Consider the following 55,207-nt stretch of genomic DNA (forward strand, 5'->3'; position numbering starts at 1 on the left):
CGATCTGCTGGTCGTCGCGGCGCTCGACCGACATCGTCGCCGACACCGCGGCGAGGACGCGGTCGAGCGTGCCGTACGTGATCGGAACTGCGAAGGTCTTGAAACCCGGGACGCACTGCTGCTGTTCGTCGGCCCAGCGGCGCTCGCGAATCAGTTCCAGGTGCGCGCGGAGCTGGGAGACGTCCTTGATTCCGTGCGGCGCCAGCGGCGCCAGTTCGGCCTCGCCAAGCGCCGCGAGCAGCTCGTCGCGGTCCTCGCGGTGCGCAAGGAAGAGCCGTCCGGAGGCGGTGAACCAGCTCGGCACCGTCATACCCACGGCCGACAGGACCCGCGCTTCCCGGCGGCCTCCAAGGCGTTCGAGGTAGACGCAGTCCTCGCCGTGCGGCACCGCGAGGTGGATGACCGCCTTCGTCGCGGTGCGCAGGTCGATCAGCGCCGGTTGCGCGACTCCGCGAAGGCTCGCTGGTCCCGGCACGAGCTGACCCAGCTCGTATATGCGCCAGCCGAGCTGGTAGCCGTCGGCCGTGCGCGCCAGGTACCCGAGCCGGACCAGCTCCGTCGCCAGCCGGTGCACCGTCGCCTTACGGACTCCCGAGCGGCGGCTGAGCTCGGTCAGGCCCAGCGATGGGGCATCGGATGCGAAGGCTCCCAGCAGGAGGTGTGCCTTGCCGAGCACTGATGAAGGGTGCGGCTCATGCCTCGGCGCCTCGAAGCCCGCCGACCCCGCCTCAGCTCCGCCAAGAATTTGTCGCGTAGTCGCGGACATCACGGCCCCTTGGGTCGACCATATGGACGGGAAATATTGTGAGCGTCCCCCGTGTCGGGGGTGTCACGGCCAGGAAAACTCCTGATCAGGCCCGGGTTCGGGGGCTGATTCGGGGGCTGGGCGGGTGCTCGTCGGCCGGGGCGCGCCGGCTACCTCGCAGTCGCGTCTCGGGGCGGTATCGGTGGCTGAACGGGATCAGTAGAGCTCGATGACGAGCTTGTCGGACAGTGCCCGGGAGACGCACAGGGCCATCTGCGTGCCTGACACCTTGTCGGCGGCGGACAGGCAGTTGTCGCGGTGATCCGGGACGCCGTCGAGAACCCCGGATACACATGAGCCGCAGATGCCCTCCTCGCAGGACGTGAAGACCTCGACGCCGTCGTCGGTCAGCACCTGCAGGATCGACTTGTCGGCGGGGATCTCGAAGACCTCGCCGGTGTCGAGCTCGACCGTGAACGGCCGGTCCCCGCTCTTGTCGATCTCCTTGGCGACGAAGTGCTCGACGTGGACGTGGCCGGCGCCGACCACCGGCGCGAAGACCGAGACCACCTGGTCCATGAAGCCCTGCGGGCCGCATGTGTAGACGTGGTCGGCCGCCGTCAGCCGGGGGGCGACCTCGGCGAGGACCGTCGGCTGGTCGCCCCGCGGCACCCCGAAGTGCGGACACACCCGGTCACCGAACTCCGCCCGATTCTCCAGCAGGTCAGCGAACGGGGCCTCCTGCCGTGAGCGCGCGAAGTAGTGCAGCTCGAACTCCGCTCCCCTGCTGTGGAGCTCGAAGGCCATGCTCAGCAGCGGGGTGACCCCGATCCCGCCCGCGACCAGGATGTGCCGGTCGGCGTCCGCAGCCAGTGCAATCAGGTTACGCGGCTTGCTGATCTTGAGGTGGTCACCCGTGGTGACCTCGTGCAGGGCGGCCGAGCCGCCCCGCGACCGCGCCTCCCGCTTGACCGCGATCAGTAGCGACGACGGGTCGTCCGGAGGACTGCACAGGGAGTACTGCCGCAGCACGCCGGTCGGGCCCGTCACGTCGATGTGCGCACCCGCCGGGTAGGGCGTGAACGGCGCACCGTCCTCGCGGACCAGCCGCAGGGTGCGGATCTCGGGGGTTTCCTGCGTGACCTCGGCGACGCGGACGACGATGCTCACAGCAGGAATCCCGCCGCGGGCACGACGTCCTCGCTGTCGACAAGACGGACGACTTTCAGCGCGATCCGGTCGTCAGGCTCGGAGAGCCGGATCCGGTGGGTGACCTCGGCCGCCCACAGGTCGTGCGTGCCCCGCTTGTACGCGACGACGACCTGCGCCGACCGGAGCATGACCTCCTGGTCGGAAACCTCGACCGGCACGAACCGCGAGACCGTCCGGACGGTGCGTGCGGCGTCCACCGCGGAGATGGCATGGCCCTCGGTCATCCGGGTGACGCGCATCCGCCGCATCCGCGCGTCGTCGTAGACCATGTTGAGGGTGTTCGCGAAGTCCTCGGTCTCCGGATCGATCGGGATCACGTAGTGGCCGTCCTCGGTATAGAGGGCCCGCCACGCGTCGTACTCCTTGCGGTCGAGCAGATCGGCCTCACGCCAGACCAGTTCGATCGCGCGCGCCACGCGCGGGTCGGCCAGCAACGGGGTGAGGGAGTTTTTCTCGGCCAGCGTGTCAGTCATCGCTCATCATTCGCTTCCACATGCCGTAGGCCGCGCGCATCCCGGTCTCGTCGGTGACGTGGGAGGTCGGCCGGCCTTCCGGGCTCTTCGTCTCGCGGGCCAGGCCCCGGTTGACCATGATCGGCATCTCCGGGGCACCCTGGGCGCCCCGCTGGACCCGGTCCCAGCCCTCGGCGTCGTCGGGGGTGCCGAAGCCGAACGGGCCCTGGAAGTGCTCGTGCGCCCGCAGCCGCTCCCGGTTGACCGGATCCACGATCTCCGTGGGGCCGTCGGGGCCGAGTGCGACGTGCTCGATCCAGGTCTCGTCCACCGAGATCGGGCGCAGCACCCGGAAGAACGAGATCGACATCGACACGTTCGGGAAGAGATTGAGATTGAAGCCGCTGCCGTGAATGGCGCGCACCAGCCTGCGGATCGCCGCCTCGGCCAGGCCGATGGCCATCAGCTCGGCGACCAGGCCGTCGAAGCGGGCCTGCAGAGGCTCGGTCCCGTCGTCGGCGTCAAGGTCGGAGCGCTCAGGCGCCATCCGCATGACGCTGTGACCGTTGCCGAGGTCGTGGGTGACCGCCGTGGGGTCGGTCATGAACGACATCATGCCGGCGGTCTCGGCGTCGACCGAGGCCATCCACGAGCGGTGCACGATCGGGAAGTGGTAGCCGTCGGTGGTGTTCTCGAGCTGGATCTTCCAGTTGCCCCCGAACCTGAACCGATGGGCGCCCAGCACCTTGATCGGGTAGCCGCCGCCCTGCCGCATGAAGCGGTCGATCCAGAGCCTGGCGTCGCCGAGGAACTCCTCGAGCGGCTCGGCCTCGTCGTCGAACGTCGCGAAGATCATCCCTCCGTAGGACTCGGTGCGGAGCCTCTTCAGCCCCATGCCCTCCTTCTCCATGACGCCCTCGTAGCCGTCCGGGTAGGGGATGCCGCGCAGCTTGCCGTCCAAGCCGTATGACCAGGCGTGATAGGGACAGGTGAAGCCGTTGACATTGCCCTGCCTCTGCTCGCACACACTTGCGCCGCGATGGCGGCACCGGTTGAGCAGCGTGTTGATGTTCCCCTTGCGATCCCTGGTGACGATGACGGGCTGCCTGCCGACGTGGGTCGACTTGAAACTGCCCGCCTTGGGCAGCTCGCTGTCGTGGGCCACCCAGACCCAGGTGCACTCGAAGATCTTCGTCATCTCCTGCTCGAAGATCTCCGGGTCGGTGTACATCCGCCCGGCGACGCGGTCACCGAGCACCGGATCGGCCGGCGCGCGGTCATGGACGTTGTCCGCAGTGAACTCGATGGTCACCGGATTGCCTCCAGGGTGGCGTGGACGGGACGACTCACAGGAAGCCCGGGATGGTGGGCGGCCGGTCCATCAGGACGGCCCCGGCGCCGTCATAGACGCCGTGGCCGAGGGTGGCGTGCAGCTGTGGGACAGGAGCGTCCTGGCGCAGCCGCTGCAGCGGGTGACCATTGTTGATGACCCCCGCACCGGAGATAGCGCACAGATCGTGGACGACCTGTGCGGAGACATCGGCGATGTTGGCCGACGACAGCCGGATCCGGGCGAGCTGGTGCGGGCTCACCACATCGCCGGAGAGGACCGTCTGCCAGACCTCGTCGGTGACGTCGTAGTAGAAGGCGCGGGCCGAGTGGAGAGCGGCGTAGGCCTTGGCGAAGTCGGTGCGGTAGTAAGCCCGGTCGGCCAGCGGCGGGGCTCCGGTGATCCCGGTCCGGGCGCCGGCCCGCTGGACGAACTCGAGCGCGGCCTGGGCGACGCCGAGGCCGACGGCCGCGTGGACCTGCGCCTGGAAACCGATGAGCGGGTAGCGGTAGAGGGGCTCGTCGATGTTGGACGGGCCCCCGCGGACGAAGGTCCACTCGCGTGGCACCTCGACATCGCGCGCGACGACGTCGAACGACCCGGACGCGCGCATGCCCGTGACTTCCCAGTCCTGAACGATCTCGACCTGGTCCTTGGGGACCACCCCCACACGGGGTTTGCCGTCGGAGGCCTCGTCGAGGAGGCCGACACCGATCAGATCGGCGCCCATGCACCCACTGGCGAACTTCCACCGGCCGCTGGCCCGCAAACCCTTCGCCGTCTCGGCGGCCGGCTGCAACGGAAAGAGACCACCGGCGTACACCACGTCGGGGCCGTCCTGGTAGATCTGGGCCTGAGTCTCGACCGGCAGAGCTCCCAGGTACGTCAGCGCCGAGGCGAAGGCCACCACCCAGCCCGTCGAGCCGTCGACCTTGGCGACCCGCTCGACGATCTCGATGAACTCCGCCGGCGGGAGCGGCTCGCCACCGAACATCTCCGGCGCCGCGGCCCGGTACACGCCCAGCGGCTTGAGCTTGTCGATGAAGTCGCGCGGCACATACCCCTGGGCATGGAACTCCTGGCGGCGCTCGGCCAGCTCGGCCAGCACCACGTCCCAGGTCACGGAGGCAGCCGCCTCCAGGGTCTGTGACATGACTGGTTCACTCCTCATCTCATGCGGTGCCATCGACGCTAAGGAGCGAGGAGTTCGGTGCCAATTGGGAATGCCCCGCCGGACGTAGGGGATTCCTTTAGTCCGGAGCAGGATGCCCCGCATGGTGACGGCGGGTTCCCGGCGCCTACGCTGGCCGAATGTTGGGGAACTCCGATTTCATCGCGTTGATGAACGCCTCGGAGGTCTGCACGCTGCTCCACGACGCGCAGACCAAGCAGATCCTGTGGGCCAACCCGGCGGCGTGCGCGATGCTCGAGTTCAGCCTTGACGAGATCCTCCCGCTGCGCGCCAACCACATCAGCAGCGCGGCGCAGCAGTACGACCGGATCGTCGCGCGCGCCTGGCTCCAAGAGGCGGTCGACAAGGGAGCCAGCCGGGTCGAGTGGCACCTTCGGTCCAAGTCCGGCCGTCTCATTCCGACGGAAGCGGTCGCCGTCCGCGTCGAGCTCACCGGGGGACTCGCCGTCATGGTGCAGTATCGCGACATCGAGCGGGAGCGGCAGTCCGAAGCGGACCAGCGCCTGGCCGAGTCGTACGTCGAGACGCTGACGCGCCACACCTCGACCGTCGCCTTCATGCTGAACTCGGCCGGCGAGATCCTGTCAGCGACCGACACCGCACTCGGCTACCTCGGGCTCACCGGCAGCGCGGGCCTTCCCGGCCGGCCGCTCACCTCGTGCGCCGAACTGCGCGTGCGCGGAAAGCCCGCGTTCTGGTCCGACGTCGCGGCCGATACGGACGCGATCGTCCCGGTCGGGCTCCAGATCAGGCAGCCGGACAGCCACCCGGTGTGGTTGGAAGGCAGCCTCGAACGGTTGCCGGCGCGGCAGGCCGACGCCTCCTACATGATGATCATGCACGACGTCTCCGACCGGGTGCGCGGGGACGCCCTGCGGGAACTGGAGCAGCGCCGCGAGAACTACCTGGCGCGCTACAACGCGATGGGCGACATGGCGATGGCCATCGCCCATGAGCTGGGCCAGCCGCTCGCCGCGGCCGGCAACTTCCTCGCCGGGATCCGGGCGCACGCCGGAGCCCTGGCGGCGAACGGCCGGCTGGCCGGAGAGGTGGGCAGGCAACTGGAGTACGGCCTGGAGAGCGCCGGCCGGCAGATCGAGCGGGCCGCGACGATCGTCAACACGATGCGGGCCTTCGTCGGCCATCTCGAGCACGTCGAGCAGGTCGTCGATCTCAACGACATCATCGGCGAATGCCTCCCCTTCATCCGGTTGCGGGCCGAACCAGCCGGAGTCGAGGTCGAACTCGGCCTCGCCGACCATCCGGTCCCGGTCCGCTGCGAGCGCGTCCTCACCGGCCAGGTCGTTCTCAACCTCTGTTTCAACGCCATCGACGAGATGGCCGAGTGCGCGGTCTCGACCCGGCGGATCCGGCTCTCGACCTGTGACCGCGGCGACGAGGGTGTCTGCACGGTCGCCGACCGCGGCAGGGGGTTCCGCCGGGACCCCTTTACCGAGTCGTTCACCGAGAAGGCCCATGGCAGCGGGATCGGCCTGGCGCTGAGCCATCGGATCATCACGCGCCAGCACGGAAAGATCTGGAGCGAGCCCCGCGACGGCGGTGGCTCGACGCTCGGCTTCGCACTTCCGCTCAGTTCCACCCAGGCGACGGGCCGCCGGCCTCCCGAGGGCGGGAGAGCGCATGGCTGAGGAGAATCGCCGGATGACGCTGACCTGTTACAACGACACCTTCGGCTACGGCTGGCGCCATGTGGATCTGTTCACCCATGACGCCGACGGCCGCGAGCTCAACTGGGTCCACTGGGCGGTGCCCGCGGACGGCCCCGAAGCCGCCGACGAGGTCACCGCCAAGGTCGAACCCCGGCTCCGGCGAACCTCTCAGTGGCGGCACGGCGTCAGCGCCGACGGAATGGACTACTGGGAAGCCGACGCGGCCTGGCACGAGACATGACCGGGGCGAAGTGATGAGATTCCTGCATGACACCCTGCCGCAACGGGTGCGGTTCGCATCGGGGCAGGCGGCCCGGCAACTGGCCGAGGAGGTCGGGGAGCTCGGGGCGTCCCGGGTGATGGTGATCGCGGCCGAGGCGGAGAAGGATGTGGCCGAGCGGGTCGCCGCGGGGCTGCCGGTGGCGGTGTGGCACCACGAGGTCGCGATGCATGTGCCGGTGGAGGTCGCCTTCCGCGCGCGAGAGGCGGCCGCGTCGCATGACGTGGACGCGCTGGTGCCGGTGGGCGGCGGCTCCACCACCGGGCTGGCGAAGGCGGTCGCGCTGACCACGGGGCTGCCGATCATCGCGGTGCCCACGACGTACGCCGGCTCGGAGGCCACCAATGTGTGGGGCATGACCGAGGCCGATCGCAAGACCACCGGCACCGACGACCGCGTGCTCCCGCGGACGGTGGTGTACGACGCCTCGCTCACGCTCACGCTGCCGGCGGAGGTGTCCATGGCGTCGGGTCTCAACGCCGTCGCGCACTGTGTCGACTCGATGTGGGCGCCGCGGGCAGACCCGATCAACGCCGTGCTCGCCGGGGAGGGCATCCGGGCGCTCCGCGCGGGCCTGCTTGCGGTGAAGGCCGAACCGACCGGACTGGAGGGCCGGGAGCAGGCCCTGTACGGCGCCTATCTGTCGGCGGTGGCGTTCGCCTCGGCCGGCTCCGGCCTGCACCACAAGATCTGCCACGTCCTGGGCGGGATGTTCGACCTGCCGCACGCGCAGACCCACGCCGTCGTACTACCGCACGTGCTGGCCTTCAACGGCCCGGCCGCGCCGGAGGCGGAACGGCGGATCGCGCTCGCCTTCGACGCGCCCTCGGCCGGCGAGGGACTCGCCGCGCTGCGCGCCGAACTGGACGCGCCGGTCGCGCTGCGCGACCACGGCATGCCCGAGGACGGCATCGCCCCCGCGGCGAAGGCGGTCCTGGCCGCCGTCCCCCTCGGCAACCCCGCCCCCGTCACCGAAGACACCCTCACCGCACTGCTTCGTGCGGCATGGGAAGGAGACCTGCCCCGATGACCGTCAGTGCCGAGCAGCAGGCCCGTGAGGAACAACTCCTCGAGCGTGTTGTGCGCTCCTTCGACGCCTGCCCCGACCCGCGGCTGGCCGAGCTCATGGTCGGCCTGGTCCACCACGTGCACGACTACATCCGGGAGGTCCGGCTGACCGAGCAGGAATGGGGCAAGGCGATCGGCTTCCTCACCGGGTGCGGCCACATCACCGACGACAGGCGGCAGGAGTTCATCCTGCTCTCCGACGTACTGGGCGTCTCGATGCAGACCATCGCGGTCAACAACGAGGCCGACGGCGACGCGACCGAGGCGACCGTCTTCGGGCCGTTCTTCGTCGAAGGCTCCCCGGAGGTACCGATCGGCGGGGACATCTCGGGCGGTGCGGCCGGTGAGCCGTGCTGGGTGGAGGGCACCGTGAGCGACATCGACGGCAAGCCGCTCGCGGGAGCGCTCATCGAGGTCTGGGAGGCCGACGATGAGGGCCGCTACGACGTCCAGTACGACGACGGCCGAACCGCCGCCCGGGGCCACCTCCATACCGACGACCAGGGACGCTACGCCTTCTGGGGCGTCACCCCCACTCCCTACCCGATCCCGCACGACGGCCCCGTCGGCCGGTTGCTCGCGGCCGTCGGCCGCTCCCCGATGCGGGCCTCCCACTTGCACTTCATGGTCAGCTACCCAGGCTGCCGTACCCTCGTCACCCATATCTTCGTCCGCGGCGACGAGCTGCTCGACTCCGACACCGTCTTCGGGGTGAAGGAGTCGCTGGTCAAGGACTTCGAGCAGCAGCCGGCCGGGACGCCCACGCCTGACGGGCGGCGGATCGACGGCACCTGGTCGAAGGTGCGCTTCGACATGGTGCTCGCCCCTGCGCGCACCTGAACGGCGGCGCAGGTCCCTGGCCGCGGCCGGCCCGCGCCGAGATGCGGCGAGCTGCTGAGCCCCGGCTCGCCGGGGCTCAGCAGACTTACTGCAGCATCAGCACCGACGCCGACGGGTAGCTCTCGGCGAAGTTGTCCGGCAGCGGGGTGACGAAGACATTCTCGGTACGGGTCCGGGTGATCTTCCAGGTGCCGCCGGTCTTGCGGAAGGCGTTGTTGAGCCGGCTCGAGCGCAGCAGCGACCTGCCGTCGGAGAACAGCCACGGCTGCATGTGGATCCATTGGCCGGCGGCCTCGTCGCCGTCCACATGAATCTGCTCGGACGTCAGATAGTGCGCGTTGAGAAGCAGCGCCGGGTCCTGCTTCTCACCCCAGAAGCTCTCGAAGTGCGCACGGATCGCGGCGCTCCCCTCGGCCCGGCCGAACTGGCCTTCGTAGGACTCCCCCACACCCTCCCAGACGGCGTCCTCGGTGTAGAGTTCCATGATCAAATCAATGCGGTGGGCGTCGTCTCGGACGCCGAACTCCGGGCACGGCGTGTCGCACAGGAACATGTAGCGCGCCTGGACCCGGCGAATGTCCGCCTCGGCTTCCAGTACCTCGATCCGCCTGGTCAACGCGGCGATGGTGGCGTCTCCCCCCATCATTCTCCCTTCCCCGATGATGATCGCCATTCACAACCCTTTGGCCGCTCCGAGGCTAGGCGTCCGCGGGCGTCCGTGGATGATCGTGGTTCGCTGAGCGGTCCGGCCCGTTGCCCGGGCCGGTGCCGGAGCCGGACACTGACGCCGCTTTCATTCCGTTCAAGGAGGCTCGTGTCCGACATCACCGTCCGCTATGGATACGCCGACACGTCGCTCGGGCAGTTGCACTACGCCGAGGCCGGAGCCGGCGAGCCGATCATCCTGCTGCACCAGACCCCGCGCTCGCTCGACGAGTTCGCGGAAGTGCAACCGCTGCTGGCCGCCGAGCGCAGGGCGGTCGCGATGGACATGTACGGCTTCGGGCTGTCCGCGAAGCCGCCCGCGCCGCAGACCATCGAGCATTACGCGTCCGGCGTGCTCGCTCTCGCCGACGCACTGGGCCTGACCAGGTTCGCCGTCCTCGGACATCACACGGGCATGTTCGTCGCGTCCGAAGTCGCCGCGGCCGCCCCTGACCGGGTCACCGCCGCGATCCTGTCCTCCGGTGAGTACGCCGACGCGGACTTCCGCGAGCATGCGGCCTCCACGGAGGTCGACACCGCCGAGAAGCGGGACGATGGCGGTCATCTCTCCGCGCTATGGGCCAAGCGCGCTCCGCTCTACCCGTCCGGCCGTCCCGGTCTCCTCGACCGTTTCGTTCGGGACGCCCTCGCTCCGGGGGTGGATCCGCGAGAAGGCCACCTGGCCTGTGCCCGCTACGTCATGGAGAACCGTGTCGGTCTGGTCACCGCTCCCGTGCTGGTCATCGCGGCCACGGCGGACCCGGTCTCCTACCCCTACGCCGAGAGGGTGTCCAAGGTCTACGTCAACGCCGACACCGTGGCGGTCCGCGAGATCGAGGGCGGCACGATTCCGCTGATGGAGCACAAGCCCACCGAAGTGGCAGAAGCGGTCCTGTCATTCCTGGCCGCCGTCGGCGGATGAGGCGCCGCAGGCGATGGACGGGATAGCCACGCGCCCGGACGACGGTAAGGCAGGGTTCATGGCATCGCCGGAAGGGTCTGCTCCCGCCCCGATCGTCCACATCGTCGACGACGACAGCGATCTTCGCAGGTCGCTCGCCTTTCTCTTCGAGAGCGTGGGCATCCAGGCGCTCACCTACCCTGATGCGGCCTCGTTCCTCGCGGAGTTCGACCTGGATGAGCCGGCGGTCGTCATCGTCGACGTCCGGATGCCCGGGATGAGCGGCTTCCAGTTGCAGGAGCGGCTGCTCGAACTCGACTACCCGGCACCTGTCGTCTTCTGCTCGGCCCACGGCGATATCCCGATGTCGGTTCGAGCGCTGCGGCATGGAGCCGTCGACTTCCTGGAGAAGCCCTACCAGCCACAGCGGATGCTCGAACTCGTGCAGGAGCAACTTCTGGAGGCGGGCCGTCGGTTCGCCGAGCACACCCGCCGCCGAGACGTCCTCCGGCGCCTCGAAACGCTGACCCGGCGGGAGCGCGAGGTGCTCCGGCATGTCATCAACGGACTGCCCAGCCAGCTCATCGCACGCAGCCTCGGCACCAGCGTCAAAACCGTCGACGTCCACCGTGCGAGGATCAAAGCAAAAACAGGATCGGAAAGCCTCGGCACGCTCGTCCATGACGTCCTGCTTCACCATATCGACGTCTGACGCCGCGTCAGCCTGAGAGGTCGGCCTCGGCGGAGCGGCCGCGAGCGAGCGGTCTCGATCGGCCACGAATCGGCCGAGGACGGCACGCAGGAGCCCTTCGTCGTGCAGGGCAGTGGCCGGTTCAGGCCCCCCAGCGGCGGTAAGGGTGGCCATGCTTGGCGGCGCGGGTGACGATCGGGTGATGACCGGGCTTGGAGAATTCCCCCACCAGCGCGCCCTGCTGATCTACGCACGGCTCTGGTCGATGGGCCTTCGCGTCGACACAGCAGCGGTCGCCCGTGCACGTGCGGCGGCGCTGGCGGTCAATCATCGCAGGTACCTGCGGCATGTTCCGGTCTATGCCGCCTTCGCCGGCGACTCCGGGCCCGAGGCCACCATGGCCGAGATCAGACGCCTGATCATGTCCGATGACGTGTTCAAGAGTTACGATCCGGCGCTACCTGTGAACGATCTGCCTGGGCTGACCCGGTGGCTGGGGTCCGTTTTCGCCGGCTCCCTCGACGAGGACCAGGTCACCGGGCGCGATCTCGGGGAATGGCGGGCCTCGCTGCGGCGGCGGCAGGGGTCTACGTCACCTTCTCCAGCGGGACGGGCGGGGCCCCGTCCATCGTCCCGCGCGACGAGTTCACGCTTCTTGGGCTGCGCGCGTCCGCCGGGGTGAGAATGGCCTGGCGCCGGAGCCCGGCCGGTATGACTGTCTCCTGCTGGTGGCGCCGGGCATGGGTCTGGGGATCCAATCCGGCGCCGCCGGTCTGGCGGCTGGCGCCGCGCGCGTCCACCGTCTCCAGGCGGGCGCGGCCGACGGCCTCGACTCCGCCGTCGCCTTCTTGAGGCGTTCGGCTGAAGTGGGCATGCCGGTCGTCGTCTACGGGACTCCCGCGGGCGCGGTGCCCCGGCCGCGTCTGGCGGAGGCGTTCGGGGTGCCGCCCGGCTGTATATCGACCCGTGCCCCTGTGGCCTGCCCGGGCAGGCACTGGCCGGCCCGATCGTACGGGCGGCTGACGCGCCCGTGCGTGGATGCGGGGCGGCGGCCGGTGCGGGACGCCAGGACGGTCGCCGGCGCCCAGGTCGTGCGGCTGCCCATCATCCTGCGGGGCCGGTCCGAGATGCCACCTTGGCCGGGCCCTGCCGACATCCACCGCGCGATCACTGGCGGGGGACGCTGGACTGACGGCAGCGGCGCCGAGGTGCACGGTCCCACCGACGACGGTTGCTACGTGATCACAAGGCCGGTCATCGACCGTGACAGCCTCACGGTCACCGGCCAGGCACAGGTCCTGGTGCTGGCAGCGCCCGACCCGCGGTCGCTGCTGGAGCCCGATCCCGCCGCCGTCCGCGAGCTGATGGGACTGTCCACGGCGGAGGTGATGGCGTTCGTGTCGGCGGTGGGCGAGGCGCTGCGCGGGCGGGCTGAGGAGGCTGCGGCGACGGGGGCGCTCCTGGCCTCCACCTCGCAGGTCGCCGATCGCGCGCATCAGGCGTTCCAGGCACAGCTCGCCGGCCTGTTCGACGGGGAGGCGGTGGGGCGAATGATCGATAGTGAGCTCGGCCTGCCGGGCACGGTCGGGCGGCGGTATCTCGACGACTGGCCGGAACAGCCCGTACGGGCGGTGCGCGGCCTGACGGAGCGCCTCGCCTCCCGTGACGGCGAACTCCCTGGGCCGCCCGCGCCGCCGCCCGCCGTCCGCGCCGTGCCGACCCGGCAGTTGCACCTGACCGCCGGCAATGCGCCGGTGGTCCCCGTCGTGTCGCTGCTGTGGGCGTGGGCGTCGAGGGGGCCTGTGTGGTGAAGCCGGCCGCGGAGGCGGCCGCGCTGGTCGCGGCGCTCGGTGGCGCGCTGCGCGCCGTCGGAGCCGAGCACCCGCTGGCCCGGCACACGACGCTGGCGTACTGGCGCGGAGGTGACCGGCGGGTGGAGGACGTGTTGCTGGCGGACGGCGCGTTCGACCGGCGCGTGGTCTGGGGGTCGGGCGAGACGGTGCGGAACGTCGTCGGACGGGGTGGCGTCACCGACACGGTCGTCCTGGGACCCAGATACTCGATCAGCCTGCTTGGAGGCGCGTTCGTACGCGCTGATCCGTACGCGGCGGCGCGTCTTGCCGCCGTGGACTCCCTCGTCGCCAACTGGTGACTGGTTCCGGAGCCAGTCCATCCCTCCCGAGCACCCGCAGACCTCGACCCTGCGGCCTACGGCCGGCTCATGACGGCCCAGACCCGCGTCGGCAATCCCGGCGGGGACCCGTGCCGTATGACGCCGTGGCCAATGCGTGGAGCTTACGCGACGCATTCGCTACGGCCGCGCAGGTCCAACCACCTGCTGACCGCCACGGTCGGCGTAGACCACCAGCAGAACCCGAGCGGCGAGCAACTCCTTCGCCTAGCCATGTAGCCATGCGGGGCAGGGGGAGAAACTCGTGGATTCGCCCCGGGGCGGAGGAGAAATCCTTGGTCACCTCACCGCTGTCTGACCGCCCGAAGCCGTCCCTGCCCGGCGGCATCAACGCGCCATCGTGGACACCAGACGTTCCGGCTCGAGACTCGTTCTGCCGTGCTCTTGCACATTCGAGATCTCTGGATGGCTCTATGAGCGTGTAGCCGCTGCGCGGGAAGACCCCGCCGAAGGCCTTGAGGAAAGGTTCCCCACGAGTGTGGTCTTTGCTTGTGCCCAGCGCCGGGGTAGCGCTTGTCGCCATCTGCGGACGGGCGCTCCTCCCACTAGTTGCCACCGTGCGGCAAGTGCCATTTTGATGGCGGTCGTTGGATAACTGACATGCATCATCATTCGATGAGCCGGTCGACGTACGACTCGGCATCGCTGCGCAGCAGGCCATGAGCTTGCAAGAAGACCTCGTGGGCGGCCCGGCCGGTCCAGCCCTCGGGCAGCAGTTCGGGCGGCAGGTCAGGATCCCGGAACGGGAACAGCCGATAGTCATGGATCAGCCGCATCCGCTCGATGAGCGCCTCGCGCCCGCGGACCTCGCCGGCGCGGTAGGCGGCGAGCCGGGGCCGGTAGCGGTCGAGCAGTTCGCCGTAGTCCTTGTTCAGACCGACCAGGTCCCATGACCGGGCCGCCATGTCCCGGTCCGCCTCGGCACCCTCCGACGTGGCATGAAGCACGTCGATGCGTATGGCGGAATGCTCGGCGAACTCCTCGCGAATCTGCGTGACACGGTTGTGCGGGCTGATCCAGGTCGACGCCGACAGCAGGCCGAACCCAAGCCACGACAGCCGCTTGCGAAGCTGCTCGCGCAGCGCCCGTTCGGCCTCGGGCACCGAGTAGATGACCATGTGCCACTGCCCGTCCCATGGCCCGGGCTCGCGGGTGAAGATCCGTGACCGGCCTTCGTCGAGCAGCCGCCAGGCGTCGCCGGTCAGGGCGTAGGCGGTCTCCCGGCCCTCGCGGCGGCCGTCCAGCCAACCCTCCTTGCGCATTCGGGCGGCCACGACCCGCACCGTCGCCTCGGGAACGTCGAAGCAGTCCATCAGCGCGATCAGGCTCCGCAGCCGGACCGCCCCACTGCGGTAGCGCAGGTAATCACCGAACAGATCGAACACCAGTGACCGCGGCTTCACGCACGCCTCCCGACCCGATGATTTGGGTCAAACTCTTGACGGCCGTCTTTCATATGAATCATATTCAGGCATCGACCGCCGTTCCAACCGGCGGCGTTCGCTAGGGAGGGATCATGGCAGAGACTTTCGTCCTCATCTCCGGGGCCTGCCACAGTGGATGGACATGGCGCCTGGTGGCCGAGCATCTGCGCGCGGAAGGCCACCGCGTCCTCGCCCCGGATCTGCCCGGGCTCTCCGACGGCGACGACCCGGAGCGGTACAGCCTGGCAGACGTCAGCGACTTCATCGTCGACTTCGTCGAGCGCCACGACCTTCGGGACGTCACCCTGGTCGGGCACAGCTGGGGCGGCTACCCGCTCACCGGTGCCGTGCCACGCCTGGCCCCCCGGCTGCGCAAGCTCATCTACTGGGCCGCGTTCGTTCCCGCCGAGGACACGCCCCTGATGGGGGAGGTCCCGCCGCACTACGCCGAGATGTTCACCCAGGTCGCCGCGGCGTCGAGGAACAACAGCATCATCTTCCCCTTCGAGGTGTTCTGCGGCGCGTTCATGCAGGACGCTGACGAGAGCGTGCAGCGCCTGATCCACAGCCTCCTCGTACCCCAGCCGCTGCGCTACTTCACCGAGACCGTCACGCCGATCGATCCGGCGGCGCTCGGCATACCCACCACCTACGTGGTGAGCCCCGACGACCTGGCCCTGCCGCCCGGCGAACTCGGATGGACCCCTCGCTTCCCGCAGCGCCTCGGCCCCGATACGCCCGTCATCGAACACCCTGGCAGCCACGAGGCCCAGTTCACCCGACCGGCTGACCTGGCCGCCGCCTTCCTCAAGGCCTGACCCGGAGCGAGCGGCATGTGCCGCGACAGGCCACTGGGCGCGCCATCCAGGGGATTCAGGGGAGGAAGACGCCGTGCTCGGCGAGACGGAGGTGAGCGTGGGAGGCAGCTCCGTCAGCGCGGCCACCAGTACCTGGGCGGGAACGTGGTTGACGTCCACGAGCCCGCCGTCGTCATAGGTCCGGGCGGTCGATCCGCATACCCCAGAGCACACCGCTCGGCGAGCCGAATCCTGTTGCCGCTGCAAGTCCGTTCGAAGAGAGTGCCAGCGCAGGCTTCCTGCCTTGGAGTTGTCATGGCCGTGCTCGTTGGGTGCGGCGCCATCGCTGCGGGGTGATGTCGTAGCGGTCGCGGAAGCGGCGGACGAGATAGGTGGCGTCGCGCAGACCGGTTCGGGCGGCCACGGCGTCGAGCGGTAGGTCGGTTTCGCGCAGCAGTCGGCGGACCTCGGTCATGCGCCGTTCGGTGATCCATTCGAGCAGGGGCGGCCGGTGCGTCGGCGGAGCACGGTGGTGAGGTGTCCGGGGGTGTAGCCGAGCGTGCGGGCGATATCCGCGGCGGAGACCGGTTCGCGGAACCTGGCCTCGATCTCGGCGAAGACCCGCTCGACGAGTGGGTCCGGCATGCCCGGAGCGGCGGGTGCCAGTCGCGCGGCCGCGACCAGGAGCCGGGTGAGCAGTGCGGTGACGGCCTCGCGGGCCCCCAGACGGCCTGGGTCGGCGAGTTCTTCTGCCAGGTCCGCCAGCCACGCCGACCAGTTCGCCTGGTCGGGTTCGGCGACCCGACCGTGCCCGGCGCTGGAGGCGAATAGGGCCAGTAGGGGATGGTGCGTCCAGGTCAGTGGGGAGACCGAAGCCAGGGCGGGGACGGCGTCTGGTGTGAACGCGACCGACCATGCGCGGCTGCGGGCGAGCTCGGCGACGGTCGCGACACCGATGACCTGCCCGGGCGACACGGCGTGGACCTCGCCGGCGCGTAGCGGCCGTTCGGCGCCGTCGATGGTGAACGAGCCCGTGCCTTCCTCGACGTAGACCAGGACGAGGAAGTCGTGGGCGTGCCGGTGGTTGGGCGGGAGGCCGGCGTGGGCGGCTTCGGTGTCGAAGCGGATCACCGAGACCGGCGGCAGGCCGGGGCGCTGCTGGTAGCGGTAGACCGGCGTCCCGTCGAGCCGTACCGTGCGCAGCACGGTCGGTGAGCCCGGCGAGCCATCGACCGAAGAATGTCCCATGGTTTCCAAGCTATGTCCTGCTCGGCCACCGCAAAATGTCCAAGACTCGAGGTGATGACACCAGGTCTGTCACGGGCCACCAAGGCAGACCCGCCACCGAGTGCACAGGGGGCACCCATGGCATCTTCGACCCGCGTACGCATCCTCGACCAGCGAACCCCGCAGGAGCGGGACCGTCCGTTCCTGCCGGGCGCGGGCAAGACCTGGCTCCTGCCGTTCTACGACGCCTTCACCCGGGTGGCCGGTGTCCGCGCACTGCACGAACGTGCCGTCGAGCTCGCCGGCATTGAGCCCGGCCAGGCGGTGGCCGACATCGGCTGCGGCACGGGCAACCTGTCGTTCGCCGTGCTCGAGGCCCAGCCGGGCGCGCGGGTGACCGGCCTGGACCCCGACGCAGACGCCCTGCGCAGGGCCGCGCGCAAGGCGCGCCGCCGCGGCGTCGCTCTCACCCTCGTTCAGGGATATGCCGATCGGATCCCCGCCTTCGACGCCTCGCTCGACCATGTGGTCTCCTCATTGGCCCTGCACCACATCGATGACGACGGCCGGAACGCGTTCGCGCACGACGCGCTGCGTGCCCTTCGGCCGGGAGGCAGGGTCACCGTCGTCGACTTCGGCGGCCCGGCGTCCAACGTCGAGGACACCGGCCACCCCACGCACGGCCACGGCCTGATCCACGCCCTGCGGCACCTGCCCCGCCTCATACGTTCCCGGGTGGCGCACAGCCCGGTCGTGGCCCGCAACCACGGCGACGGCATCGTCGCGCTGCTGGCCCAGGCCGGGTTCAGCGACGCCCGAGAGGTCGCACACACCGACCACAGGTTCGGCCGGGTCACCTTCGTGCAAGCAACCCGGCCCTCAAGCTGAAAACCCGGCCTGGCGTCGTCGACAGACTCAAGCAGGTGATCCGCCCGTTCCTCGACCTCGACGGCTGGTGGGTCGCCTCCAATCCCGAACATGACACCCTTGAGCACCTCGACGACCGCGGTATCGAGGTCGGCGCCCGGGTCCGCATCCGCGAGAAAATCGCTGGAATCCCCGGCGAGGCCATCGGCGAGATCACCGGTGGAGACAGCGATCAGGGCGAACCCACCCACGTTCAAAATCTCGGAAGCACCGGTTCTGCCCACCCAGTGGGAGAACCGGTGCTATTGATCAGGGCAATGCGCGACCTGGTGCTCAGGCGTGGGTTGGGGCAGAGCCCCAAGGCGCCCGAGCCCGGCGCACACTGCACCAATGGGATCGGCCAGCCGACGGTCTGAAGCGCTGCAGGCCTGAGCGGGGGCGATCCGCGGCTGACAGTCAGGTCAGGCAGGGAACGAGCAGCGTCATCGGGATCGCCACGAGGCCGAATGCGCCGAGATAGGTGAGCACGCGCTGCCAGGCCGGGACCGGTGTCACCGGCTCGGTGAGGCGGCGCACCCGCGCGACCACGGCGTGATCGGCCGCGCCCAGTGCCCCTTGCGGTAGCGGCCCCGATTCGGCCCGGCTGGCTGCGAGCCGCAGGAGTGCGAGCGCGACGACGGGGCCGCCGTTGCGGCGGCGCGCGTGGTCGTCGGCCAGCATTTCCACCAGGCGGGCCGCACACTGGCGGGCGAGCCTCACGGCGGGCAAGCGCGGGACCGCGGTGGCGAGCACGTCGAAGGGCAGCAGTATCAGGTGATGCCTGCCACGGGCGTGGGCCCGTTCGTGGTCGAGCACGGCGACCAGCTCACGTTCGTCGAGCAGGCGGATCAGCCCCGAGGTGATCACTACGCGGGCACGCACGCCGGGCAGGCAGTACGCGGCGGCGGCAGGATGATCGATGACCTGGACACCTTGGTGTCGCCCGGACCGTTCGGCCACCAGGTCGACCCGCGCACGGTGTTTACGTCGCAGCCGGGCGTTCTGCATGGTCGTCCGCGCCAAGAGCGCGAGCAGCCATCCCACGATGGCCATGGCCCAGCTCAACGCCGCTACCTGGCTTGCCCCGAGACCGTCCAGCGGCCGTCCCGCCAGCGTCTGTGTCAGAAAGACGTGCAGCCCATGGCGGAAGGTGACCGCGAGCGGGGCGACCGCCAGTGCCAGCGCGGCGATCACCATGGACAGCCCGGCGGTCGAGGTGATCGCCTGCCAGAGCACCAGGGCCGCCCTGGGGCTGCGTTCGGCCCAGCCGGCCTTCGACAGCATGGACGGAACGGGCCCGAGCAGCACGACCGCCAGACCGAAGAAGCACACGGCCACCAGCAGCGGCTTCAAGATCACTTTGACCGCCGCTCCCCGGCGGCGCCGTCACCACCGGCGCCTGCGCCTGGGTCGTCGAGCGCATTGAGCACCCGGCGCAGAGCGGCCACATCGTCGGCACTGACCGAATCGACGAAGTGGCTGAGCGCCGACTCCCGATCCCGCGCCCCGGCGAAGGCCTCGTGCATCACCTCGGCGACATGAACGTCCTTGGTCTGCAGCGCGCTGTAGCGGTGCGCACGGCCTTCCTTGACTCGCGTCACCAACCCTTTGCGGACGAGCCGGTCCAGGATGGTGAGCACTGTCGTGTGCGCCGGCCCGGACGGCAGAACGCTCACCAGATCGCTGGCCAGCGCACCCTCCGGCCGAGCCCACAGCTCGTTCATCACCGCGCGTTCGAGTTCACCGAGCCGCATGTCTCACCGCCTTCACCATCCCCATGGATTCATCGAACACTAGCCGCATGATCGTGGGGCATTCCCGTTCGCCCGGCCAAGGACCTCGACCAGCCTCCGGTCTGCCCTACGCTGTGCCCGAGCCGACTTCTACGGTACGTAGAAATAGGCTACCGACCCACCGAACGCCGAACCGGTGATCTCCGTACAGCAGACGTATTCGCCCACAACCCCGGATAGGACGCCCCGAAGACGCCACCCGGCACCCGGAGGCAAGCTGTGATCCATCACCCCGCCGCACTCGGGCCTCCCCAACCTGGCCGCCGCCTGCGCACAACCGCAGCGCGCCTCAGGCTGCGCGTGATGTTGAAGGCGCTGGTCGCCGTTCTCGCCGCCGCCGTGACAGTGCCGCTCGTAGCAACCTCGGCCGACGCGCACGCAGAGCTCAAGAGCATCACCCCGGAGCACAAGTCCGTCCAGACTGCCTCACCGAACCAAGTGGTGCTCACCTTCAACCAGCCCGTGAACAGCCGGTTCACCGTCATCAGGGTGACCGGCCCGGGCGGTGCACGTACCGACTCAGGCAGTGCCCTGGTCGGCAGAGAAGTCGTTCGCCAGGGGCTGATGCCGCTGACGAAGCCAGGGACCTATCAGGTGGCGTACCGGACCGTGTCGGTCGACGGACATGTGATCAGCGGGGCGCGAGAGTTCACGTTCAAGCCGGGCCCCAGCCCCGCGGGCAGCGTCGCGCCGCAGGCATCGGCTGCCTCCGGACCTGCGGGCTCCGCGGCCACTCCGACGCAGGCCCAACGTCCAGGCGAGCAGTCGTCCTCGGGCTTGTCGTGGGGTCTGATCTTGCTCGGCGCTGTGGGTGCGGCGGTGGTGGCCGCCGCCGCCGTGGCGTTCCGGCGAGGCCGGCACCGTGCAAGTTGACCAGGAGCCGAGCGACCTGACCGCACCGCGTTCAGCGTTCGGAGCCTGTGGATCGGGGCCGTCGCGGTGACCGTGCTCGCCCTCGCCGCAGTCCTGCGGCTCGGCGGCGCGCTCGAAGCGACGTCGTTGCCAGAGGACGCCACAACGGCGGAGCTCACCCAGGCGGGCTCGTACCTCAAGGGCCTGCTGCCCATCGCCGAACTCGTCTACCCATGCTCGGTGACCAGCCGGCAGAGGTCCGCAGCCTGGCCGGCAGCATCGTCAACGGCCAGCGCGCCGAGATCGAGGCGATGCAGCAGATGCTCCGCGATCGCGGCGCACCGCCGGCCTAGGGCGCACCACTGGCGAGCCTCCAGAGCGTGCTGCGGTAGCAGGGCGGCTGAACCTTGGCGGAAAGCGCTGCGTACCGATGTTCGACAAGCCGTAGAAGATGGCGGCTTGGCAGGTCGAGACGCTGACGTGAGGTAGGCCGATGAAACTCTGCAAGGCAGTCACCGTGCTGGCTGTGTGCATGGCTCTGCCGCTCGCAACAAGCTGCGGCGGCAAGGCACCGGAAGCCACTGGTTCCGCTCCGTCCAAGGCGTCAGGGCAAGCCGCAGCAGCCGGTGCCGGGCCGGCAGCGGCGGCCAGTATCGAGCAGCTCGCGGCCAGGATGGGATGTGTGCCCCAGCCTCGCGGCGGTAAGGCCGCCGACTACAGGCAGGCGATCTGCGCGACAACGGCGGGCAAGTATGTGATCAACACGTTCGACACGGCCAAAGGCCAGCAGGAGTGGTTGGAGTACTCGAAGATGTACGGCGGCACGTACCTGGTCGGGACTCGATGGATCGTCGTGTCCAGCCCCCAGCTGCCCACCCCCCTGCGCACCAAGCTCGGCGGCCAGCTCCAGTCCCCCAGGACCAACCGGAACTGAGGGGCACGGGGAAGATCGGTGAAGCCCGGGCATCGTAGGTGAAGCGCGGGCATCGTGATCGATTCGGCTGGTTTCCGCTCGACCTACCCTCAAGATACTTCTACACTGCGTAGAAAGTGACGCCGGGGGCTAGACGGCGAGAGGCGGCGTTTCACGCTGCCCGACCACGCACACAGCATGCCCACCGGCGGGACGTCGTCGCCGTTCACGATCGGCCCTCCCCCGAGGTAGGTCAGCTTGCGCGCCATTCACAGGATCAGTGGAGTTCCAACCTGGGCGGCCGGAGGCCTGCTCACCTGTTCGTTGCTCCTGACCACGGCGTGCCAGTCGGGCTCACCGGGCTCGTCATCCGCCGACGATCGCGGCGCGAAGGGCAACCCGTCGGACGCCCAGGTAGAGATCACACCCTCTGACGGGACCGGCAAGGCACGCCCCGACCGCGGCGTCGTCGTCAAGGCGTCCAACGGCAAGCTCGACACGGTGAGCGTGAAGGCGGGCGCCAAGGATATCCCCGGCGCCTTCAACGCCGAACGGACCGAATGGCGGTCGAAATGGGCACTCGCCCCCGCCACCTCGTACACGGTGGCCGCAACGGCCAAGAACCCCGCGGGCAAGCCGACCCAGACCGGCAGCAACTTCAAGACGCTTAAGCCCGCACAGACGACGGCCGCATCGCTGGACTGGATCCTGGACGGCAACAAGGGAAAGAAGTACGGCGTCGGCACCCCGATCATCCTCAACTTCGACCGGCCGGTCTTCAACAAGGACCAGGTGGAGAAGGCACTGGAGGTCAAGGCGGAGAAGCCGGTCGAGGGCGCCTGGCGGTGGGTCGGCGACCAGCAGGTGATCTACCGGACCAAGTCCTACTGGCCCGCGCACCAGAAGGTCACCGTCACCGCGCACCTGGCCGGTGTACGGGCGGCCAAGGACGTCTACGGCGTGCAGGACCTCACCCGCACGTTCGAGATCGGCGCCGTCCGGATCACCAAGATCAACCTGAAGAAGTACCGGATGACCGTCAGCGTCGACGGCAAGACGGTCCGCAAGGTTCCGATCAGCGCGGGCAACGGCAGCACGCTGGAGTACACCACCACCAGCGGTGTGCACCTGACGATGGAGAAGGGCAATCCTGTCCGGATGATCTCGCCTGGCCGCAAGAAGGGTGACCCCGGCTACTACGACCTGTTGATCAACTATGCCGTCCGGATCTCCAACAGCGGCGAGTATCTCCACCAGAGCGCGGGCGAGTACCACTGCCTCGGTAAGGCCAATTGCAGCCACGGCTGCGTGCGCCAACCACCCAAGGACGCGCTCTGGTTCTACCGGACCGCCCAGCCCGGCGACGTCGTGGACATCACCGGCTCCCGGCGCAAGTTGGAGTGGAACAACGGCTGGTCGTTCTGGCAGCTGTCCTGGAACTCGTGGAAGCAAGGCAGCGCCCTGCGCTGACAAAGCCCGCAGGCCCCACTCCTCCACCGGCAGACGCCCGCACCTGACCAGACATCCCCGCCGATTACCACCTGGCACGATCCGCCGCTAACCTCCTACGCCACGTCGTAGAACAGATCCGACGAGGTCACTCCGGTCCCTAGCCGACCCGTGCGCGATCAAAGAGAGGAGACATGTGGAGACCCCTCACTCCACCACTGACCGCCCTTCCAAGGGGCGGCGGCGCGCCATCGCGCTCGCCGCGACCGCGGGCCTCCTGTCACTGACGCTGGGCACCACCACGTCGGCGGCAGCGCCCCAGGTCGCAGATCCTGACGGATCGTCCAAGGTCGAGAAGTTGACCAAGGAGATCAAGTCGCTGGAGAAGTCCTACGGCGGCAACCTCGAGCAGCTCCGGGACGCCCGCCTCGACGCGAAGAACGCACTGGAGAAGGTCCGAGACCTCCGGGCGGATCTGAACCGCGCCCGAGCGCTCGTCGCCGAAATGGCCGCCTCTCAATATATGAACAACGGCATGGATCCCTCCGTGCAGGTGCTGGGCGAGGAAGACCCGAGCAACCTGCTCGACAGTGCCACGCTGGCCAGTCACGTCACACAGAACCAGGCCGCCCGGGTCAAGCAGATCCAATCCCTGGTCACTCGCCAGGACCAGGCCCGCACCGAGGCCCAGACCAAGATCAAGAAGCTCGAAGGCGACATCAAAGAGACCTCGCAGCGGAAGGAGCAGGTGAAGAAGCTCCTGAAGAAGTACAAGCCCGAGTCACCGATGGTCGGCAACGGCGGAATGACATCGCGCATGGTCAAGGTCCGCGACGAGATCGAGGCCGAACTCGGCCCGTTCATCACCATCGGCTGCACCCGGCCAGGAGACCCACAGGACCACGGAAGCGGACGGGCCTGCGACTTCATGGAAAGCAGCGCCGGCAACATGCCCTCCGCCGCCCGCATGGCCCACGGCGACCAGGTCGCCGCATACGCGATCAAGCACGCCGACCGGCTCGGCATCAAGTACGTCATCTGGCGCCAGCGGATCTACGACATGCGCAGCCCCGGCTGGAAGACCATGTCGAACCGCGGCAGCATCACCCAGAACCACATGGACCACAACCACATTTCAGTCTTCTAGGCCCGGTCGGGCCGATCACGAATCCTACGAAGGCCCCCATAATTCCTGTCCCGATCGCGCTGTCCGCCGCCTCATATCCACCGCTCCCGAAGTACCCCCATGTCGAGCCCGCCAAGGCACCGGCAATCAACCCGACTAGGAGAGCTAGGCCAACTGGCATACTCCGCACCTCAACCTCTGATCGCCGCAAACGACATTGGGGTTCAACCACCCCGACCATTCATGGTGTCTTCTGGTCCAGCCAACGCAGGGGCGTTGGGCAGACAGGCGCCCATTCAACGCCGTGTCGTTGATGTTCCTGAGGTCGTCGCAGGCCTGGTGGTAACAGACGTCGTAGGCAAACAACGCGCCACCGCCATCGACCCCGCCGACTGCGTCGGCGACCAGGTGGGCAGCATCCTGGCCACCTCGTCAGGGCGGTCTTACGCCGAGGCCGACCATTCGATGAGCGGCGGACGGACCGACGCACACAACGGATGGCCCCGGCCGTCGGTCAAACCCAGCCGAGCCACCAACACCCCACTCGCCACCGCGGCATCCAGCACGCCGGGCTCGATTCCGTCGAACCACACCTTGGCGCGCCGGAACATCAAGAACACCCCGGCATCGTCCACGGTGCCCCACGCCAAGTACACGAACCGGCCACCCGGCCGTCCCTGAACATAGGGCCCGCGAAGATCCCAGCCGGTCTCCTTCGGCGTCGCGGTCACCTCCAGCTCCCACACCGCCGAACGAGCATCGCCTGGGCTCAGGTCCAGGATCTCGCTCGGGCGCTCCCGCCGCTGGACACCGACGTGAATATTGCGGTAGCCGGGGAAACCCGGCGCTCGACCACAGTCTCGCCCCGGCAGATCCGACGCCTCGATTCGCACCAGCACACCACCATCTTCCCGCAGTCCTGCCAACCACGGTGACGCTCACGGCTCTCGCCCAAGGCCGCACGGCACCGGCGTACGTCCTCGGCCGCGCCTGTCTCAGCGGCTCAGGTCACAGGAAGAGGAATCCGATGGCCAGGGCGGCGATCAATGTGCCCAGCGCCAGCGCGAGCCCGATCTCGCGGGTGGTGGCCCGCGCCTCGCGGCAGATCCAGGACAAGTACAGGGCCGTCGCCGGCAGAGACACCACGGCCCCGGTGACGGCACCAGGCGCATAGTCACCGAGGATGATCCAACTGGTCAGATGGAACACGGCGTTCACGGCGAACTGCCACTGGAAGGCGGTGGCCATCACCACCCAGCCGCCATGCCGGCGCGCCCGGCGAGCCTGCCACGAGCACAGCAGGACCAGCAGCATCAGCGGGATGTGGTAGGCCGCGAACATGCCGGTGCTCTCCGGCCCGAAGTGCCGGGTGGCCCACGCGGCGAACCCCGGCAGCTCTTCCAGCGTGTGCAGCACGTACACCACGAACGGCAGCAGGAACAGCACGGTGCTGTCGATCAGGACCGGCGGCGCGGCCTCCTGGCGTACGGCGTGCGATGCGAGCGACCTGGCCATGACATACCTCCTAGGGGTTTACTCAAGACCTCGCTAGAATATGAGGAAATCCTCGTTTTTTGTACTCGCGTCAGGAGCCCCGGGATTGCCCCCTCCCAGGTCAGCCCATCAGCCCAGGAAGACACCCAGACAGCAGCGCGCCTGGCGCACGCGTGCACGGATCCTGGCTGCGGCGGCTCACGTTTTCGCCGAACACGGCTACGCCTCGGGGACCACCGACCGGATCGCCGAGCAGGCCGGTCTGTCGATCGGCTCTCTGTACCAGTACTTCCCCAACAAGGACGCCATCCTGGTCACGCTCGCCCAGGCCCACCTTGACGACACAATCCAGGCCATCCGCACCCACCTCACCCAGCCCCAGTCCCTGGAACAGTGGCTGCCGGCCGTCACCGGGGCCCTGGTCGACCTGCATGTCGACAATCCGCGCCTGCACCAGGTGCTGTTCGAGCAGGCCCCGCGACCACCCGAGCTGCTGGCCCAGTTCCATCAGGCCGAGCAAGAGGCCGTGACGCTTGTTGCCAAGCTCCTGCGTGAGGACCCTGGCGTGCAGGTACCGGACCCCGACGCCGCCGCACGCTACGTCGTCGCCATCATCGAATCGCTCATCCACCGCTTCATCGGCCACATACCCGGCAGTGACCACACCGCCCTGACTGGACAGATCGTCTACATCGTGACGCGCTACCTGAGCTGATCTGAAGCGTCGGCCTTAACCGATGGCCGTCCTCGTTAACCGATGGCCGTACTCGTTGGCGAGGCCTGGCAACAGACCTTGGCCGTCGCCGGGCGTGGCCGTTAGGCCCCGCTCATATGTTGGCCCGCCGGTCGAATGTGATGGTGTCGCCTGGCCGGACGATGCCGGGACGTACGACGCGTGCGTTGTGTCCGGCTTGGGTGTGCACGGTGCGTAGGAGGTCACGGGCGCGGGGGCTGACTTGGTCATCTGGCCGAGTGGCGCTGGCAGTTTGCGGGCGTCAGCGATGCCGCCGCGTACCTGGTCACGCAATGCCCAGGCCCGATCGCCCAGAATTCCGCCGAACTCTAGGTATGCCAGATCCAGAGTTTCGCCGGCCATGCTTTTGACGGGGTAGCGCCACTGTCTCGCCACTCGGCCCAGGACGGTTGCCTTCGGGTGGTCATGGAATGAGGTCATGGCTGTCCGGCCAGTTCGGGTTTCGCGGGATTGTCGGGGACTGCGGAGGTAGAGCACGCGCCCGACGCACGGAAGGGTTCGGTGAGCTGGGCCATGTAGGCGTCGGGGTAGTTGGGCTTGGCGGCCATTCCCAGGTCGGTTGTGGTGAAGCGGCGAGCCGGGTCGTAGGAGTAGGTGCGCAGGGCGTGGTCCCAGATGAGCGTGAACACGCCGAAGTTGACGTCGCCGATACCGGCCCATTTGAGGTGGTGGAAGCGGTGGCCTTCGTTGAGGGCCAGGACGTGCTTGAGCGGGCCGATGCGGTAGTCGACGTTGGAGTGTTGCAGGAGCAACTGCACTGCGACCGCCAGCGCGAGCACGGTTGCAACGTCCAAGGGCAGACCTAGCAGCAGCAGCGGCGTGATACCGGCGGCGGTCTCCAGGCTTTGGTGCACCGGATGCTTCATCAACCCGTTGAAGCCGTAGCAGCGCTTGACGCTGTGGTGGACGGCGTGCAGCCGCCAAAGCCAGCCGATCTTGTGGCTGGCGTAGTGGACCAAGGTGAGCCCGGCATTGGCCACCAGCATCGCGACCAGCACCTGCAGTACGAACGGCCATCCGCCCGGCCATACCCCATCACCGGGTACGAGGGCGGCCAGCAGTGGTAGCGCCGCGACGCTCCCCAGCATGAGCGTCTCGTTCACCACCGCATGAGCGACGTCGCGCCGGTCGTCGTCCAGCGCGCTGTTCCAGACGGCCTGATACGGCAGGACACGTTCAGCGGCGAACGAGCAGGCCACCGCGACCGCCAGCAAGACCAAGAGCCACGCCTTACCGGCTCCAGCAGCGGCACCGCTGGTGGTGAGCGCGATGGCGACACCGTTGATCCCGAGCAGCATGAACGGCACGTAGCCGTATCGCACCAAGGGTTTGATCATGTGTCCAACCTGGTTGAAAGGGACGGCCCCGGGCTTGGACGAAAGGGCTGACTTGCGCCGTTCGAGCCGACCGCCGGGCTGCCGCACCGCTGGACTGCCGCACCGCTGGACTGCTGCTCGGGCTAGTGAGGGCGCCGGGGCAGCCGCCCGAGGGTGCGGGGCGGTAGGTAGCCCGGAGGTCATCGGCCAGACGTTGCGGCTAATGGCGGATTCCGAGTCGCCGGTGCAGTCGGCGCAAGGGGGCGGGTGCCCACCAGTTGGCCTGGCCTGCCAGGCGCATGAGGGCAGGGACGAGGAGTGCCCGGACGACGAAGGCGTCGGCGAGAACAGCCAGTGCAAGCCCGGCACCGAGCATTCTCAGATAGGTGATGCCTGAGGTGGCCAGGGCGCCTAGAACAACGGCGAGCGCAGAAAGTAGCCGGGGAACACCAGCAACGACGACAGCGACAGCGCGACGGCCACCGCCGAGCCGAACACCAGCAGCAAGATCAGCAAGGCCATCGGGGAGGTGAGCAGTTCGGCGCGGGTCAGGTCGGCCCCGGCTTGGGCGTCGACTTCGCGACCCAGCTGGGCCGGACCGGCCACCGATATCTTCACCGCGCCCGGCCCCGGGTGCGCCGTGGTGGCGCGGGGCACGATCTGGGTGGTGATGTGCGCGGCGAGTGTCTCGGCCGCTTCTTCATCGTCTGCCGCCCGCACCAGCCCGATCCGCCCGTCCGCCGAGCGCATCGCGGTGGGGCGGCCCGAGGACCAGTACGACTCCACACTCTGCACCTTGGGGATTGCTGGACCGTCAGGTCGTGGGCTCCGCCGACTCCGGCATATGCCAGGTGAGGTGGCGGATCGCGGTTGAAGGGGCCAGGCCGAACATGGCGTGGAAGACCCGGGTCAGGTGGGCGCTGTCGGCGAACCCTGCGGCGTGCGCTGCGGCGGTGAGAGTGCCGCCGTCGCGGACGGTGTGCATGGCGGCCTGGAGCCGGGCCCATCGCACGCAGGCAGTGAACGGTAGCCCGAGTTGTTCGGTGAACAGGTGACGCAGCCGGCTGGCCGACAACCCCACCTGGGCAGCAACCGCCTCCAGCCGGATCGGCTCACCGGTGGCGACCAGCTCGGGGAGCATCGCCAACGCGGTGTGCAGGCCACCGCCCTGGGGCGGCGCCACGGGATCGCCTTGCCCGGTCAGCGCGGCGACAACCCCACCGCTCGCCTCAAGACCCGCCGTGAGATCGGTGGTGATGTCAACGGTCAGGGTGGTCAGGACCGCCAAGGCAGGCCGGGCAGCAGCCTGCCAGGCGGCGACACAAGCGTGAGAGTTCCCAACGCCGGTGGCATGCTCGGTCACCTGCGCCAACCGGGCGGTCAACCCGCGGGCCTGGCGACCGGCCGCATCGAGGTAGACCATCACGCCTCGGGCTTGGTCAGCGCGCACGGCATGCGCGGCACCAGCAGGGATCACCGCCGCCTGAACCGGCAGCTCAGATCCGCCGTCATCAGCGAGCAGGACCTCGCCGGAGGTGACCAGCAGCAACTGCACAGCGGCGTGCGCGTGCGTGTGGGCCGACCCGAGCTGGCCGGCGAAGGTCAGCCGACCGGGCCGCAACTGGACCGCCACCGCCCATGACCGGTATCCGCTCACTGGCTGCCGCCTCCCCGATCGCTGCTTCGGCGCCTGACTGGCAGGCCGGCTCATCGTCCCCATAGCGCGGCCAGGTCCTCGGGCACGGGCATGGGCTGGGTCAGCCCGACACTGGCGCGGCCGGTGTTGCCCTCGGGGTAGCGGCCCAGCGCCGAGCCGGGCGCAGCCACGATGATCCGCACCACCTGGCCGAGCACCTCGCGCCGGTCTCGCTGGGTAACGGCCAGAGCGAGCATGGCGAGGTGGTTGCGGGTGTGCGGCCATGGCCAGGGCTGGGAGAGGATATCGGCCCGTTCCAGGTGCTGCCAGCGGGCGGCGGGGTCGGCGGCATGGCGGGCGGCGTTCATCTCACGGGCGTAGGCGGCCCGCACTGCGGCGGGCAGGATGCGGCCGATCATTGTTTCTCCTCGGTTGGGTTGATCAGAGCCGGCGCAGGGGCGGGTAGCCAGCCTGGCCGGAACGGCGATCTTGGCTCCGGCGTCCCGCGGCGGGGTCAGCCGGACCTTCCCCCGAAGGCTGTGCCTGCGTGCGTCACCAGCCGACTTCGTCGCAGCCTTCATGGTCGGCGGGTTCGACCTGGAGGGTGGCGTGGGCAATGGCGTGGCGGTCACGAAGCAGGTCGCGCGCTTGGTCTAGGACGGCGTGTGCGTGAGCCTGTTCGGTGGTCACCAGGTGGGCGGTCGCGACGTGCATGCCAGAGGTCAACGTCCACAGGTGCAGGTCGTGCACGTCCTGGACGCCGTCGATGGCGGCCAGCTCGCCGGCCACGGAGTCGACGTCCAAGCCCTCGGGGGCATGCTGGCCGAGCACCGCCAGCACCTGGCGGCCCAGCGCCAGGGCGCGGACGATGACGAACACCGCGATGGCGAGCGCGACCAAGGTGTCGAACAGGACCTGCCCGGTGGCGGCGACCAGGATGCCGGCTGTGATCACGCCGACCGATCCGGCGGTGTCGGCGAGCACCTCCAGGTAGGCGCCCTTGACGTTCAAACTGTCGGCGGCGCCCGCACGCAGCAGGAACAGCGCGGCCAGGTTGACCACCAGTCCCAGCGCGCCGACCACCAGCATCGGCCCAGTCGAGACCTCGGCGTCGGCGCCGATCCGGGACAGGGCCTCAATCGTGATGTAGACGGCGGTACCCAGCATCACCAGCACCGCGAACCCGGAGGCGAACACCTCGGCCCGGTAGGACCCGTAGGTGCGGCGGCCGGTGGAATCCGGGCGTGCCGCGATCTTGGTGGCGACAAGCGCCGCGGCCAACGTCACCACGTCGGCGGCCATGTGCCCGGCATCCGACAACAGCGCCAGCGAACCTGAGATCAGCCCGTAGACCAACTCCACCACGAAGAACGAGCCGACCAGAGCGAAGGCCGCTCCCAGCCGCCAGCGGTGCTGCCCTCCGGCGTGCTCGGCGACCTGGCCCGCGCCGTGCCCGTGCCCGGCGCCCATCACAGCTCCCGTTCGGGGTGGACGGCCTCGGTGTGCTCGATGTGCGCAACGGCCAGATCCAGCAGCATCCGCACGTGCGCGTCGGCCAACCGGTAGTAGGCCATCCGGCCGGAACGCCGGACGCTGACCACCCGGTGCGCCCTCAGCAGCCGAAGCGCGTGCGAGGCCGCCGACTCGCTCATGCCGCTGACCGCGGCCAGATCACACACGCACAGCTCACCGTCCAGCAGCGCCACCAGCAGACGCAGCCGCCTGGAGTCGGCCAGCAGCCCGAAAACCTCGGCGGTGTCGTCCAGATCCTGCTCGGCGGGCATCCGCTCGCACACCGAGGCGACTCGCGGTGCATCCACCACCCGCACAGCACACCCGTCGAGCTCCAAAACCTGCTCATCTGAAGATGTATTCATACATAGACCTTCCTGGACTGGCGATTGCTCTGTCAACCTGCGGCCCCTCGGGATCCGGCCTACGCCCGGAACCACCTTGCAGCGGAATGCGTCCAAAGGGCCGTGCCCTCGCTAACGATCACTCGAACGTTGATCGCATTGGCGCTCGTCCTTGTCGTCGGCGCGGCGACACCCGGACGAGCCTGTGCGTGCAGCTGCGCGCCCATGACCGACCACGAGGCGTATACCAAGGCCGATGCGGTGTTCACCGGACGAGTCCTTCAGCGTCAGGTGAAGTCCCAGGGCTGGGGGCCGTGGAAAACACGCAGCAGCGGTGATCCCACGACCCTCGTCTTCGAGGTGAGCACGGTCAACAAGGGCAAGGTCTCACGTCGGCAGGATCTCCATACCGTCTCCGAGAGCGCCACTTGTGGACTCGAAGCCCAGACGGGCCGCGAGTACCTGGTCTTCGCTCAACGAGACGGCGACGTATTGCGGGCGAATCTCTGCGGCGGCACCCGGCCCGGCGGCAAGCCCCTCCCCATCCCTTCCGTTCCAGCACATCCGCCCACACCGGGACATGCCACAGCCGGCCCAGCGCCGTCCCCTCGCGACGTTAATGACGGCCTGCCAGTCGCGGCGCGCGTGGCCATCGCGGGAGGTCTGGTGGCGCCGCTCGTCGCCGTCCTGTTCCTCCTCCAACGCCGCCGCCAGAGGCGCACCTGAGCCACCACACCTGTACGCGAGCGTGAGCGCAGGTCACAGACTTCCCACCTACGGCAGCGCGGGATGCCCGGTGATGATCTCGCGAGCCCCCATTGCGGTTGAGGACATCCGCAATGGGGCCGCACCCAAAAGTCCGGTCGAGGCTGTCCTACCGGTAGACCCCGTCGAAACCAGCCGATACGGGCCCGGTGGCTCTTGCGTGAGGCGCAGTCATAGCCAGCGAACAGTGCGGAGGCAGGCGGTTCAAGGGGGGGGGCGGTCCCGTGGAGACGCCTGGTCGATCCCGTGAGCGACGCCAGCGTTCGGCGTTTCGGTGAGATGAGTGCCGACCGGGGCGCGCTACTGCATGGCTTCGATGCCTGCGATCAGCATGCTCAAGACCGATTCGAACAGCGCATCCGGGGGGTCGGGAGTTGACTCGGCTGCGACGCGCTCCAGATGCGGCAGGCCTTCGCCTGCCGAGAGCGGTGGTACTCCCGTCCATGCGGCTGGGTCCGAACCCGGGGGCGGCCGGTCGTGCCAGGCATCCCAGATTTCGGCGAACCCGGCCACCTGGAGCACGGTGATCGACCAGGCGCGGTAGGCATCCTGGGGCGAAAGTCCGATGCCGAGGAAGAAGCCCACCAGCGCGTCGTCGGGTCGCATCATCTCTGGGGAGGCGAACGGGGTCAGGTCCTCAGCCCTTGCCAGCGCCAGCATGCTCGGGTGCGCGCGGTACCACGAGCGCAGTTCCCGGCAGTACACGCACAGGGTCTCCCGCCATCGAGCGGCATCGAGCCGTGGCTGGGGTCGGTCGAGCTGGCAGACCGCCACGATCTCCCCCAGCAGATCGCGGCGGTCGGTGACGTAGTTGTACAGGGCACGCGGCGACACCCCCAGACGGGCGCCGACGGCGCGCATGGTCAGTTCGGCCGGGCCTGACTCGCCGAGGATCTCCAGTGCCGCGCGGGCGACTCTCTCTCTGGTGAGGGTGGGGCGTCCCTTGCGGAGCCGTACTTACCTAGATGCCGTACTCACCAGATCCGGAACGGCAGCGGCGGACCGGGCTCGAAGCCGGGGCTGAGGCCCGGATCGCCGTTGAGGCAGATCAGGGGCTTCGGCGGCCTGAGCTCCGCGACGATCTGGCCTGTGTGGGCGGTCCAGCTGTGGTCGGGGCTTCGGAAGGGTTGTCGCCGGCCCAGGCCACGTGGCCGTCGGGGCGGATGAGTGCGGCTTCCGGCCATCCTTCGTACGGCGTGGCTGCCAGGTCGAGCAGCACGTGGCGACCCGGGCGGAGCAGGGTGAACAGCTCGCCGTCGGCCAGCCGCAGGTTGGGCGCCCGGCTTCCGGTCAGGGGATGTGCGCCGGGAGGGGGCTCGTAGGTGACCGCGAGCCCCGACAACCGTTCCGCCAGCTCTCTGGACAGCTCGGGCACGGTGGCGATGAGGCGGCTGAGCAGCGCTCGCAGGTCCCGCCCCTCATGGGTGAACGTGGTCATGAGCGCGGTCTGCGCCCGCGTGCTGACCAGCAGATCGGCGCCGACCGGGTGGCGTTCGGCATGGTAGGTGTCCAGGAGGCCGTCCGCCGCGGTCCCCGTGACTGCGGCGGCCAGCTTCCAGCCGAGGTTGGTGGCGTCCTGGATGCCCACGTTGAGGCCGACGCCGCCGGTGGGGAAATGCATGTGCGCGGCGTCCCCGGCGAGGAAGACCCGGCCGGCGCGATAGCGCTCGGCCTGGCGGGTGGCGTTGCCGAAACGGGACAGCCATCGCGGGTCGCGCATGCCGTAGTCGGTGCCTGCGATTGAGGTGACCTTGGCGCGCAACTCGTCGAGGGTGAGTTCACCCGGCCAGCCGGACTGGACACTGGCAGGGTCGCTGCCGACGATCCGGTGGACGCCGCCTGGGAGTGGAACGATCATCAGGCCGCCGCGCGGGCCGGACAGGTTGGCGATACCCGCCGGAGGCTGATCGAGCACGACGTCGCCAAGCCAGCCCCAGACGGTGGTGTCGGTGCCGGGGAAGGCGATGCCCGCTGCCTGGCGGACGGCGCTGCCCGTTCCATCGCAGCCCACCACGTAGGCGGCCTTCAGCGTGTACGGCCCGGTCGGGCCTTCTGCGGTCACCGTCACCGCGTCGGCGTCCTGGGTGAGGCCGGTGACGCGGTGGCCGCGCCGCACCGTGGCGCCTGCGGCGAGCGCGTGCTCTTCCAGCAGTTCCTCCGTGCGGGCCTGCGGTAGCGCCAGCGTGAAGGGGAACGGTGTGTCCAGCACGCTGAAGTCCATGCGGTCGTCCAGGCCGCCGAAGTGGCCGCTGGGAATGTGCGGGCCCTCGGAAAGGAAGCGGTCCACGACGCCGCGGAAGGCCAGGATCTCCAGCGTGCGGGGATGAACGGTGAGCGCCTTGGAGTGCGGATCGCGCTCGTGCCTGGCCTCCAGCACCGTGGCCTCCACGCCGCCGAGCCGCAGTTCGGCGACCAGCCACAGTCCTACCGGGCCGGCACCGACGACGATGACCTCTTCCATGAAACACCCCCCTCTTGGTCAGTGACCAACAGTAGACTTGGTCAGTGACCAATAAGCAAGAGGCAGTCGTGCGGGCGGCGCTGGAGATCCTGGAGGACAGGGGCGTCGAGGCGGTGTCGATGCGCGCCATCGCCGAGCGCCTGGGCGTGCGGATGAACACCGTGCTGTGGCACGCCAAGACCAAGGCTCACCTGCTGGAACTCATGGCTGACGCGATCGTCGGTGAGGCGTCCACGCAGGACCTCCCCGCGCCTTGGAAGGAACGGGTCCACGAACTCGCCCGCCGCTACCGCGCGGCGCTGCTGGCGCACCGCGACGGGGCCGCAGTCGTGACCGGCACCTACGCGGCCAAACCCGCGACGCTGCGCTTCGCCGACACGATGGTCGAGGCCCTGCTCGAAAGCGGCCTCGACTCACGGGAAGCGGCCTGGACCTGCTGGACGATCGTGTATTTCACGCTGGGGCTGACCCAGGAGGAACAGGCCGCCCCACTGCCGGGGGATCGCCGCCTTGCCGAGGCCGTTGCCGCAGGCAACTTCCCCTCCCTCGCCAAAGTGCTGCCGCGACTAGAGGACGCCACGTTCGACGAACGATTCGACCACGGCCTGACCCTCATGCTGCTACCGCTGTAAGCCCCATCCCTCCGACAAGAACGAGGGCAAATCCGGCCCCTCGCCAGCGTCTATCTCTCGTACCGCATCCAGGTTCCGCGTGCCATGGCGCCCAACAGCTAGGCGTCCCGGACGGGCTGGTAGGTGAGCAAGACCAGGCCGTCACCGACGGTGCGGGTGTCGACAAGCCGCATGGGTTTCTGGTCGCTGGTCTCGCCGAAGAGGCGCTCACCGTCCCCGAGCACGAACGGGCAGATCATCAGCCGCAGCTCATCGACGAGGTCATGCTCCATAAGCGCGGGCACAAGCCGGCCGCTGCCATAGACGACGATGTCCCCGTCTACCTTTCGCTTCAGCTTCGAGACCTCATTCACGACGTCGCCCTTCAGGACCGTCGAGTTGTTCCAATCGAGATCTTCGAGGGTCGAGGACACGACGTACTTGGGCAGGCTTCTCAGCCTGTCCGCCCACCCGCCGCTCCGGGATGCCCACCCCCGCGCGACGAACCACTCGTAGGTCCGTCGACCCAGCAGCAGCGCCTCGGTGCCCAGCGCCTCCTCGTACTCGACCCCGGCCCACGCCTCGCGGTCCTTGCCCTCCATCTGGTCGAACCAGCCTGCGAATCGGAAACCCTCCTTACCAGTCGGGTCCTGGATGACTCCATCGAGCGAGACGTTCTCGCTGATGACGATCTTTCCCATGTCGGCTCCCCTTCGTTGGCGTTGTCGGCTGCTAGTGGTCTAGACGCCGCGATGTTGGGAAAGGGGGCGCTCATCAACCGCCCCGTTCGGACCTCGGCCGGCGTCGATACAGGATGTGAACGCGACAAGATGCGCTAGAGAGGTGACACGGAGTGGAGCTGGGGAGAGCCGACCTGATCAGCAGGGCACGGGCTGGGGATGGCGAGGCGTTCCGAGCGCTGACCGAGCCGCACCGCCGAGAGCTGCAAGTGCACTGCTACCGGATGCTCGGATCCTTCCAAGACGCCGAGGATGCCCTCCAGGACACCCTGTTGGCCACCTGGCGGGGTCTCGGCGGGTTCGAGGGTCGCGCCTCGCTCCGTACGTGGCTCTACAGGATCGCCACCAACCGGTGCCTCGATGCGCTTCGCTCGGCCAGCCGACGCCCGGCCAAGGAGTGGGACATCCCCGGAGTCGAACCGCCAGAACCGACCCGACTCGGCGAAATCGTCTGGCTCGAGCCATATCCCGACGCCCTTCTCGAGGGTGCGATCAACCTGCCGCTCGGCCCGGAGGCCCGCTACGAACAGCGCGAATCGGTCTCTCTGGCCTTCGTGACCGCGCTTCAGGTCCTGCCGCCCCGCCAGATCGCCGTGCTCATCCTGCGTGACGTCCTCGGATTCCATGCCGACGAGGTGGCCGACATGCTGGACACGACCGTCGAATCGGTCAAGAGTGCCCTCAAGCGGGCGCGCGCCGGCCTGCAGCGCCGACGATTGACGGCTGCTGACCGTGAAGCTCCTCCCGCCGCCGGTTCGCCCGCCGAGGATGCGATCGTGGCGAGGTTCGTCAGCGCGTACGAGTCCGCCGACATCGACGGGCTGGTGGTCCTGCTGACCGACGACGTCTTCATGTCCATGCCGCCGCTGCCCCTCGAATACGAGGGTCGCGACGTCGTGGCCCGCTTCTGCGCCGACGTGTTCGGCGCAGGCCGCAGATTCGACCTCGTGCCGACGCGAGCCAACGGCCAGCCGGCGTTCGGGACCTACCTGCGCGCTTCCACCGGTATCCGCCACGGGACCGGCCTGTTCGTCCTCACCCTCGCAGGCGACCGGATTTGCGCCATGACCCGCTTCGAGAACAGCGTCCTCCCATCGTTCGGGCTACCGCGATCGCTCCCTCGCCTCCGGAAGCCGGAATAGATCCGCGCGAATCGGCCGATCACTACATGGGCTCTGCCACACAACGGATTGCGCGCGGTTCGTTCTCGGGGGCTGGTTGAGCTGCGGTTTTGAGGCCTTGGTCGCCGTGGGTGGGGTTGTCCTCCAAGGGAGGCCCTATGGTCAAGGACGATGCGCCTATTGCTCCGGAGCGAAGCGCCGGGCAGCGGATTTCGCTCGAAGGTCTGCCACCCGCCCCGCACGCATCGTGCCTGCGCTGGTGTTACCTGGTCGAGGGTGGCGGTGCGAGGGCGGCGGTGTGAGGTTCTATCGTCGATACGCTGCCCGGTGTAGCCAGTGTGGGGGAAGGGCGGGTGCCGGGTGGCTCGCGGAGTGCAGACGCCTCAGGTTCGGGATCGGTTGTTCCGGGCGGCCGAGCGGGTGCTGGCGTCCGAGGGGCCGGGCGGGGTGTCAGCGCGGTCGGTGACCAAGGAGGCGGGGTGCGCGACCGGTGTGCTCTACAACAACTTCGCTGACCTGGACGAGTTCCTGACCGAGCTGACGCTGGACCGGATCCGGCTGGAGTCGGCGCGGATGGCGGCCCTGGGTGAGCGTGCGGGGACCGGCACGGTGGCGGGGAATCTGGTGGAGGCCGGGGTGGCGTTGCTGGAGTCGCCGGCGTTCGCGGTGGCGGCGCTGGTGTTCTCTCGGCCGGGCCTGTCCCAGCGGATCGCGCCGACGGCGCTGGGGGAGATCGAGGCCGGCCTGGCTGCTTATCTGGGCCGGGAGCAGCGGCTGGGCCGCCTGGCCCCACAGGCCGACACACAGGCAGCGGCGATGATGCTGTTCGCGGCGCTCCATCATCTGCTGCTGGCCGGTGTGCCCGCCGATCCGCGTGCGGCGGTCACCCGCCTGGTCACGGTGCTGATCGGCGGGCTGTCTGGCTGATCGGCTTGCCCAAGAATGAACTTGTGTTCATACTGCCCGAGTATGAACACAAGTTCATTCTTGGAGGGAAACATGAGCCCGATGCAACACTTGCTGCTGGTCGCGGTGGCCGCTGCGATCGCCGGCGTCGTCTACGTGGTGGTACGGATGGCGCGCCGATGATCTCCTGCAGCGACCTGACCAAGGAGTACGCGGGCCGCAGGGTGGTCGACGCGGTGAGCTTCACCGCCGAGGCAGGCCAGGTCACCGGGTTCGTCGGCGCCAACGGCGCGGGCAAGACCACCACGCTGCGGATGCTGCTGGGCCTGGTCACCCCCCACCCGCGGGCGCGCCCTGGTCACCGGGCGCCCCTACCACGAACTGGCGGCGCCCCGCAGCGTGCTGGGCGCGGTGCTGGACGGCCCGGGCGCGCACCCCGGTCATCGCGGCCGCACCCACCTGGAGATCCTCGCTGCCTCGGCCAGAGTCGACGCGGGCCGGGTGAGCGAGGTTCTGGATCTGGTCGAACTCACTGAGAGCGCCGACCGCCGGGTCGGCGGGTACTCGCTGGGGATGCGGCAGCGGCTCGCGCCGGCCGGGGCGCTGCTGGCCGATCCGCCGATCCTGGTGCTGGACGAGCCCACCAACGGGCTGGACCCGTCTGGGATTCGCTGGATCCGCGACTTTCTGCGGCGGATGGCCGCCGAGGGCCGCTGCGTTCTGGTGTCCAGTCACCAACTCGGTGAGCTGCAGAGCATGGCCGACCACATCATCATGATCGACGCGGGCCGGGTGGTGGCCGACAGCCCCCTGGTCACCCTGCTGCAGGGCCACTCGTCACTGGAAGAGGCCTTCTTCGACCTGGCCGGAGGCCGCTGACATGCGACAGGTGATCAACATGCGAACTGTGATCAGGAGCGAGGTCCGCAAGCTGCGCGCCACCGCCACCACCTGGTGGCTGCTGGCCGGTGCCGTGCTGCTGGGCATCGCGGGCACCGTGGCGGCGCTGGCCTTCGCCCAGACCGCCGGGCGGGCTCTGAACTCCGACACCGCCGTCAGCGGCGCGCTGCACTCCTCCGGTGCCGGGGCGATGCTGGTGATCGTGGCTGGCATCATCGCCACCGCCGGGGAGTTCCGGCACGGCCAGGCCGAGCAGACCTTCCTGTCCGACCCGCGCCGCACCCCCACGCTGGCGGCCAAGACCCTGGTGATGGCGGCCGTCGGGGCCGGGTTCGGACTCGCCGCCGCAGCCGCCAGCCTCGCCACCACCTACAGCTGGCTGGCCGCCCGCGACGTCCCCCTGCCCACCGGCTCGGCGGTGTGGCTGACCGTGCTGGGCGCGGTCATCTCGGCGGTGCTGTATGCGGTGCTGGGCACGGCAATTGGCGCCATCACCCGCAACCAGGTCACCGCCATCGTCGTCACCGTGGCCTGGCTCACCGTCGCCGAGACCGTCATCCGTACCGCCACCGTGACCGTCGGGAAATGGCTGCCCGGTGTCGCTGCGCTGGCATTGCGCCGCGACCCCAGCGAGGGCCTGCTGACCATGACCGCCGGCGGACTTGTCCTGGCCGCCTGGGTGCTGGCCACGACGACCGCCGGACTCGTCCGCACCCGCAACGCCGACATCACGGGATAGACGGCCTTCCCGGAAATGACCCCGGCAACCGCACCGCTCGGCGGTGCGGTTGCCGGTTGAGCGTTCCGGTCGCCATCGCGGTTCTCCTCTCACGGGGTGCAGGCGCCGGTGTCGGCCAGCATGCCGAACGCGGCGTCATGGTCCCCAACCGGATTTCAACCGCCTTCGAGGAATCTCGAATCACGTCGAACAGTCCGATCCAGACGCTCCCCCAATCCCTGAAAGAAGACTCCACTCGCAAGGAGGTTTGCATGAGCCTTTTGAGAAAGGTTTTGGCGGCGACCGTCGCCTCCAGCGCACTGGTGCTCGCCATCCCCGGCGCGGGTACCGCCGCCCAGGCGCAGAAGCCAGCCGCCCCTGCAATCGCGCGGACAACACCTGCCGCCGCCCCGATATCGACTTCCGTGGCGCCCAAAGTCAAGACGATGAAGCTGCGCAAGCTTTACGACTACCGCCTGACAGTGGGGTACTGCGTACCTTCCCACAGCTGCGATCAGTTCAGGGTCGCCAAAAAGCACCCGTCCAAGGCGATGAAGAAGCTGAAGAGCTGCTTCAACTGCACCTTCCCGGTCTCAGGTGCGCCGAAGAAGTACCCCAAGAAGGGCCAGAAGCTGCCCCTCAAGGCCTGCTGGTTCAAGAAGGTGTGCAACGCTCCGGTCAAGTTCTACCCTAAGGGAAAGTACGGCTGGTACTTCGTTGCGCAGAAGGGGCACTTCGACGGCAAGGGCTCCAAGGTCCATTTCCACTGGTACCAGAAGAAGAAGGTCCTGTACCTGCGCGTCTGGGCCTACGTGGCCAATCCGTCCGTCCCGGACTCGGCGAACAAGGCCGGCGCCCACGAGGCATGGTCGCAGTTCGCCAAGAACATGGCCAGGTCCCTGACCTAGCCTGAGCCGCGGTCACCGAGGCACCCGGAGTCCGGGTTCCCTTCTGGCCAGAGCTTGCGCCGATGGCCGCGTGCAGCCCCGCCTCCGTGTTCACGGAGGCGGGGCGGCGCGGTAGGCCCGCGTCGGTCAGGTTCGCGTCGGCGAGGGTCGCCTCGGTCCGTGGATCACGTTCGCACTGGTCATGTCGGCGCCGGTTTGGTTCCCGACACCGAGGCTTGGACGCCTCTGCCAAATAACTCCAGGTGTGCGGCGGCCGCCTGGTCCGTGTCCGGGGCGGCGGTCAGCCGAATACGCGGCGCTGGATCTCGCGGCGGTAGTCCTCGAGGGTGTTGTCCAGGTGGACGGCGGCGGCCCGGGCGGCGGTCTCCGGGTCGCCATTCTGGATGGCCCGGTAGATCGCGGCGTGTTCCTCGATCGCCTCCTCGGCGTGCCCCCCGACCGTGCCGTGCAGCCCGATCGTGCTGGACTGGCGTTGCAGGCGGCGGGCTTCGCGCACCGCCGCAACGAGGAACGGGTTGTGCGAGGCGGCGGCGATGCCGAGGTGGAAATCGTCGTCGCCGCGATCGAACAGGGCGGCCTGCCCGGTGGCATGGCCCTGCCGGCAGGTCTCGGCGGCGGCTTCGATGGCCCGCAGTTCGGCGGGTGTCGCGCGGGTGGCGGCGAGCCGGCTGGCGGTGCACTCCTGGACCCGGCGGAACTCGAACAGCATGAAGACGTGGTCGAGGTCGGTCGGGAGGAAGAAGCCGCCCAATCGCGAAGAGCCCAGCATCCCCTCGTCGTCGGCGACGTAGAGCCCGCGGCCCTTCTGGGCGCGTACCCGCCCGATCGCAGAGAGGATCTTGATGGCCTCCCTGACGACCGTCCGGCTCGTGCCCAGCTGCCCGGCCAGGTCGTTCTCGGTGGGCATCCGATCGCCGGGCTGGAGCCCGAGCTTCGCGATGAGCTGGAGGATCTGCTCGGCCACCAGTTCATAGCGAGGCCTGTACGAGCCGGTCCGCTGTGCGGCCTCGCGTTCCTGAGCAGCCGAAGCCGGTACGGGCGTGCCGTCCACCGGCCTGCCTCCTTCTTCGCCGTCCACAACGGAGAGTATGACTGGCCCCGCCCCGGTCAGGGACGGATCCCTCCCGGCGTACACGCTGGGGAACATAAGTATTACTCATCTGGGCACCGGTAGGGCAGCGGCCTGGCTTGCTTGGTGCAGATCCAGGGAAACCTTGATGGCTCTATGGCAAAACACTCGAAAAATAGGCATGCCAATCCTCTTGACGGTGCCTGGCTCCAGCGGTCTCATGAGGGCCCACGCAATCCACCTCTTTCCAGTGTCCAGGCCACGGTCGAGGCAACGCGAGCGGGCAGCCGCCGACAGCCCCGACTGCAAAATAAGTACTACTTATGCCTTCCAACCTGCCATGGTCGGCGGGCACCACGATGTCAGTGGAGCGGCTCATGACAGCGAAGGTCCGCGCCGATGGCGCGATCAGCTCAGGCAAGAGCCTCGGGCGCACCGTTTCCCTGGTCCTCAGCGGCGTGCTCGCTCTGGCAGCCGTGGCGGCCTGCGGTGGCGGTGGCTCTGGCACGCAGACCAATGCCAAAGACGGTTTCCGCCAGGCGCCTCAGACAGGCGGTCCCCTGACGGTGTGGGTGGACTCGACGCGCCTGCCCGCCGCCAAGCTGTACCAGAAGCAACGCCCCGGCGTGAAGATCAACATCGTCACCTATGACGGGAACGCCAACGGCTCGAACTATCTCCAGACCAAGGTCAGCCTGTTCAACCGCACCCGTAAGGGCTGGCCGGACGTGGTCTTCAGCTCGCAGAACAACGAGGTCTCCTGGGCGGTGCAGGCTGGCTTCACCGCACCGCTCAACAAGGGACTGATCCCGCAGACCACCCTGGCCGGCTGGGCGCCTCGTGCCAACGACCCGTGCACGGTGGACGGCACCCTCTACTGCCTGCGCAACGACCTGTCCCAGACCGTGCTCTGGTACAACGCGGCCCTGATGAAACGGTGGGGCTACAAAGTCCCGGCCACCTGGCAGGACTACCAGGCGCTCGGCCAGAAGGTCGCCGCCGAGCATCCCGGCTACCTGGTCGGCTCCGCGGGCGACAGCTTCACCCCGGAGATCTTCATGTGGGCGAGCAAATGCGGCGCCAACCAGATCACCGGTGTCAAGGCGGTCACCGTGAACACCACCAGCGCCAACTGCGGGCGGATGGCCTCGCTGCTGGACACTTTGATCAAGAACCGCAGCATGTCCACGAGCAGCGTGTTCAGCTCGGACTTCGACAAGAACCAGGCGGACAAGATCCTCATGCTGCCCGGCCCGTCCTGGTTCGGCGGCTCGTTGTTCCAGGACACGTTCAAGACGCCCGCCGGCCAGATCGCGGTCGCGCCGATGCCCCAGTGGTCCGGCGACCCGGAGCCTTCGACCGGCAACGTCGGCGGCGGCACATGGCTCCTGTCGGCGCACAGCGCCAACCTAAAGGCCGCCACGGACTTCCTGACCTGGGTTTCCACCTCGAACGACTACCAGGCCAAGGTCGCCCCCGGTTACCCGGCGTACGCACCCGCCGCCAAGGCCTGGCTGGCGAACCAGGCAGCCCGCCGCTACTACGCCAATGACATCGCCCAAACGCTCCAGACGGCCGCGGGGCAGGTGTGGTCCGGCTGGGGCTACGGGCAGTTCAGCCAGGAGGCGATCTGGGCGTCCACCGTCGTCCCCGGCGTGACCGCGGGCAAGACCATCGTCTCGTTGCTCCCGGCGTGGCAGGACGCGATCGTGAACCACGCTCGGTCCAACGGGTACAAGGTCACCCGGTGAGCGCACCGCCGGCCGTCCGCGGCCGGGCCCGGACGCCGTCCACTCCACGGCACGCGTCCCGGCCCGGCCTGGCCGGATATGGCTTCGTCGCCCCCTACGTGGTGCTGCTGATCGCGTTCGGTGTCGTTCCGACTGCCTACGCGGTCTACTTCGCCTTCACCAACGCGGATGGACGCTTCGCGGGCCTGTCGAACTTCGCCGACGCGGCGGCCGACTTCAGGTTCGTCCCGGCTGTGGGCCACGTGGCCCTCTACCTGGTCTTCTGGCTGGTCGCGCTGGTGGTGTTGGTCGTCGTCCTCGCTCTGCTGCTGCACCAGATGACCTCGGGCATGACCGGCAGGACGCTGCGGTTGCTGTACTACATTCCCGGGGCGCTGGCCGGGGCGGCGAGCGTGATGGTCTGGCTATTCCTGCTGGACCCGGCGGTCAGCCCGGTGGGCTTCCTGCTCCGCGCCGCCGGATGGGACACCTTCGGCCAGGTCATCGCACCTGGTCACCTGGCGATGCTGCTTGCCGTCATCGCGTTCTGGACCGGTGCGGGCGGCTGGATCGTGGTGATGTACGGGGCGTTGAACAACATCCCTCCGGACCTTCTGGAGGCGGCGAGGATCGACGGGGCCGGAGCCTGGCAGACCGCGAGGTACGTCCAGCTGCCTCTGCTGCGCAAATGGATCGTCTACATGGTGATCCTCGCCTTCGCCGCGGGAACTCAGCTGTTCGTCGAGCCTGAGCTGCTCTCCCAGGCGAGCAACGGGGTGGCCGGCCGGGATTTCTCGCTCAACCAGCTCACGTACGACTTCGCCTTCCAGAACAACAACGTCAACACCGCGGCGGCCGTCTCGGTCGAGCTGCTGGTGGTGGGGCTGGTGGTCGCGGGCCTGTTCGTCGCCCGATCGGGGTTCTTCGATGCCGACTGACACCCGGGGCAACGCCCGGACCGCCCGCTCCGCCCGGACCGCCCGCTCCGGACCCTTTGGCCGCTCCGCCCGCTCCGGCCGCTTCGGTCGCTTCGGCACCATGCAAGGATCGCCGGCCCGCCGCCCGGGCCGTGCCGCTCGCCGCAGCCCACCGAATCCGCTGCCCGCCGTGCTGATCGCGATGTTCGCGCTCTTCTTCGTGGTCCCGGTGCTGTGGCTGGTGCTGGCCGCCACCAAGACCGACGACCAGCTCGTCCACGATCATCCGCTGTCCTTCGGATCGTGGCAGGCGTTGCGGCACAACTGGGACGCGCTGACGGCTTTCCAGGACAACGCGATCTTCCTGTGGTTGCGCAACTCCGCGCTCTACTCGTTCATCGCGCTGGCGATCACCCTGTGCGTGACCATCCCCGCCGGATACGCGCTGGCGCTGACCGAGTTCCGCGGCCGGCACACCCTGCTGGTGACCACGCTCGTCGTCATGCTCATGCCGAACGCCACGCTGGTGGTGCCGCTCTTCCTGGAAATGAACGAGGCCCGCCTCATCGGCTCGATGTGGTCGGTCATCTTGCCGTACTCGTTCTATCCGTTCGGCGTGTATCTGACCTATATCTACTTCAGCACCGCGCTACCCAGGGAACTGCTGGACGCCGCGAGGCTCGACGGCTGCTCGGAGTTCGGGGCCTTTCGCCGTATCGCCCTGCCGCTGGCGGTACCGGTCACCGCACTCGTCGGGTTCTTCAGTTTCGTCGCCAACTGGACCAACTATTTCCTGCCGTACGTCCTGCTACCCGAGAGCGACCAGTTCCCGGTCCAGGTGGGGCTGGGCACGCTGCTGAGCAACGTCCCGCAGTTCAATCCGACCGCCGGGAGCCTTGCGGTCGAGCGCCCCCAGGTGGCCCTGGCCACGCTGCTGGCCATCACCCCCGTACTCGCCGTCTTCCTCTTCTCCCAGCGCTTCTTGGTCGCCGGAATGCTCGCCGGCGCGAGGAAGGGCTGACCGTCCGTGCCCACCCCCATTCGTGCGCAAGCCCACTCTTTCCGAGGATGTGCGGCCCTGGAATGGAGAACTCCCGGATGCAACCAGCCATCACGGCCTCGGTACCGCTGCTGGAACCGCCAGGCTGGGCGATAGCCCAGCGCGAGCTGTTCGACCTGCTCGACTACGCCTGGCGCCAATTCACGCGCGACTTCACCGATCCGGACGGGCGGCTGACCTATCGCGGCCGGCTCACCTCGCGCGATGGAGTGGACGACTTCTATGAGACGTTCTTCAACTGGCCCCAGCTCTACCTGCTCGGCGGTGCAGACGACCTCCTCGCCGCGTCCGAATCGCACTGGGAGGGAGTCACCCGGCAGCTGACCGAGTTGGGCATGCTCCATGACGAGTACGAGCGCGGTTATGACTGGTTCCACCAGGGCGAGAGCCTGCTGTTGTTCTACTTCCTGTGCATGGCCGCCCCTGAACGCTGGGCCGGACGGGCGCTGCGGTTCGCCGAGCTGTATGTCGATCCGGCGCACGGAAATTACGACCCCGAACATCGCATCATCCGCAGGCCGCACAATGGCAGCGACCCCCAGCGAGAGGGCCTGTTCGACGGCGACGCGTATCCCTGGCTGCCCCGCGAGGCCGAGACGTACGGCTTCCCGCTGGAATGGATCCTGCCGCCAAGCGCCACGAAACCGGAGCTCGATCGCGACCCGCGGCTGAGCACGGAGATGCGCCGCCGGATGGGCGCCGGGGATACCGCGGTGAACCTGGCCGCCTCCGGCCTCGTGCTCAACGCACTGATCCTCTCCGGTGATGAACGGTACCGGGACTGGATCGCCGAGTACGTCGGTGCGTGGCGCGAACGGGCCGCCGCCAGCGGCGGCAGCGGCGGCAGCGGCGGCAGCGGCGGCAGCGGCATCATCCCGGACAACGTCGCCCCGGACGGCACGGTCGGCGGGCTGCTGGGGGGCCGCTGGCACGGCGGGCATTACGGCTGGTCCTGGCCGCACGGCTGGTACAGCGTCGGGCACGCCGCAGCGGTCGGGGCTCTCGCCGCGGTCGCCGCCACGGGCGACGACTCCTTTCTCGACCTGGTACGCCCGGCACTGGACGAGCTCATCGCCCACGGGAAGGTCATGTCCTTCGCCGAGGCGGACTCCAGCCTGCAGTCCAAGTGGACCGTACAACTGGGCGAAGACGTGCACACGCCCACGCTGCACGTTCCGTTCCGATACGGGGATGACGGCTGGTTCGACCACAACCCGATGCTCATGTCGGTGCCGATCGCGCTGTGGCACCACTCCGCTTCCAACGCGGACCGGGAGCGCATCGAACGGCTGCGCGCTGCCAGCGGCTACGACTGGCGTACCGTGCGGCCCTTCCGCAGCAAGGAGGAGGCCGGACACGAAGAGCCGTGGTTCGCCTTCCTCGCCGGGGACGATCCCGGCTACCCGGAACGGATCCTCGCCGCCGCGCAGGCCCAGGTGCGTCACCGCCTGGCCCGCATGGAGCAGTACTGCGGCTGGGACGTGCCCGAGGCCGACATCCACCTCTGGCAGCAGTCGAACCCGGTGGTCACCGAGGCCCTGGTCCAGCTGACCTGGGGCGGCCCGCAGGTCATCTACAACGGCGGCCTGCAGCAGGCGCGCGTGCGCTACTACGACGACGACCGTCGGCGGCCCGGGCTGCCGCCTTCGGTGGCAGCGCTCGTGTCCAGCATCGATCCAGAGGCGACCGTGGTCGACCTGGTCAATCTCGACCCGCAGGCCGCGCGCTCGGTCGTCGTCCAAGCCGGAGCGTTCGCCGAGCACACGATCCGCACCGTGCACCACACCGTCTGCGATGACGAGTCCTGGATCGGCGATCTGTACGACTACGGGCACAGGCCGCCGACTGTGACCTGCACCAAGGCTCGGGTCGACAGCCCTTGGCTCCGCGTAGTGCTTCCCCGGTCGACCCGTATCCGGCTAACCCTGCGGCTCGATTTGCGCACGCGGCCTCCGTCCTATCGCACGCCGTTCACCGCTGACGCCGCTCACCCCATTGACCCCACTGACCCCACTGACCCCACTGACCACGCTGTCGCCGCTGACCACGCTGTCGCCACTGACCCAGCGGTCGCGGCTGACCCCGCCGACCTCGGGGATCCGGTATGAGGCAGCCTCCGCCGTTCGGCACGGGACTGGACGGTCGCCGACCTCCCGCCAAGGCCAGCGTCCGCTCTGGGATCCGCACGTTGCACGGAGTCAACCTGGCAGAGATCCGCTACCTGAGCTGAAAGGGAAGGTGCATGGACGACAGTGGGAACGGCCGTCCGGAGGAGGGCCGGTCGCCGGTCCTGGAGGATGTGGCCAAGCTGGCCCAGGTCTCGGCGATGACGGTCTCCCGTGTGCTGCACTCGCCAGAGAAAGTGCGGCCCCAGACACGGGAGCGCGTCATGGCCGCCGTGCGCCGGCTGGGCTACCGGCCGAAGATCGCCGCGCGGGTGCCGGCGGCTGGAGGCTCCGGCATCCTGGGCGTCATCACCGTCGACAACCTGCGCTACGGCCCGGCAGCGACGTTGTACGCGATCGAGCAGGCCGCCCGCCGGCACGACTACATGATCAGTGTCCTCAGGCTCGACGCGTCCGACGACCGTGCGCTCGACGAGACCATGGAACTGCTGCGCGGCCTGCCGGTCGACGGGATCATCGTCGGTGCACCGCTCGAGTCGGCCGTCGACCGCCTGCGTGCCCCCCTTCCAACGGACCTGCCGCTGGTCGTTGCCGACGCTGCCGAGGACATCCCCTTCCCGGTCGCCGCAGTCGATCAGCACGCCGGGGCCGCCCGGGCGGTCCGGCACCTGCTCAGCCTCGGGCACGAGACTGTCTGGCATCTGGCCGGGCCCCCTGTGTGGGTCGATGCCAGGAGCCGCCAGGACGCCTGGCGAGAGGTCCTGACAAGCGAGGGACGCCCAGTACCCGAGCCGATCATCGGAGACTGGTCTGCTCGCTCCGGCTACGAGCTGGGCAGGCTGATCGCCCGCGATCCGGAGGTCACCGCGGTCTTCGCCGCCAACGACGCCATGGCCCTCGGGCTGCAACGCGCACTGCAGGCGGCCGGCCGGCCGGTCCCCGATGAGGTGAGCGTGGTCGGCTTCGACGACGTTCCCGAGTCTGGCTACCTCATCCCGCCCCTCACGACCGTTCACCAGGACTTCCGCGAAGTTGGCCGCCGCGCCGTCCAGCTGCTGCTCGAGCAGCTCGCTGTACCCGAGGCTGAGCCCAAGGCTGCTGAGCCCGAGGCCAAGGCAGATGTCGCCGAGCCCGAGGACGAGGACGCCGCGCCTCTGCGCAGCCTCATCGATCCCAAGCTCGTGGTCCGCGAGAGCACCAGGCCTCCCGGGAGACCTCGGTGAGACCTCAGTGACTGGTGAGGCGATGCCCGTCCCCGTCTCGCGTACCGCTGTCAGGACGTTGACGCGCACATCTCAAGACTCCTCGATGACTCCCGCAGTAAATGGCGGCGATGGGTGTTTCAATGTTAGCCATAACGTTAGTTATAACTAACATTCGCAACCTCGACTGATGACAATCCGGCCAACTGGGTCATGAAAGCTTTCATACCTATCGGCACGCGGATATTGCCGGTACCAGCGCCTTTCGGCGAACCCCAATGCTCCCCCTTGAGGCCATGGTTGATGTCTGTCATTCTCAGTGCGCATGTGAGCGCTGATAATTCGCGGAGGAATACCGGCCGGATCGGAGGCGACTTTGGCCCCGTTCCTCCGATCCCGATGAGCGGGTGGTGACCGCTGCGCTGTCCGCTCATCGGGGGCACAGCACACCCACCCGCCGCGCTCCCCTCGCGCCTATCACGCCCATCGTGCTGATCGGAGGCCGTGCAATGGGGTTTTCGCATCGCCTCACGAGAGAAACCCCCGAAAGGCTCTCGTCATGTCTTCGTCGTCGTCATTCCAGTTCAGCCGTCGCAGGCTGCTCGTCACCGCAGGGATCACCGGGGCCGCCGCGGCCACCGGTCTGCTGAGAGCCGGAACCGGGCATGCCGCCACCGCTCCGAGCAGCTACACCCCCACCTGGCCGTCGGTGGACCAGCATCCGGCGGCTCCGGAGTGGTTCCAGGATGCCAAGTTCGGCATCTACTACCACTGGGGCGTGTTCAGCGTTCCCGCGTTCGCCAACGAGTGGTACCCGCGCTCCATGTACATCAACGGCTCGAACGAGAACAACCATCACAGGAGCGTCTACGGCGATCCCTCGGCGTGGCCGTACCACAACTTCATCAACGGCGCCCGGGACAGGGCCGGCAACTGGGTGCAGTTCGCGCCCAAACTGAGGTCCGCCGGGGGCAATTTCGATCCCAATGAGTGGGCGCAGCTGTTCGCCGACGCCGGTGCCAGGTTCGCCGGGCCGGTGGCTGAGCACCACGACGGTTATTCGATGTGGAACAGCACCGTCAACGAATGGAACTCGGTGGCCACCGGTCCTCGGCTAGACCTGTTGCGGCTGCACGCCGATGCGATCCGCGCCAAGGGCATGAAGCTGTTCGTGTCACTGCACCACGCGTACAACTTCACCGGCTACTACGACAATGTGCCGACACAACCGACGACCTCACTAAAGAAGCTGTACGGGCAGCTTGGCGCGGCCGCAGAGAACCAGCTGTGGTACGACAAGCTCCGCGAGGTCATCGAGGGCTACCAGCCCGACATCCTGTGGCAGGACTTCAATCTGAGCCGGGTCGACGAGTCCCAACGGCTGAATTTCCTGGCCTACTACTACAACCAGGCGATCGCCTGGAACAAGGAAGTGGTCGCCACTTACAAGGACGGGTTCAACAACCGGGGCGAGGTCTATGACTTCGAGCGCGGCGGGCCGGCCGGCATCCAGTACCCGTACTGGCTGACCGACGACAGCGTCTCCAGCTCCAGCTGGTGCTACACCGTGGGCATCGGCTACTACTCGATCAACGCCATGCTGCACTCGCTGATCGACCGGGTCAGCAAGAACGGCAACATGGTGCTGAACATCGCACCGATGGCCGACGGCACCATCCCGTCCGGGCAGCGGGACATCCTGCTCGGCATCGGCGATCACCTCAGACGATTCGGCGAGTCCATCTACGCCACCCGGGCCTGGGCGACCCACGGCGAGGGCCCCACACAGATGGGCGGCGGCTCCTTCACCACCCCGCGGGAGGGCACCAACAAGGACATCCGGTTCACCCGCAGCAATGACAACACCGTGCTGTACGCCACCGTGCTGGGCTGGCCGGGGAGCACGCTGAACATCACCACGCTGAGCTCGAACCGGATCAACCTGAGCTCGCTGACCTCGGTACGGCTGCTCGGCTCCACGGCCGGGTCGTACATCGACCTGCCCAACCGCAGCCAGGACGGTTCCGGCCTGCACATCTCGATGCCCTCCGCCGGACCCCCGTTCAGCGCGCGGGCGTACGTGGTCAAGTTGACCTTCTCAGGACAGATCCCCGCCCTTGGCGCAGGCCCGACTCCCACCGGCTGGGCGCGGATCGCCAACGTCACCAGCGGTCTCGTCCTGGACAGCGGCGGAAACGTCGCCTCCGGCTCGATGCTCAAGCAATGGAACTACGACGGCAGCACCAACCTGCAATGGCAGCTGGTGGACCTCGGCAGCGGTTATTACCGCGTCGTCAACCGTACCAACGGAATGGTCGCCGACAGCTGGGGCGACGCCGCCAACGGCGCGTCCGCGCGGCAGGCGCCGTGGAACGGCGGCAACAACCAGCAATGGCGGCTGAACAGTCTCGGCAACGGCCGCTACCAAATCATCAACCGCGGCACCGGAACGGCCTTGGACGGCGCGGGCAGCACCACGGCGGGCTCCACCACGACCCTGTGGGCACCTAATTCCAGCACCAACAACCAGTGGACCATCACCGCCGTCTAGCCATCGTCGCATTTCCCGCCTCGATCTTTTATTGCCGCCCATAAAGGGGTAATCGTGAAGCTCGCACCCCGTCTCGCCCCGAGACACGCGATCGCCGCAATGGTGAGCCTGCTCTGTATCGCAACGCTGCTTCCGGCCGTGGCCAGAGCGGACAACCCGATCGTCCAGCACATTTACACCGCCGACCCGGCGCCGCTCGTGCACAACGGCCGGGTGTACCTCTACACCGGGCACGACGAAGACGGCTCCACCTGGTTCACCATGAAGGAGTGGCGGGTCTGGTCGTCCGCCGACATGGTGAACTGGACCGATCACGGCTCCCCGCTGAACCTCGCCACCTTCAGCTGGGCGAAGTCGGACGCGTGGGCGGGCCAGGCCGTCTACAGAAATGGCAAGTTCTACTGGTACGTCCCGGTGACGAGCCGGGCAACCGGCAGGTATGCGATCGGGGTGGCAGTCTCCGACAGCCCCACCGGGCCCTTCAGGGACGCCATCGGGCGTCCACTGGTCGAGAACGGCGAGATCGACCCCAGCGTCTTCATCGACGACAACGGGCAGGCATATCTGTACTGGGGCAATCCCAATCTGTGGTACCTGCGACTGAACGCCGACATGATCTCCTACTCGGGAGGCCCGACCCAGATCCCCCTCACCACCGCAGGGTTCGGCACCCGTACCGGCGATCCGAACCGCCCGACCCTGTACGAGGAGGGGCCCTGGGTCTACAAGCGCAACGGCCTGTACTACAACGTGTTCGCGGCGAAATGCTGCTCTGAGTTCATCGCCTATTCGACGGCCCCCGGCCCCACCGGGCCATGGACCTACCGAGGAACGATCATGCCCACGCAGGGCAGCAGTTTCACCAACCATCCCGGCGTCATCGATTTCAACGGGAGCTCCTACTTCTTCTACCACAACGGGGCGTTGCCGGGCGGCGGCGGTTACACCCGTTCGGTCGCCGTGGAGAAGTTCAGCTACAACGCGGACGGCGGCTTCCCGACGATCAATATGACCACCACCGGGGCGCCGCAGATCGGCACGCTGAATCCGTACGTGCGCCAAGAGGCCGAAACGATCGCCTGGGGATCCGGCATCGAGACCGAGCCGTCCAGCGAAGGCGGAATGAACATCGGGTGGCTCGCGAACGGGGACTGGATCAAAGTCAAGGGCGTCGCCTTCGGCGCCGGTGCCGCGTCTTTCAGCGCACGCGTGGCCTCGGCCGGCAGTGGCGGCGCCATCGAGCTGCGTCTGGACAGTCCCACCGGAACGGTCGTCGGTAACTGCAATGTGCCGGTCACCGGTGGATGGCAGACGTGGACGAGTGTGTCGTGCCCGGTGAACGGTGCGACGGGAACCCACGATCTGTACCTCAAGTTCACCGGTGGAAGCGGCAACCTGTTCAACGTGAACTGGTGGCAATTCAATTAGGCGATCAGCGCCCCGCCCCATGAAAGGAGACCCGTGTTCGCTTTCTCTCCCGCTGCGGTGCGCAGGTCGCTGTTCGCCGCGGTCGCCGCCGTAGGACTGTTCGCTCCGGCCGCCGTGGTGGTTTCGGCCTCCCCGGCCTTCGCCGCTACCACGACGCTCTACGCCTCACCTTCCGGTAGCGGTTCCAACTGCTCGGCCGCACAGCCATGCTCCCTGACCGCCGCACAAGCCGCGGTGCGGTCGCTCAACGGCTCGATGTCCGGTGACATCGTCGTGGAGCTTGCCGACGGGGTGTACCGGCTCTCCGCGCCGCTGCGGCTGACCGCCGCCGACTCGGGCAACAACGGATACCGCGTCGTGTGGCAGGCGGCCCCGTCGGCACGCCCCGTCATCAGCGGCGCCAGGGCGGTCACCGGATGGTCGCTGGCCGACTCCGCGAAGAACATCTGGCGGGCCAATGTCGGAGCCGGGATCGACACCCGGCAGCTGTACGTCAACGGCGCCATCGCCACCCGTGCGCGCACGCAGGTGAACCGGTCCGACTTCAGCGCCACCAGCACTGGGATGAGGTTCAGCAATACCGCGCTGAACTACCTGAACAACCTGGCCAACCAGAACCGTGTGCAAATGGAGAGCGTCGGCTCGTTCACCGACCGGTACGTGTCGGTGCAGGGCATCAGCGGGAACTTCATCACGATGCAGCAGCCGGGCTGGAGCAACAACATCTTCGGATATGACACGTTCACCAGCCCGCACCGGGCGGGTCCGCTCTACCTGACCAACGCGTACGAGTTCCTGGATTCACCGGGAGAGTGGTACCTCAATCCCGGCACCGGCGCCCTGTCCTACATTCCGCTCGCCGGACAGAACATGGGCAACGTCAATGTGGAACTGCCGGTGTTGCAGTCCCTGGTGAATGTCGGGGGCACCTACGACGCGCCCGCGCACCACGTCACGTTCACCGGGATCACGTTCAGCGGCACGAGCTGGCTGGCGCCCAGTAGCAATCAGGGCTACGCGGACCAGCAGACCGGCGCCTACAACGCCGGCAACTGGAACTCGCCCGGGCCGACCGCCTGCCAGAGCGGGTGCACGCAGTTCGAGGCCACTCGACCGCACTGGTACCAGATGCCCGCCGCCGTGCAGGTCTCCGCGGCCAACAACATCACCTTCAGCGACTCCCAGTTCGTCAACCTGGGTCAGATGGCAGTCGGCATCGGCAACGACGCCAACGCCCACGCCAGCGGGGTCGGCCTCGGCGCCAGCGACATCACGGTCACCCGGTCCGAGATCGCCCGCAGCTCGGCCGGGGGCATCGTGGTCGGCGGTGTGCGCGCCGACGCGCACCACCCCGGCGACCAGCGAATGGTCAACCGGAATATCACCATCAGCAACAACCGCATCCACGACCTCGGGGTGGAGTACCGGGGCAACGTGTCGGCCCTCACCACCTACGTCACCAATGCCACCATGTCCCACAACGAGGTCTACAACATGCCGTACTCCGGCCTGTCGATCGGGTACGGCTGGGGCTCCAACGACGCCGGCGGCAGCGACCATTACGCCGGCCGTGGCCTGTACAACTACCAACCTCGGTATACAACGCCCACCACCGCGTCCAACAACCGGCTCATCGGCAATTACGTGCACGACGTCATGCAGCAGATGACCGATGGCGGATGCATCTACACGCTGTCCTGGAATCCGAGTGCGGCAATCAACGGGAACTACTGCCTGCGGACCAATGGCTGGTTCGGGCTCTACTTCGACGAGGGCTCCCGGTACTACACCGCTAGCAACAACGTCTTCTCCGACACCGGCACCTGGGCCACGGCCAACTACTGGGGCGGTGAGAACATGGGGAACTTCACCGTCACCAACAACTGGTCGACCAATGGCAGCAGCAACGTGACCAACGGCGACCGGGGCAACGTCGTTCACAGCAACACGACGGTCACCAACGGCAACTGGCCATCGGCCGCGCAAGCGGTGATGGCGTCCGCCGGGGTCCAATCCAGCACCGGCGGTCAGCAAAACGTCCTGATCGTGGGGCAGCCGTCAGGCCGCTGTATCGACATCGGCAACTCCTCGACGACCAACGGCACTCAGGCGCAGCTTTGGGACTGTAACGGCGGCGCCAACCAGCGCTGGACCTACACGTCCGGCAAGCAGTTGACCCTGTTCGGGAACAAATGCCTGGACGCCTCCGGTCAGGGGACCAGCAACGGCACCCTGGCAGTGATCTGGGACTGCAACGGACAGACCAACCAGCAATGGAACATCAACGCCAACGGCACCATCACCGGCGTTCAGTCCGGGCTATGCCTGGACGTCAGCGACTACGGGACCACCAACGGCACCAAAATCCACCTCTGGTCGTGCCACGGCGGCACTAACCAGCAATGGAGCCTGCGCAACTAACACGTTCGACCCCGAACGTTCGACTCCGAACCTTCGCCCTGCTCTGCCGCCTTCTCCGCGGGTGCCGGGCCGTGGGCGTGTCCAGGAGTCGCACGTCGCCTTGTCGCAGATCGCGGGCAATCGCCCGCGTAGTCCGAGCCCCTCAGCGTTCGGCCGCAAGCCTGATGCCCAGGCCGATGAACACGCCCCCGGTCGCGGCGTCGATCCGGCGCCGCACCGCCTGGCGTGCGCGCAGCCAGCCGCCGATCCGCCCGGCCAGGACGCCGACCGTTCCGTCTGCCAAGAACTCCAGGACGATCAGGATGCCGCCGAGCACGAGGAACTGCAGCCAGACGGGCCCCGCACTGGGATCGATGAACTGGGGCAGGAAGGCGACCATGAAGGTGAACGTCTGCGGGTTGGCCATGGAGCAGACCGCGCCGTTGAGGAAGGCGCGCCGACCCGACATCCCGCCGACGGCCAGATCATCGCTCTGGCTTTTCTTGCGATTGCGGATCATCTGCACACCCAGGTAGATCAGGTACGCGGATCCGGCGATCCGAAGCGCCGTGAACACGACGGGAAACGCCGTCAGCAGCACGGCGAGCCCGGCGGCCGCCGCAGCGATGTACACCGCGTCGCCCGCGATCACGCCGACCGTGGCCAGCAGTCCTGCACGGGCGCCGCCCCGCACGCCACACCCAAGCACGAACAGCATGTCGGGACCGGGCGTGACCAGAGCGATGATGGTGGTCAGGGTGAACACGGCGAGCA

General features: G+C 68.3%; 59 protein-coding genes and 1 pseudogene (2 of these 60 only partly in view). 34 read left to right on the forward strand and 26 right to left on the reverse strand.

The annotated features are described in order from the left end of the window. The 5 genes from ACH34W_RS25625 to ACH34W_RS25645 all read right to left on the reverse strand — a co-directional run. On the reverse strand, positions 1-676 hold the 5' portion of the coding sequence (locus tag ACH34W_RS25625) for an IclR family transcriptional regulator (protein WP_395963581.1). 104 nt of this gene lie to the left of the window's left edge; only the first 676 of its 780 coding nucleotides appear in the window; it begins with the start codon at positions 674-676; its stop codon lies off the left edge, out of view. 285 nt (positions 677-961) lie between these two features. After that, complete coding sequence (locus ACH34W_RS25630; protein WP_395963582.1) at positions 962-1,915, reverse strand: PDR/VanB family oxidoreductase; 954 nt, start codon at positions 1,913-1,915, stop codon at positions 962-964. Then, a complete protein-coding gene (locus ACH34W_RS25635; RefSeq protein WP_395963583.1) occupies positions 1,912-2,430 on the reverse strand; it encodes an aromatic-ring-hydroxylating dioxygenase subunit beta in 519 nt (172 codons plus the stop codon). Before ACH34W_RS25635 ends, ACH34W_RS25630 begins: the two co-directional genes overlap by 4 nt. Beyond that, on the reverse strand, positions 2,423-3,721 hold the full coding sequence (locus ACH34W_RS25640; RefSeq protein ID WP_395963584.1) for a Rieske 2Fe-2S domain-containing protein: 1,299 nt from the start codon (positions 3,719-3,721) through the stop codon (positions 2,423-2,425). Before ACH34W_RS25640 ends, ACH34W_RS25635 begins: the two co-directional genes overlap by 8 nt. A gap of 34 nt (positions 3,722-3,755) precedes the next feature. Then, entirely contained in the window at positions 3,756-4,892 is a 1,137-nt protein-coding gene (locus ACH34W_RS25645) for an acyl-CoA dehydrogenase family protein (protein WP_395963585.1), read from the reverse strand. A 158-nt stretch (positions 4,893-5,050) separates the two neighbouring features. Between ACH34W_RS25645 and ACH34W_RS25650 the strand changes: the two genes are divergently transcribed. The 4 genes from ACH34W_RS25650 to ACH34W_RS25665 are packed head-to-tail and all read left to right on the forward strand — an operon-like array spanning position 5,051 to position 8,789. Continuing rightward, complete coding sequence (locus tag ACH34W_RS25650; RefSeq protein ID WP_395963586.1) at positions 5,051-6,580, forward strand: ATP-binding protein; 1,530 nt, start codon at positions 5,051-5,053, stop codon at positions 6,578-6,580. Continuing rightward, positions 6,573-6,842: a hypothetical protein gene (locus ACH34W_RS25655; RefSeq protein WP_395963587.1), complete on the forward strand. Its 270-nt coding sequence runs from the start codon at positions 6,573-6,575 to the stop codon at positions 6,840-6,842. Before ACH34W_RS25650 ends, ACH34W_RS25655 begins: the two co-directional genes overlap by 8 nt. Before the next feature lie 13 nt (positions 6,843-6,855). Continuing rightward, complete coding sequence (locus tag ACH34W_RS25660) at positions 6,856-7,911, forward strand: maleylacetate reductase (RefSeq protein ID WP_395963588.1); 1,056 nt, start codon at positions 6,856-6,858, stop codon at positions 7,909-7,911. After that, positions 7,908-8,789: an intradiol ring-cleavage dioxygenase gene (locus ACH34W_RS25665; RefSeq protein ID WP_395963589.1), complete on the forward strand. Its 882-nt coding sequence runs from the start codon at positions 7,908-7,910 to the stop codon at positions 8,787-8,789. The genes ACH34W_RS25660 and ACH34W_RS25665 overlap by 4 nt, the downstream gene beginning before the upstream one ends. Positions 8,790-8,874: 85 nt before the next feature. Here the strand turns inward: ACH34W_RS25665 and ACH34W_RS25670 are convergent, their stop codons facing one another. After that, positions 8,875-9,462 carry a nuclear transport factor 2 family protein gene (locus ACH34W_RS25670; protein ID WP_395963590.1) on the reverse strand — a complete coding sequence of 196 codons (588 nt, stop codon included), beginning with the start codon at positions 9,460-9,462 and terminating at the stop codon, positions 8,875-8,877. A gap of 141 nt (positions 9,463-9,603) precedes the next feature. Between ACH34W_RS25670 and ACH34W_RS25675 the strand changes: the two genes are divergently transcribed. The 5 genes from ACH34W_RS25675 (at position 9,604) to ACH34W_RS25695 (ending at position 13,238) form a co-directional block, all read left to right on the forward strand. Next, positions 9,604-10,416, forward strand: coding sequence for an alpha/beta fold hydrolase (locus ACH34W_RS25675; protein ID WP_395963591.1), 813 nt, complete (start codon positions 9,604-9,606; stop codon positions 10,414-10,416). Positions 10,417-10,474: 58 nt separating this feature from the next. Next, positions 10,475-11,107: a response regulator transcription factor gene (locus ACH34W_RS25680; RefSeq protein ID WP_395963592.1), complete on the forward strand. Its 633-nt coding sequence runs from the start codon at positions 10,475-10,477 to the stop codon at positions 11,105-11,107. Between the two features lie 181 nt (positions 11,108-11,288). Continuing rightward, the gene (locus ACH34W_RS25685) at positions 11,289-11,768 is read left to right on the forward strand and encodes a hypothetical protein (protein WP_395963593.1); all 480 of its coding nucleotides are present in this window, start codon (positions 11,289-11,291) and stop codon (positions 11,766-11,768) included. 58 nt (positions 11,769-11,826) lie between these two features. Further along, positions 11,827-12,897 carry a hypothetical protein gene (locus tag ACH34W_RS25690; protein ID WP_395963594.1) on the forward strand — a complete coding sequence of 357 codons (1,071 nt, stop codon included), beginning with the start codon at positions 11,827-11,829 and terminating at the stop codon, positions 12,895-12,897. Continuing rightward, entirely contained in the window at positions 12,891-13,238 is a 348-nt protein-coding gene (locus tag ACH34W_RS25695) for an acyl-CoA reductase (protein ID WP_395963595.1), read from the forward strand. Before ACH34W_RS25690 ends, ACH34W_RS25695 begins: the two co-directional genes overlap by 7 nt. Positions 13,239-13,885: 647 nt before the next feature. On the opposite strand, the gene ACH34W_RS25700 is transcribed toward ACH34W_RS25695, so the two are convergent. Next, positions 13,886-14,680, reverse strand: a complete 795-nt coding sequence (locus ACH34W_RS25700) for a PaaX family transcriptional regulator C-terminal domain-containing protein (RefSeq protein ID WP_395963596.1) — start codon at positions 14,678-14,680, stop codon at positions 13,886-13,888. 113 nt (positions 14,681-14,793) lie between these two features. Here ACH34W_RS25700 and ACH34W_RS25705 point away from each other — a divergent pair, with 113 nt between their 5' ends. Further along, positions 14,794-15,519 carry an alpha/beta fold hydrolase gene (locus tag ACH34W_RS25705; protein WP_395963597.1) on the forward strand — a complete coding sequence of 242 codons (726 nt, stop codon included), beginning with the start codon at positions 14,794-14,796 and terminating at the stop codon, positions 15,517-15,519. Between the two features lie 292 nt (positions 15,520-15,811). On the opposite strand, the gene ACH34W_RS25710 is transcribed toward ACH34W_RS25705, so the two are convergent. Next, a complete protein-coding gene (locus ACH34W_RS25710) occupies positions 15,812-15,973 on the reverse strand; it encodes a helix-turn-helix domain-containing protein (RefSeq protein WP_395963598.1) in 162 nt (53 codons plus the stop codon). After that, complete coding sequence (locus ACH34W_RS25715; RefSeq protein ID WP_395963599.1) at positions 15,970-16,746, reverse strand: AraC family ligand binding domain-containing protein; 777 nt, start codon at positions 16,744-16,746, stop codon at positions 15,970-15,972. The genes ACH34W_RS25710 and ACH34W_RS25715 overlap by 4 nt, the downstream gene beginning before the upstream one ends. A gap of 117 nt (positions 16,747-16,863) precedes the next feature. Here ACH34W_RS25715 and ACH34W_RS25720 point away from each other — a divergent pair, with 117 nt between their 5' ends. Both ACH34W_RS25720 and ACH34W_RS25725 read left to right on the forward strand, forming a co-directional pair. Then, positions 16,864-17,613, forward strand: coding sequence for a class I SAM-dependent methyltransferase (locus tag ACH34W_RS25720; protein WP_395963600.1), 750 nt, complete (start codon positions 16,864-16,866; stop codon positions 17,611-17,613). Between the two features lie 35 nt (positions 17,614-17,648). Next, the gene (locus ACH34W_RS25725; protein WP_395963601.1) at positions 17,649-18,008 is read left to right on the forward strand and encodes a hypothetical protein; all 360 of its coding nucleotides are present in this window, start codon (positions 17,649-17,651) and stop codon (positions 18,006-18,008) included. A gap of 40 nt (positions 18,009-18,048) precedes the next feature. Here the strand turns inward: ACH34W_RS25725 and ACH34W_RS25730 are convergent, their stop codons facing one another. Together ACH34W_RS25730 and ACH34W_RS25735 are read right to left on the reverse strand one after the other, a co-directional pair. Continuing rightward, entirely contained in the window at positions 18,049-18,990 is a 942-nt protein-coding gene (locus tag ACH34W_RS25730; protein WP_395963602.1) for a M56 family metallopeptidase, read from the reverse strand. Then, positions 18,987-19,385 carry a BlaI/MecI/CopY family transcriptional regulator gene (locus ACH34W_RS25735; protein WP_395963603.1) on the reverse strand — a complete coding sequence of 133 codons (399 nt, stop codon included), beginning with the start codon at positions 19,383-19,385 and terminating at the stop codon, positions 18,987-18,989. Before ACH34W_RS25735 ends, ACH34W_RS25730 begins: the two co-directional genes overlap by 4 nt. 342 nt (positions 19,386-19,727) lie before the next feature. Between ACH34W_RS25735 and ACH34W_RS25740 the strand changes: the two genes are divergently transcribed. The 4 genes from ACH34W_RS25740 (at position 19,728) to ACH34W_RS25755 (ending at position 23,785) form a co-directional block, all read left to right on the forward strand. Continuing rightward, positions 19,728-20,297 (forward strand): copper resistance protein CopC, encoded by a 570-nt coding sequence (locus ACH34W_RS25740; RefSeq protein ID WP_395963604.1) that lies wholly within the window; start codon positions 19,728-19,730, stop codon positions 20,295-20,297. Between the two features lie 472 nt (positions 20,298-20,769). Beyond that, a complete protein-coding gene (locus ACH34W_RS25745; RefSeq protein ID WP_395963605.1) occupies positions 20,770-21,210 on the forward strand; it encodes a hypothetical protein in 441 nt (146 codons plus the stop codon). A 303-nt stretch (positions 21,211-21,513) separates the two neighbouring features. Continuing rightward, positions 21,514-22,659: an Ig-like domain-containing protein gene (locus ACH34W_RS25750; protein WP_395963606.1), complete on the forward strand. Its 1,146-nt coding sequence runs from the start codon at positions 21,514-21,516 to the stop codon at positions 22,657-22,659. A gap of 175 nt (positions 22,660-22,834) precedes the next feature. After that, positions 22,835-23,785, forward strand: coding sequence for a coiled-coil domain-containing protein (locus ACH34W_RS25755; protein WP_395963607.1), 951 nt, complete (start codon positions 22,835-22,837; stop codon positions 23,783-23,785). 422 nt (positions 23,786-24,207) lie between these two features. Here ACH34W_RS25755 and ACH34W_RS25760 read toward each other — a convergent pair whose 3' ends face one another. Together ACH34W_RS25760 and ACH34W_RS25765 are read right to left on the reverse strand one after the other, a co-directional pair. Next, positions 24,208-24,663 (reverse strand): DUF5990 family protein, encoded by a 456-nt coding sequence (locus ACH34W_RS25760; protein WP_395963608.1) that lies wholly within the window; start codon positions 24,661-24,663, stop codon positions 24,208-24,210. A 109-nt stretch (positions 24,664-24,772) separates the two neighbouring features. Continuing rightward, complete coding sequence (locus tag ACH34W_RS25765) at positions 24,773-25,279, reverse strand: HXXEE domain-containing protein (RefSeq protein ID WP_395963609.1); 507 nt, start codon at positions 25,277-25,279, stop codon at positions 24,773-24,775. Positions 25,280-25,364: 85 nt separating this feature from the next. Between ACH34W_RS25765 and ACH34W_RS25770 the strand changes: the two genes are divergently transcribed. Further along, positions 25,365-25,973, forward strand: coding sequence for a TetR/AcrR family transcriptional regulator (locus tag ACH34W_RS25770; protein ID WP_395963610.1), 609 nt, complete (start codon positions 25,365-25,367; stop codon positions 25,971-25,973). A 15-nt stretch (positions 25,974-25,988) separates the two neighbouring features. Here ACH34W_RS25770 and ACH34W_RS25775 read toward each other — a convergent pair whose 3' ends face one another. From ACH34W_RS25775 to ACH34W_RS25810, 8 genes are all read right to left on the reverse strand, one after another. Next, complete coding sequence (locus ACH34W_RS25775) at positions 25,989-26,432, reverse strand: MOSC N-terminal beta barrel domain-containing protein (protein WP_395963611.1); 444 nt, start codon at positions 26,430-26,432, stop codon at positions 25,989-25,991. Further along, the gene (locus tag ACH34W_RS25780) at positions 26,429-27,349 is read right to left on the reverse strand and encodes a sterol desaturase family protein (RefSeq protein WP_395963612.1); all 921 of its coding nucleotides are present in this window, start codon (positions 27,347-27,349) and stop codon (positions 26,429-26,431) included. Before ACH34W_RS25780 ends, ACH34W_RS25775 begins: the two co-directional genes overlap by 4 nt. Positions 27,350-27,548: 199 nt before the next feature. Then, complete coding sequence (locus ACH34W_RS25785) at positions 27,549-27,704, reverse strand: MMPL family transporter (protein WP_395963613.1); 156 nt, start codon at positions 27,702-27,704, stop codon at positions 27,549-27,551. A gap of 35 nt (positions 27,705-27,739) precedes the next feature. Continuing rightward, positions 27,740-28,114 carry an MMPL family transporter gene (locus tag ACH34W_RS25790; protein ID WP_395963614.1) on the reverse strand — a complete coding sequence of 125 codons (375 nt, stop codon included), beginning with the start codon at positions 28,112-28,114 and terminating at the stop codon, positions 27,740-27,742. Between the two features lie 28 nt (positions 28,115-28,142). Further along, positions 28,143-28,985 carry a helix-turn-helix domain-containing protein gene (locus tag ACH34W_RS25795; protein ID WP_395963615.1) on the reverse strand — a complete coding sequence of 281 codons (843 nt, stop codon included), beginning with the start codon at positions 28,983-28,985 and terminating at the stop codon, positions 28,143-28,145. A gap of 50 nt (positions 28,986-29,035) precedes the next feature. After that, the gene (locus ACH34W_RS25800) at positions 29,036-29,383 is read right to left on the reverse strand and encodes a DUF3703 domain-containing protein (protein WP_395963616.1); all 348 of its coding nucleotides are present in this window, start codon (positions 29,381-29,383) and stop codon (positions 29,036-29,038) included. A 133-nt stretch (positions 29,384-29,516) separates the two neighbouring features. Further along, on the reverse strand, positions 29,517-30,434 hold the full coding sequence (locus tag ACH34W_RS25805; protein ID WP_395963617.1) for a cation diffusion facilitator family transporter: 918 nt from the start codon (positions 30,432-30,434) through the stop codon (positions 29,517-29,519). Then, entirely contained in the window at positions 30,434-30,784 is a 351-nt protein-coding gene (locus tag ACH34W_RS25810; protein WP_395963618.1) for an ArsR/SmtB family transcription factor, read from the reverse strand. The genes ACH34W_RS25805 and ACH34W_RS25810 overlap by 1 nt, the downstream gene beginning before the upstream one ends. A gap of 159 nt (positions 30,785-30,943) precedes the next feature. Here ACH34W_RS25810 and ACH34W_RS25815 point away from each other — a divergent pair, with 159 nt between their 5' ends. After that, positions 30,944-31,546 (forward strand): hypothetical protein, encoded by a 603-nt coding sequence (locus ACH34W_RS25815; RefSeq protein ID WP_395963619.1) that lies wholly within the window; start codon positions 30,944-30,946, stop codon positions 31,544-31,546. A gap of 339 nt (positions 31,547-31,885) precedes the next feature. Here ACH34W_RS25815 and ACH34W_RS25820 read toward each other — a convergent pair whose 3' ends face one another. Together ACH34W_RS25820 and ACH34W_RS25825 are read right to left on the reverse strand one after the other, a co-directional pair. Beyond that, positions 31,886-32,485: a TetR/AcrR family transcriptional regulator gene (locus ACH34W_RS25820; RefSeq protein ID WP_395963921.1), complete on the reverse strand. Its 600-nt coding sequence runs from the start codon at positions 32,483-32,485 to the stop codon at positions 31,886-31,888. 148 nt (positions 32,486-32,633) lie between these two features. Then, a complete protein-coding gene (locus tag ACH34W_RS25825) occupies positions 32,634-34,046 on the reverse strand; it encodes an FAD-dependent monooxygenase (RefSeq protein ID WP_395963620.1) in 1,413 nt (470 codons plus the stop codon). A gap of 44 nt (positions 34,047-34,090) precedes the next feature. Here ACH34W_RS25825 and ACH34W_RS25830 point away from each other — a divergent pair, with 44 nt between their 5' ends. Beyond that, positions 34,091-34,678 carry a TetR/AcrR family transcriptional regulator C-terminal domain-containing protein gene (locus tag ACH34W_RS25830; protein ID WP_395963621.1) on the forward strand — a complete coding sequence of 196 codons (588 nt, stop codon included), beginning with the start codon at positions 34,091-34,093 and terminating at the stop codon, positions 34,676-34,678. Between the two features lie 98 nt (positions 34,679-34,776). Here the strand turns inward: ACH34W_RS25830 and ACH34W_RS25835 are convergent, their stop codons facing one another. Then, entirely contained in the window at positions 34,777-35,358 is a 582-nt protein-coding gene (locus tag ACH34W_RS25835) for a dihydrofolate reductase family protein (protein WP_395963622.1), read from the reverse strand. A 152-nt stretch (positions 35,359-35,510) separates the two neighbouring features. On the opposite strand from ACH34W_RS25835, the gene ACH34W_RS25840 reads away from it, so the two are divergent. The 6 genes and pseudogenes from ACH34W_RS25840 to ACH34W_RS25865 all read left to right on the forward strand — a co-directional run bounded on the left by ACH34W_RS25840 (position 35,511) and on the right by ACH34W_RS25865 (position 39,950). Beyond that, entirely contained in the window at positions 35,511-36,539 is a 1,029-nt protein-coding gene (locus ACH34W_RS25840) for a sigma-70 family RNA polymerase sigma factor (RefSeq protein WP_395963624.1), read from the forward strand. Between the two features lie 351 nt (positions 36,540-36,890). After that, positions 36,891-37,445 (forward strand): TetR family transcriptional regulator, encoded by a 555-nt coding sequence (locus ACH34W_RS25845; protein WP_395963625.1) that lies wholly within the window; start codon positions 36,891-36,893, stop codon positions 37,443-37,445. 158 nt (positions 37,446-37,603) lie between these two features. Beyond that, a pseudogene (locus ACH34W_RS25850) lies at positions 37,604-37,708 on the forward strand (ABC transporter ATP-binding protein); the annotation flags it as partial. A gap of 97 nt (positions 37,709-37,805) precedes the next feature. Further along, positions 37,806-38,303 (forward strand): ABC transporter ATP-binding protein, encoded by a 498-nt coding sequence (locus ACH34W_RS25855; RefSeq protein ID WP_395963922.1) that lies wholly within the window; start codon positions 37,806-37,808, stop codon positions 38,301-38,303. 19 nt (positions 38,304-38,322) lie between these two features. Next, positions 38,323-39,063: a hypothetical protein gene (locus ACH34W_RS25860; protein ID WP_395963626.1), complete on the forward strand. Its 741-nt coding sequence runs from the start codon at positions 38,323-38,325 to the stop codon at positions 39,061-39,063. 56 nt (positions 39,064-39,119) lie between these two features. Further along, the gene (locus tag ACH34W_RS25865) at positions 39,120-39,950 is read left to right on the forward strand and encodes a hypothetical protein (protein ID WP_395963627.1); all 831 of its coding nucleotides are present in this window, start codon (positions 39,120-39,122) and stop codon (positions 39,948-39,950) included. Positions 39,951-40,230: 280 nt separating this feature from the next. Here ACH34W_RS25865 and ACH34W_RS25870 read toward each other — a convergent pair whose 3' ends face one another. Further along, positions 40,231-41,001, reverse strand: coding sequence for a FadR/GntR family transcriptional regulator (locus ACH34W_RS25870; protein WP_395963628.1), 771 nt, complete (start codon positions 40,999-41,001; stop codon positions 40,231-40,233). Positions 41,002-41,396: 395 nt separating this feature from the next. Here ACH34W_RS25870 and ACH34W_RS25875 point away from each other — a divergent pair, with 395 nt between their 5' ends. The 9 genes from ACH34W_RS25875 to ACH34W_RS25915 all read left to right on the forward strand — a co-directional run bounded on the left by ACH34W_RS25875 (position 41,397) and on the right by ACH34W_RS25915 (position 54,454). Continuing rightward, positions 41,397-42,770 carry an ABC transporter substrate-binding protein gene (locus tag ACH34W_RS25875; RefSeq protein WP_395963629.1) on the forward strand — a complete coding sequence of 458 codons (1,374 nt, stop codon included), beginning with the start codon at positions 41,397-41,399 and terminating at the stop codon, positions 42,768-42,770. Then, on the forward strand, positions 42,767-43,687 hold the full coding sequence (locus tag ACH34W_RS25880) for a carbohydrate ABC transporter permease (RefSeq protein WP_395963630.1): 921 nt from the start codon (positions 42,767-42,769) through the stop codon (positions 43,685-43,687). Before ACH34W_RS25875 ends, ACH34W_RS25880 begins: the two co-directional genes overlap by 4 nt. Further along, entirely contained in the window at positions 43,677-44,687 is a 1,011-nt protein-coding gene (locus ACH34W_RS25885) for a carbohydrate ABC transporter permease (protein ID WP_395963631.1), read from the forward strand. The genes ACH34W_RS25880 and ACH34W_RS25885 overlap by 11 nt, the downstream gene beginning before the upstream one ends. Positions 44,688-44,764: 77 nt before the next feature. Next, positions 44,765-46,834, forward strand: coding sequence for a hypothetical protein (locus ACH34W_RS25890; RefSeq protein ID WP_395963632.1), 2,070 nt, complete (start codon positions 44,765-44,767; stop codon positions 46,832-46,834). Continuing rightward, positions 46,831-46,956, forward strand: a complete 126-nt coding sequence (locus ACH34W_RS25895) for a hypothetical protein (protein WP_395963633.1) — start codon at positions 46,831-46,833, stop codon at positions 46,954-46,956. The genes ACH34W_RS25890 and ACH34W_RS25895 overlap by 4 nt, the downstream gene beginning before the upstream one ends. 12 nt (positions 46,957-46,968) lie before the next feature. After that, a complete protein-coding gene (locus ACH34W_RS25900) occupies positions 46,969-48,075 on the forward strand; it encodes a LacI family DNA-binding transcriptional regulator (RefSeq protein ID WP_395963634.1) in 1,107 nt (368 codons plus the stop codon). A gap of 538 nt (positions 48,076-48,613) precedes the next feature. Then, positions 48,614-50,605 (forward strand): alpha-L-fucosidase, encoded by a 1,992-nt coding sequence (locus ACH34W_RS25905; protein WP_395963635.1) that lies wholly within the window; start codon positions 48,614-48,616, stop codon positions 50,603-50,605. A 54-nt stretch (positions 50,606-50,659) separates the two neighbouring features. Continuing rightward, entirely contained in the window at positions 50,660-52,033 is a 1,374-nt protein-coding gene (locus ACH34W_RS25910) for a glycoside hydrolase family 43 protein (RefSeq protein WP_395963636.1), read from the forward strand. 33 nt (positions 52,034-52,066) lie between these two features. Beyond that, positions 52,067-54,454, forward strand: a complete 2,388-nt coding sequence (locus ACH34W_RS25915) for a ricin-type beta-trefoil lectin domain protein (protein WP_395963637.1) — start codon at positions 52,067-52,069, stop codon at positions 54,452-54,454. Between the two features lie 142 nt (positions 54,455-54,596). Here ACH34W_RS25915 and ACH34W_RS25920 read toward each other — a convergent pair whose 3' ends face one another. Continuing rightward, positions 54,597-55,207, reverse strand: partial view of a LysE family translocator gene (locus tag ACH34W_RS25920; protein WP_395963638.1) — the 3' portion only. The gene runs 19 nt beyond the window's last position; only the last 611 of its 630 coding nucleotides appear in the window; its start codon lies beyond the right edge, outside the window; its stop codon occupies positions 54,597-54,599.

It is taken from the genome of Actinomadura sp. 6N118 (genome assembly GCF_044326415.1).
Classification (GTDB): domain Bacteria; phylum Actinomycetota; class Actinomycetes; order Streptosporangiales; family Streptosporangiaceae; genus Spirillospora.

Excerpts from the sequence above, each read along its gene's own strand:
- ACH34W_RS25635 (WP_395963583.1), bottom strand. The coding sequence starts at position 2,430 with ATGACTGACACGCTGGCCGAGAAAAACTCCCTCACCCCGTTGCTGGCC.
- ACH34W_RS25645 (WP_395963585.1), bottom strand. The coding sequence starts at position 4,892 with ATGTCACAGACCCTGGAGGCGGCTGCCTCCGTGACCTGGGACGTGGTG.
- ACH34W_RS25650 (WP_395963586.1), top strand. The coding sequence starts at position 5,051 with ATGTTGGGGAACTCCGATTTCATCGCGTTGATGAACGCCTCGGAGGTC.
- ACH34W_RS25655 (WP_395963587.1), top strand. The coding sequence starts at position 6,573 with ATGGCTGAGGAGAATCGCCGGATGACGCTGACCTGTTACAACGACACC.
- ACH34W_RS25660 (WP_395963588.1), top strand. The coding sequence starts at position 6,856 with ATGAGATTCCTGCATGACACCCTGCCGCAACGGGTGCGGTTCGCATCG.
- ACH34W_RS25665 (WP_395963589.1), top strand. The coding sequence starts at position 7,908 with ATGACCGTCAGTGCCGAGCAGCAGGCCCGTGAGGAACAACTCCTCGAG.
- ACH34W_RS25670 (WP_395963590.1), bottom strand. The coding sequence starts at position 9,462 with ATGGCGATCATCATCGGGGAAGGGAGAATGATGGGGGGAGACGCCACC.
- ACH34W_RS25680 (WP_395963592.1), top strand. The coding sequence starts at position 10,475 with ATGGCATCGCCGGAAGGGTCTGCTCCCGCCCCGATCGTCCACATCGTC.
- ACH34W_RS25685 (WP_395963593.1), top strand. The coding sequence starts at position 11,289 with ATGACCGGGCTTGGAGAATTCCCCCACCAGCGCGCCCTGCTGATCTAC.
- ACH34W_RS25690 (WP_395963594.1), top strand. The coding sequence starts at position 11,827 with ATGGGTCTGGGGATCCAATCCGGCGCCGCCGGTCTGGCGGCTGGCGCC.
- ACH34W_RS25705 (WP_395963597.1), top strand. The coding sequence starts at position 14,794 with ATGGCAGAGACTTTCGTCCTCATCTCCGGGGCCTGCCACAGTGGATGG.
- ACH34W_RS25710 (WP_395963598.1), bottom strand. The coding sequence starts at position 15,973 with ATGACCGAGGTCCGCCGACTGCTGCGCGAAACCGACCTACCGCTCGAC.
- ACH34W_RS25715 (WP_395963599.1), bottom strand. The coding sequence starts at position 16,746 with ATGGGACATTCTTCGGTCGATGGCTCGCCGGGCTCACCGACCGTGCTG.
- ACH34W_RS25720 (WP_395963600.1), top strand. The coding sequence starts at position 16,864 with ATGGCATCTTCGACCCGCGTACGCATCCTCGACCAGCGAACCCCGCAG.
- ACH34W_RS25735 (WP_395963603.1), bottom strand. The coding sequence starts at position 19,385 with ATGCGGCTCGGTGAACTCGAACGCGCGGTGATGAACGAGCTGTGGGCT.
- ACH34W_RS25740 (WP_395963604.1), top strand. The coding sequence starts at position 19,728 with ATGTTGAAGGCGCTGGTCGCCGTTCTCGCCGCCGCCGTGACAGTGCCG.
- ACH34W_RS25745 (WP_395963605.1), top strand. The coding sequence starts at position 20,770 with ATGAAACTCTGCAAGGCAGTCACCGTGCTGGCTGTGTGCATGGCTCTG.
- ACH34W_RS25765 (WP_395963609.1), bottom strand. The coding sequence starts at position 25,279 with ATGGCCAGGTCGCTCGCATCGCACGCCGTACGCCAGGAGGCCGCGCCG.
- ACH34W_RS25775 (WP_395963611.1), bottom strand. The coding sequence starts at position 26,432 with ATGACCTCATTCCATGACCACCCGAAGGCAACCGTCCTGGGCCGAGTG.
- ACH34W_RS25780 (WP_395963612.1), bottom strand. The coding sequence starts at position 27,349 with ATGATCAAACCCTTGGTGCGATACGGCTACGTGCCGTTCATGCTGCTC.
- ACH34W_RS25785 (WP_395963613.1), bottom strand. The coding sequence starts at position 27,704 with ATGCTCGGTGCCGGGCTTGCACTGGCTGTTCTCGCCGACGCCTTCGTC.
- ACH34W_RS25800 (WP_395963616.1), bottom strand. The coding sequence starts at position 29,383 with ATGATCGGCCGCATCCTGCCCGCCGCAGTGCGGGCCGCCTACGCCCGT.
- ACH34W_RS25805 (WP_395963617.1), bottom strand. The coding sequence starts at position 30,434 with ATGGGCGCCGGGCACGGGCACGGCGCGGGCCAGGTCGCCGAGCACGCC.
- ACH34W_RS25825 (WP_395963620.1), bottom strand. The coding sequence starts at position 34,046 with ATGGAAGAGGTCATCGTCGTCGGTGCCGGCCCGGTAGGACTGTGGCTG.
- ACH34W_RS25835 (WP_395963622.1), bottom strand. The coding sequence starts at position 35,358 with ATGGGAAAGATCGTCATCAGCGAGAACGTCTCGCTCGATGGAGTCATC.
- ACH34W_RS25860 (WP_395963626.1), top strand. The coding sequence starts at position 38,323 with ATGCGAACTGTGATCAGGAGCGAGGTCCGCAAGCTGCGCGCCACCGCC.
- ACH34W_RS25875 (WP_395963629.1), top strand. The coding sequence starts at position 41,397 with ATGACAGCGAAGGTCCGCGCCGATGGCGCGATCAGCTCAGGCAAGAGC.
- ACH34W_RS25885 (WP_395963631.1), top strand. The coding sequence starts at position 43,677 with ATGCCGACTGACACCCGGGGCAACGCCCGGACCGCCCGCTCCGCCCGG.
- ACH34W_RS25890 (WP_395963632.1), top strand. The coding sequence starts at position 44,765 with ATGCAACCAGCCATCACGGCCTCGGTACCGCTGCTGGAACCGCCAGGC.
- ACH34W_RS25895 (WP_395963633.1), top strand. The coding sequence starts at position 46,831 with ATGAGGCAGCCTCCGCCGTTCGGCACGGGACTGGACGGTCGCCGACCT.
- ACH34W_RS25900 (WP_395963634.1), top strand. The coding sequence starts at position 46,969 with ATGGACGACAGTGGGAACGGCCGTCCGGAGGAGGGCCGGTCGCCGGTC.
- ACH34W_RS25905 (WP_395963635.1), top strand. The coding sequence starts at position 48,614 with ATGTCTTCGTCGTCGTCATTCCAGTTCAGCCGTCGCAGGCTGCTCGTC.